The sequence below is a fragment of the Streptomyces sp. NPDC002676 genome (assembly GCF_053592455.1).
Map to the genome: position 1 here is coordinate 112527 of NZ_JBSFVT010000015.1, position 56260 is coordinate 168786.

Consider the following 56260-nt stretch of genomic DNA (forward strand, 5'->3'; position numbering starts at 1 on the left):
TGAACACACTCGCGCAAGCCGGGCACTCCACACGGCCAAAGACGTGCCTGATCCCCTCGGCGCGTCGCTGCTGCTCGTCCGGAACGGCTGTGGCATGCATCCATCGGCCGGGTCGCGAAGCTCCTCGGCCGGAGCGGGCCGCAGCGCCCGCTGCGTCGGCGTGCACGTTCGACACGGACAGGTGGTGCGCGCGCATGTTGTGTCCCCTGCGTCCAACTGCCCGGCAAAAAGGTTTCACTCCGATGCAACCTGCCTCCGAGCCCGTGCGTATTAGAGGCGATACCGCAACTTATCCGGGGGGATTACATGTACGTGGACCGTTCGGCCGGTCGGACCGCCGGCCGTTTCGGCGCTGTTGTCGTGGCCTGTGCGGCCCTGTTCTCGGCCGTCGGTTGTTCGGCGGATGCGGGTTCCGGCGTCAGGGTGGCCCCTGACGCGCCGGGTGCCCGGACCTCCGCCGCGGCGGCCGAAAAGGGCGCGGGCAGGAACAACGACGGCGCGGGCAGAGCGTCCAGCGCACGCCCGGTTCCGTCGGTGCCGGAGCCCGCCGTGCTTGCGCAGGCGCGGGTGAACATATCCGACGGGCAGACGGTGGGTGTGGGCATGCCGATATCCGTCACCTTCTCCCGGCCGGTCCCCGCCGGTGAGCGCAAGGGTGTCGAGAGCTGGCTGCGCGTACAGACCTCGTCGGGCACGAGGGGGGCGTGGAGCTGGGTGAAGGACAGCAGCCTCCTGGACGGGCAGCGTGTCGACTTCCGCCCCAGCACCGCATATTGGCAGTCCGGCACCCGGGTCTCTCTCCGTGTCGGCTCGCACGGCGCCCGTCACTTCACCATCGGCCGGTCGCTGGTGGCCACGGTCGACGCGAAGACGCACATGATGACCGTCCGTACCGGCGGTACGGCGCGGCGTATCCCGGTCACCACAGGGGCGCCGGGGACTGATACCTGGAACGGGACGATGGTAGTGATGGACAAGCAGCGCAAGGTGCTCATGGACTCCCGCACCGTGGGCCTCGGGAACGAGTACCGCGGCGACTACTTCTGGGCCGTGCACCTGACGACGTCGGGGACGTACGTGCACCAGAACCCGCGGGCGGACACCGAGGCCGGACACCGTAACGTCACCCACGGCTGTGTCGGCCTCGCCTCCGACGGCACCGCCCAGCGCTTCTACGACCAGGTACGGGTCGGTGACGTCGTCACGGTCACCGGGGCCGACAAGGACACCGTCGCCGCCGGCAACGGCTACGGCGACTGGAACCTGACCTGGAAACAGTGGCTCGCGCACAGCGCGGCCGGCGCCGCCACGACCGCATGACCCCCATCGCACCGGCCCTGCGCGGCACGCGCTGCGCGCCGTAAGAAGAGAGCACGACAAGGTGACCGAGGACGAGTTCGACCTCTTCTACACGGCTGCCTGCCCGCGTCTGGTCGGTCAGCTGTACGCCCTGACGGGCGACTACGCCGAAGCCCAGGACGTGGTCCAGGAGGCGTTCGCACGCGCCTGGGAGCGGCGTTCGTCCGTGCTGAGCGGCGACCGGGATCCCGAGGCGTGGATCCGCACGGTGGCACACCGCCTGGCGATGGGCCACTGGCGGCGGGCACGCCGCTGGTGGGAGCTGGTGCGGGGCGAGTCCGTGCCGCGGGCGGCGCCCGAACCGAGTCCGGACCATGTGGCGTTGGTCGCCGCTCTGCGGCGCCTGCCGGAGGCTCAGCGGACCGCGATCGTGCTGCATCACCTGTGCGATCTGAGCATGGAGCAGATAGCCGCCGAGACCGGTGCGGCCGTCGGCACCATCAAGGCACGCCTGTCACGCGGCCGTTCGGCACTCGCCGCTCACCTGGTGAGCGAGGAAATCCACTCCACGGAGGAAGCCTGTGTCTGACCAGCTGCCACCGCATCCCCTGACCGAGACCGAGCTGTCGGCCCGGCTCCGCGGCCTGGCCGCGCAGGGCGCGGCACCGGCCACGGGGGCACAGGCGAGGAGCCGGGCGCAACGCCGCCGCCGCGGCCGGCGCGTTGTGCTCTCCGCCGGCGCACTGGCGGCGGCGGCCCTCACCGCCGTCAGCTCCGGCGCCCTGGGCTCCGCCACCGGGGCGGCCGCACCCCCTGCGGCGTCCGTGTCCCACACCCCCACACCGGCCCCGTCCCCGGCGCCCGTCCAGCGGGTGACGATCGACCTGGACGCCCACACACTGACCATGAGGGGCAGGAGGTTCCCCATCAGCGGGCTGTGGGACAACTGCCCGTTCGGCGAGAGGGCGGTCACGGTCGCCGCCAAGTACCCCACCCTGACAATGCCCCCCAACAAGTACAGCAAGTTGACCAAATATGTGGACGTCAGGCAGTGGGCGGTCACCTTCACCGACCGCCGTCACCACGAGCGGCTGCTGATGTGGGCGCTGGACCCCTCCGCCGGTCTCAACAGCATCGGCCACAACTCCAGCCCCGGCTCCATCGCCCTGGCGCCCGAGGCCGGGAAATGGGTGTACGACGCCATCAAGCCCGGCGCGCGAGTGGAGATCAAGGGCCGACAGGCCGCGAGCGCGGACCCGGACTCCGTGTGCTACGACCGCCGACCGGTCACCGGCGACCACTGATGCCGAACCAGCAGCGTGCCGCGGACAAGCCGACCGTACCGGTCCAACGCTCCACGGCTACCAGGCCGGTGAAGGCCAGGGTCATGTGTGATGGCTGATGCAGCGCGTCTGACTTTTCTTTATCCAAGGCCCCCATTACTGAAAGCTGCGAACCTCGATGACCGAAACAGCTGCCGAGACACCCGAGAACACCTTCCTTCCGGGCGGCCGACGCCGGCGCCGCAAGCCCAGACAGAATGGCACGGGAATCGGATTTCGCCGGGCCCTCGTCCTCGCCGTGGCCGTGCCCGCGGCGTCCGCCGCCCTGGCTGCTCCGTCCGCCTTCGCCGCCCAAAAGGGTGTCGGCACGACGGCCAAGTCTCACGACCTGGAAACCGACGACCAGCAGATGGCCAAGAACCTGGAGACCCGGATACTCGATCAGCGGCTGGGCTCGAACGTGAGCGGCGTGGTCCTCAACGCCGGCTCGAACACCACCGTCTGGGGCCACAACGCCTCCACCGCCCTGATGCCGGCGTCCAACGTCAAGCTCGCCACTTCGACCGCCGCCCTGACCGTGCTCGGGCCGCGGCACCGGTTCACCACGAAGGTCGTCTACGGCCACGGCACCCTCACCCTCGTCGGTGGCGGCGACCGCACCCTGACCACCGCCGACCTCGCAGAGTTGGCGAAGACCGCGATCACCGAACTCAAGGCCGCGGGCCGGACCACCGTGAAGGTCGCCGTCGACGACAGCCTGTTCCCGGAGCCGACCCTGGCCAAGGGCTGGAACGGCGGCTACTACCCAGGCACCGTCGCCCCGGTCCGCGCGCTGGTCGTCGACGGGCACGGCGTCCAGGACACCTCCATCGACGCCGGGCAGGTCTTCGCCGAACAACTCGCCGCGGACGGCGTCACGGTCACCGGTCACGTCACCCGCGCCACCGCACGCCCGACGGACGTTCCGGTGGCCCAGCACAAGTCGGCACCGCTGTCGGACATCGTCCACGCGATGCTCAAGCACAGCGACAACAACATCGCCGAGACCCTGCTACGCATGACCGCCCTTGGCGCCGGCCGCCCGGCCACCTTCGAGGGCGGCACCAAGGCCGTGCGCCACGTGCTGAGTCGGGTGTACGGCGTTTCGGTCGACAACTTCCAGCTCTACGACGGCAGCGGCCTGTCCCGGGCCGACCGCATCCCGGCCACCGCCCTCGCGCAGATCCTCGAACTGCCGGCACAGCCCCGCTACGCGCACACCCTCGGCTCCGTCCTCGACGGCCTGCCCGTCTCCGGCGAGGCCGGCAGCACGCTCGGCCCGGAGTACGGCCGCTTCGACGACGCCAACTCCAAGTGCGCGGTGGGCAAGGTGCACGCGAAGACCGGCACCCTCACGGGCGCCATCGCGCTGAGCGGTCTGACTCAGGGCAAGGACGGCAAGTGGAAAGTGTTCTCCTTCGTCGAGAACGGCGCCACGGCCGACCCTGACGCCACCAAGGACGCCATGGACGACCTCGCGGCGGCCGTCAACGGCTGCTACGCGTAGCTCTCGTAGCGCCGACCGCCTGGACCAACGGCCCAGCAGCAAGACGGACCACGCGACGACCCATGCTGCGGCGGTCGTCCTTCGAGCGTCCGAGGACCGCCGCCGACTCCTCCGGGACCCCCGTGCCGCCGACATGGTGGGCGCGCGCCCTCCCGCGCTCAGAACTATGCATGGCGGGCAGCGCTCGGGTCACCTGAAGGGTATGCAAGGAAGCGGTGCGTCCGCGGCTACCGGCTCGTTTCGTCGGCATCGGCACCTGCGCAGTGCTGCCACGTACAGCACGCATCGACGAGCGCGACACCCGCTTTGCACCGTCGAGCGCCTGCGGGAACCTCCCTCTGCAAGATCCCCTCTGACAGGGCGGAATGCCACCGCCGACGGGTGAGCTCCGCGTCGCTTGGCCCGGTCGAGCGCCTCGGGAGTCTCCGTCGTGGTGGCTCTTCGGAGATTGGAGACACCCCCCATGCGTCTTTCCACCGCTCACAGAACCGCCACCCGGCGGATCGCCTCCGTCGCGATCGCCACCGGTGCGGTACTCGGACTCGTCGGTGCGTCCACCGGGACGGCCGGCGCGGCGACACCGACGCATCCCGGCCGCCCGGACAGTCCCATCATCGGCGGCACCGAGAAGCCCGTCGGCTCGTATCCGTTCATGGCGGCGCTGCTGTCCAAGGGCCGGGGCAACCCGCTCGACCGGCAGTTCTGCGGCGGCAGCCTGCTGGCCCCGAACGTCGTCATGACGGCCGCGCACTGCGTCGTCGATGAGCAGCCCAAGCAGCTCGAAACGGTCATCGGCCGCACCGTGCTGTCCAAGAAGAACCAGGGCCACCTGCGCAACGTCACCGACATCGTCGTCCACCCCCGCTACGCCAGGGGCCAGGAGGCGTACGACATCGCGTTCCTGATGCTGGACAAGCCGGTCACCGGTACCGCACCGGTCAACCTGCCGACCGTGGGTACGGACGCACTCATCCGCCCGGGCGCCAAGGCCACGGTCATCGGCTGGGGCAACACCGACACGGAGGTGCCCAATTATCCGGACCGGCTGCGAGCGGTGGACGTCCCGATCGTGTCGCACATCGAGTGCAAGGCGTCCTACTCGAGCTACGACAAGAAGGTGAACGTCTGCGCGGGCGTCGAAGGCAAGGACTCCTGCCAGGGTGACAGTGGTGGACCGATGTTCCGGAAGCTGCCGGGCCGCCGCGGGGTCTATCAGACCGGGATCGTGTCGTACGGCGACGGCTGCGCGGCACAGGGGGCTCCGGGCGTGTACACATACACCGGTTCGGCCAAGCTGTGGGACACGCTGGACGAGTCCGCCAAGGGCAGGAAGGTGAAGCAACTGCTCGGCCGCTGATCCGGCGAAAGGATGCCCTGTTCCCGCGAGATCCCCAGGTGAACAGGGCATCCGCAGAAGCCGGGCCACGGATCACCTCAGCTCCGAAGGTCCAGGCAAGTTCGAATCCCGCCCTCGCCGCGGGCGCAGGCTTCGCACACTTCGGCGCCGCGAAGGCGCCGCGGCACGGTTGCCGAACACGGATGCCGAGTGCCGGCCGCGCGAGAGCATCTGTGAGCCGTGCAGGGCGAGCTCCACACGCGGGTCGGTCTCGAACCCGAGGACGGTGGCGCGCAGGAAGTCGGCTGCCGCCGTACCGCCGGCGGCACCCCCAGCCGATGAGCGGTGTGCTCCCGGCGGGCGCTCCATGGTCAGGACGGTGTCAACCGCCCTGCGAAGCCAAGGGAGTACTGCTCAGCCAGCGGGCCAGGCGGCCCGTGGGGCCGTCGGGTCGGTGGGTCCTTGTGGAATGGCGGCCTTTCCAGCAGCCGTCGGCGTCGGTGCGGACACCCCGCTCACTTCCTTTGATGCACAGCCGGTCGGCGTGCCGATTCGGGCAGTTGACCACGCAGCGGCCACACCCCAGCCGCTCGCCGGCCCGGGCCGGCGGGTCCGCCAAGGCCGGTTCGCCCCCGTCCGAACACCGAGCAGGACCCGCAGCACGATGAGGGACGGCGCGTCCTGAGCGGAGGCCGGCGCCACCGAGTGGACGTCGTGGCCGACCAGTTCGATCAGGAACACGCACCGTCGTCCGTAGCGGTCGGCGAGCCCGGACAAGAGCGGGGCCCTGGCAAGTTCCTCCACGAAAGTGGCGCCGATCAGCAGGGGCTTGAGGGGCTGGGCCGTCCGCCATGACTGCAGGCGCTCCAAGACTCCCCGGGTGACTGGCAGGCCGGTGATCGCTCAGGGCAGGTCGGTGGTGTCCAGCCCGGAGCGCAGCAGGGTAAGCAGGTCGGCCAGCGCTGCCGGCGGATCCGGTTCGAGTGTGACGAGCGTCATTGCGTCGATGACGAATCGGGCCACTGCGCGGATCCGCAGGTCGGGAGTCTCCAGGCCACGATCGGCCGCGAGCGCGCCGGCCAGGGTGTCCGCGTGCCGCAGCCACATCTGCTGCCAGTGGACGCGCAGTGCCGGGGTGCCGTGCACGAGGGCGAGGAACGCGTCGAACTGTTCCCGCTCCCGCGGATCCGCGGTGAGCAGTGACATCAGGTACTCCTGCACCGCGTCGAGCACGTCCCGGCCAGGAGAGCGCTGACCGACCGCGGCGACGAGGCCGGCGTCGATCTCCGGCTCCAGGTCGAAGAGCAGCGCTTCCTTGCTGCGGAAGTAGGAGAACAGGGTCGGCACCGAGACCTCGGCGGCCTCGGCGATCTCCGCCACGGTGACCGCGTCGTAGCCGCGTTCGAGGAACAGCCGCAAGGCCGCGTCGGCCAGCGCCCGGCGGCTGCGGGCCTTCTTGCGCTGCCGCAGGCCGGGCGCTGAACGGTTCGATTCGGTCACACATCGAACCTAGCAGGTTCCATAGCGACGCAAAATCTTAAGTGGCTTAAAAACTTCAGTGGTTGAAGTATCGTCAGCTGCTGTGCTTCACTCGTGCCGCCGGTCGTCGAGATCGGCCCACGGACCGGCTGGGCTCCGAAGGGTGTGATCAGCCATGCCCACGCACTCACCAAGTCCCGTTGGCGACGCCGTCCTCCAGCCGTAGCCCCTACCTGGAGCTGATCGTCATACAGAGGCGAATGATGATCAGGTCCTGCGTCCTGGAGACGCCGCCACGGTGAAGGAGAAACTCCCGCCGTAATTGCCGTCGCGTGTCTGTTTTCGTGAGGATGTGTCATCCGCCATCGCCGCAACGATTTTCCGGTCGGCACCAATGCCTTGCCCTATCACCCGACTCGCGAAAGGAGTATCAGGTGCAGCGCGACAGGGATTCTCATGGGATTCGGCTTGAATCACCCACGTTCTCTTGCGATATGTGCGACAGACCGATTCGCCGAGGCTCCCAAGATGACATCAGGGCCAGGAAGAAGCGTCCACGCTACTGCTCGAACGCCTGCCGTCAGCGCGCCTACCGTCAGCGACTCAAGGACGATGGAATGAGTGCTTCGACTGCGACCGGAGCAGCCCGTTTGAGCAGTTTCATCGGCCGCACCGATGAGCTGGTGGAGCTGAAGCGGCTGGTGCGCGCCACACGACTGCTGACCCTGACAGGGCCCGGGGGTGTGGGCAAGACACGCCTGGCGGTGGAGTTGGCTGCCCTTGAACAGCGCGGCGGACGCTGTGAAGTCAGCCTTGTCGAACTGGGGTCGGCGGCCACGGGGGAGCAAGCGCGGCAGCGGATCACCGAAGCGCTCGTGGGAACAAGAGAAGCGCGTGCCCCGATGATGGGGGCACGGAGCCAGACGGGCTCCGACCGCGATCGGCTTCTGGTGCTCGACAATTGTGAGCATGTGCTCGACGACTGCGGGCCGGCCCTCAGCGCGTTACTCCCTCGCCATCCGGGCCTGCGCGTCGTGGCCACCAGTCGCGAACCATTACGGTTGCCGGGCGAGACGGTGTACTCGGTGGGCGGTCTCTCCCTGCCGGATCCCGATGGCGCCGGATCGCTCGCCGGCTTGCTGCGCTCGGACGCCGTACGGCTCTTCGTCCACCGGGCGCAGGCCGTCTCCTGCGGATTCCAGCTCACCGAGGACAACGCCGTACACGTCGTCGCGTTGTGCGCCGGGCTCGACGGGCTGCCGCTGGCGCTTGAGCTGGCGGCCGGTCTCGTGCGGGCCTTTCCGCCGGGCGAGATCCACCATCGGCTGGACGACCGCCTTTCCCTCCTGACATGCGGATGGCGTACGGCGGATCGACGTCACCAGAGTCTTCGCTCGGCCATCGAATGGAGCTATGACCTGCTGACGCCTCAGGAGCGGTCGCTGTTCCGGTCACTGTCGCTGTTGCCGGGCGGGTTCGGGACGGATGCCGCCGCGGCCGTCGCCGCGGACCACGACATACCCCCGTCGGCCGTGCCGCAGCTGCTGGCCGGCCTTGAAGCCAAGTCCCTCATCGTCCCCGGTGCCGACCGGGCGGGTTCCGCCCGGTTCCGGATGTTGGAGTCGATCCGGTGTTACGGGCACGAACGGCTCCGTGCCGAGGGCGAGGAGATACGGGCCTACGACCGTCTCGTCGACTGGCTGGCGGAACTCGCGCGCCCGTTCCGGGAGGCAGCGCTCACGCCTGCCAGGACCTGCCGGCGGCTGGACGAGGAACGCGACAACCTCACTTCTCTGCTGCAGTGGTTGAGCGTGGGAAGCGACCCACGCCAGCTCCTCCTCGCCGGGGCACTGGCCCTCGTGGACATCAACCGGGGGTGCGGGGCGGAGTCCCGCACGATGCTGGCCGGGGCGTTGGACCGTACGGATCCGGGGGCGGGCGACCGCAGCATCGCTCTGTGCATGCAGGCGCTGCTCATCGCGTGGGAGGGGAACACCGGCGAAGCGGTACAGCTTGCGCTGCGGGCAGTGACGCTCGAGCGCCGGCGCCCGCAGCGCCGCGATCATCTGATCTGCCGCATGCTGCTGGTGCTGAGCCTGGCCCGGACGCAACACGGCGACCAGAGCTCGAGGGCCGATCTCGAGGAGTGTTTGGAGATCAGCCACCGGGTCGGCGATCGCGTCATGACCGCGTTCTGCCTGATCCTCCTCGCCTGGCAGTTGCTTGGCGGCGGCGATACGGTCCAGGCGGTGCGGCTGGTTGACCAAGCCCTCCCGATCCTGCGGGGCGAGGCCAATCCGGTCCTGCTACGAGTGCTCCTGCACACGGCCGGCGTCCTTGCCCTGGAACGGGACGACTGCGCTGCGGCGGAGGCGTACTTCGCCGAGGCGCTGGGAGACACGGACCACGTGAGCGACGCGGCTCACCTGGGCGCAGCCGGTCCCGCGCTCTGGGGCCTGGCTGTCAGCGCGGCGCGGGGCGGTCGGTTCGAGCGGACGCTGCGGCTGTTCGCGGCCGTCGAAAGGTACGACGTGTCCGCGGCCCTCGTACTGCCTCCCTGGTTCCGAGCGCAGGTGGAGGAGGCGGCGGCCACAGCGCTGAGGGCGCTGCCCAAGGCACGGGCCGAGGGCGCGCTTGCGGCAGGGCGCCGGCTGGGTCCACGACAGATCGTGGACTACGCACGGGACGGACATCCGGCAACGGCACCCGGTGGGGACGATCCGCTCAGCCCACGCGAACGGGAAGTGATCGACCTGGTGGCTGCCGGACTCACCAATCGACAGATAGCGGCCCGGTTGTATCTGTCGGTTCGCACCGTCGAGACCCACGTCCGCAACATCCGCACCACACTCGGACTGCGTTCACGTACCCATGTGGCCGCATGGTCCGCACGGCGGGCGCAGGCCGTGCCCACACGCACCGAAGAAGGGGCCGGAGCCGGGTCCGTGGTGTAACGGTGTTCGTCACCGGGGGTCACGTCCGCTGATTCGCCGTTGACGAACCGGAGCCGCATCCGAGCCGGCGGGGTGAGGAAGGCACGGCGGCCGGCGCCGCCAGGGGAGATAAGTGGCCCCTGGCGGCGCCTTTTTGTGCGCTCGTACGCTGTGCTGTTGTCGCTCTGGCTCACGCCAGGGCCACGAGGTCGCATGCCCCGTGTCCAGCGCGACGGGGCGGCGGAGACGGGACCGGTGTCCGCGTCACGTCGGCGTAACGGTGGGCATTGCCGATGTCGCGGCCCGCCAGGACGACGATTCTTGTATGCGCAGTTCGATCCCGTGGCGGTGACCGAAAGGAAGAGGCCCGCCTGCTGATTCGACGCCGCCCTTGTCCGTGCGATTGCGGGCGTGCAGCGGTGGTCGCGCCGGAAGCGGATCGTCCTCCCAATCCAGGCACCCTTCGAGGAGTTCTCCGTGCGTATTGTCATGTCCGCTACGCGTATGGCCGTGGCCGCCGCAGCCGTGGTGGCCGCCGCATCGACGGTTGTCCTTCCCCCCACTTCTGCCGCAGCCGTGACCGCAAAGCCCGCGGCGGCCTCGGCCAACTTTGTCGTGAGCCAAGCCCAGTTCCAGCACATGTTCCCGAACAAGAACCCCTTCTACACCTATGCCGGGCTGCGCAACGCGATGAACTCCTTCCCGGCTTTCGCCCACACGGGCAGCGACACGGTCAAGAAGCAGGAGGCGGCCGCCTTCCTGGCCAACGTCAGCCACGAGACCGGCGGCCTGCGGTACACAAAGGAGCAGAACCCCGCCAACTACCCGCACTACTGCGACGCGAGCCAGCCGTACGGCTGCCCGGCCGGCCAGGCGGCCTACTACGGCCGCGGACCGATGCAGCTGAGCTGGAACTTCAACTACAAGGCAGCGGGTGACGCGTTGGGCATCGACCTGCTGCACAACCCGAACCTCGTGGAGACCGACGCCACGATCTCGTGGAAGACCGCGCTGTGGTACTGGACCACTCAGTCGGGTCCCGGCTCCATGACGCCGCACAAGGCGATGGTCAGCGGTGCCGGATTCGGTGAGACGATCCGCAGCATCAACGGCGCGCTGGAGTGCAACGGCCAGAACCCCGCCCAGATGCAGGACCGTGTCAACCTCTACCGGCAGTTCACGCAGACCCTGAATGTCGCTCCCGGAGACAAGCTGACCTGCTGAACGCGCCGGTGGCGGCGGTCCGTCACCACCACGCCACATCGCACGCTGTCGCACCCACCGTGGTGCCCGGCCGGCAGGCGACACCCTTGGCCCCAGGAGGCCGGCACACAACCGGCCTCCTTCCTCCGCCTTGCTGCGGTCGCCTTCTCGCGCCCTTCAGAACCCGATCGTTGACGTTCATCCGGCGAGGAATCATGCGCAGAACACCTCTGAAAATCCCCCTGCGACTTTCCCTGTCAACCCTCGTGACCGCCATAATCGCCGCGATCGCAGCGGCGCTGTTGGTGGCCACACCGAGTACGGGCGCGGGTGCGGTTGCTCCACGCTCCGCCGCCCCGGCTGCCGCGGCGGCGGTCGACCACACGGTCACGTTCGTCAACAGCACCGGCAGGAAGATCTGGATCGGCAGCGCTGTCAACGCCGACCGGTCGAAGAACTTCGACAAGTTGCCGATCCTGGCGCCCGGCCAGTCGGCGACGGTGACCATTCCCGAGACGACGGCGCCCGGCCACTGGCGCGGAAAGTTCTTCGCACGCATGGGATGTACCGGGACACCGGGCAGCACCTTCCACTGTGCGGTCGGGGACTGCGGCAAGTTCGCCGACCATTGCGCCAAGGACACCGGAGAACAGCCCGCCAGCCTCGCGGAGTTCAACTTCGACTCCAAGGACGCTGTCGCTCCCTGGTACGACGTGAGCTACGTGAACGCGTTCTCGGTGCCGATCACGATCGCCCCCCAGAACGTGAGCCCCGGCGGTGGCGGGTGCGACACAGTGGGCTGCGCGAACAACCTGCTGCCGAACTGCCCCGCGGGCAATCTGACGCGCTGGGCGGACGGCAAGCCGATGCTGTGCACCAACCCCAACCGGGACGCCAAGACGGCCTACAGCGACATGATCGCCTCCCACTGCCCGAAAGCCTATGGGTGGTCCCGGCAGGACCAGGAGCCGGGCAACCAGGTGATGCGGCAGTGCAGCAAGTGCAGCGGCTTCCTCGTGACCTTCCACCGCGCCTCGTGACCGCAGAACACGCGGCCCCCCTGGCCGTGAATGCGTCTTGACGAGCGGCCGGATGACAAAGGAGGAAGCCATGCGAAAAACGCCCAACTTACGTGGTCTCGCCGTGATTCTGGCGGCTCTGTCCCTGCTCGCGTTCGGCAATCATGCCGGCACGCCCACCGACGCGGTGAACGCGTCCTCCGCCACGGTGAAGAAGAAGGGCGTCAGCGCCTGGAACTTCACCGGCGTCACCAACGCGCTTGCCGACTCGAAAGCCGGTTGGTTCTACACCTGGTCCTCGGGCAAGCAGCAGATCACGCCCCCGTCCGGGGTCGAATTCGTGCCCATGATCTGGGGCAAAGGCTCCGTGACCGATGCGGAACTCGGCCAGGCCGAACAGCAGGGCAAGACACTGCTCGGATTCAACGAACCCGACATGCCGGGGCAGGCCAACATGACTGTGCCGCAGGCGCTCGATCTGTGGCCCCGGCTGCAGTCGACCGGCATGCGGCTCGGAGCGCCCGCTGTCGCCACCGGCGCCGACGTCGCAGACGGCTGGCTCGACCGCTTCATGAAGGGCGCCGCCAGCCGTCACTACAAGGTCGACTTCATTCCCCTGCACTGGTACGGCGGGGACTTCGACGCCACGCATGCGACAGCCCAGCTGCGGAACTATCTCCAGGCCACCCACAACCGCTACAGGAAGCCGATCTGGCTCACCGAGTACGCACTGATCGACTTCTCCACCGGCACCCCGAGGTATCCGACACAGGCACAGCAGGCCGCGTTCGTGAAGCAGTCGACCGCCATGCTGCAGGGGCTGCCGTTCGTCGAACGGTACGCATGGTTCACCCTCTCCACCAGCCACGGTGACGGCACCGGACTCTACGACGGTGCGACGGCCAACGAGGTGGGCGCCGCCTATCGCGCGGCCGGCTGAGAAACAGCCCCGCCCTCCATCCGGCAACAGCCGTGCCGGATCACGCATGCCGCCACGGACACGGAGCACATCGCTCCCTCACCGATCCACCACGCCGTGAAACGACACCACATGAAACGAGGAACGAGCATGAGCAAGCGAAAGCTCTACGTCCCACTGGCCACGGGAGCCGTCGCGCTGACCGCCATACTGGGGCTCTCCCCAGCGAGTTCGGCCGCGCCCAGGGCCCCGCAGGCAGGGGCCTGCTGGGCGACGCACTACGGTCCCATGCCTCCCGGAGCCCTCACGGCCAGCGGCGAGATCTTCGACAACAACAAGAACACCGCGGCGACCTCGCTGACACGCAATCCGCAACTGCCGTTCGGGACCCGCGTGAAGGTGACCAACGTCGCGAACGGCAAGTCCCTCGTCGTGCGCATCAACGACCGCGGCACCTTCCAGCAGACGCCGCAGGAACCGAAGTGCCTCGACCTGACCGACGGTGCCTTCAGCCGGCTCGGCGGCAGCCTCAACCCCGACGCCGGCCACATCGTGGTCCGACAGAAGGTCCTGAACTGATCCCGGGCTCTCGATCCACTGCCACCAGAAGGAGAGCCTCATGACCACCATCGGGCAGAAGACGGCAGTCGGACTGGCCACACTCGCGGCCGGCTTCGGACTTGTCTCATTCGCCGCCCCCGCCGGGGCGGCCGCTTCCGCGGCCCCCGTCATCCACCGCTGCGACGCGCACCACACCACTCCCGGGAGCCACCTCTTCGTCCGGCTCCAGACCGGTGACGAGGGACTCTGCTTCACCGGCCAGGGCACCACGACAGACGTCCGGAACCTGACCCCGTTCGAAGCGATCAACCTCAAGCCCGCCGACGGCAAACTCATGCAGGTGACCGTCACCTACGTCACCGCGATGGGCGAGCAGAAGGACAAGGACCTCAACCGTGAGGGCCAAGTCTTCAGGTTCCCGGGTTACGCGTTCCTCAAGAAGGTTGTCATCAAGCCCCTTTGACGACCGACGGGTGCCTGGCCGACGGTCCTCGATCCCTGGCACGCCCAGCATGCGATGCGCCACCCGCAACACCCGGCGAACCGCAGGTTCGGTCCGGCTCGCACGGAAGACCACTCGGCGCGGCCGTGGAAGACGGCGGCCGCGCCGAGTACCGCCCACACACCGTTCCGCCCTGGGAGTTCGTACCGCCGGAACACCCCCGGCCGCCCGGGCAAAGGTGCGGCTCCCCGACAACGACCCGCTGGGCCGCGGTGCCTTGCCCTACTTGGGAGAGAACCATGTCAGTCCCCCGTCACCTGGCAGCGATCGCGATCGGCGCGGTGGCGTCCACCGCGCTGCTCACCGCCCCCGCGTCGGCGGCCCCGAGCCCTGCCTCGATGCGGTCGGAAGTCATCAGGCTGACCAACGCCGAACGCATCAAGGCGGGTTGCCAGCGCCTCACGAGCGACAGCGCACTCACCAAAGCCGCCCAGAACCACACGACCGACATGGCGGACCACAACTTCGTCGGGCACACCGGCTCCGACGGCAGCAGCCTTGTGGACAGGGCCCAGGCGGCCGGCTACACCGGCTGGAGTGCGCTGGCCGAGAACGTCGCCGGCGGGCAGACCACCGCGGCCGACGTGGTCAAGTCCTGGATGAACTCCCCTGGCCACCGGGCGAACATCCTCAACTGCTCGCTCAGGAACATAGGCGTCGGCTACGTGACGAAGCCCGGCAGCACCCAGGGCACCTACTGGACCCAGGACTTCGGCGCAAAGCTCTGAGCCGACTCCGCGGCCTCCCTTCCCTCGGGGGGCCGCGGGTCGGTCGGCCGTGCGTAGTGACTCCAGCAGCCGCATCAGGTCAGACCGGGACAAGGCCATCGTGCGCTCCTCCAGTGATGACCGAAGGATGGGACGTTCGCGGCTCCTCAGTCGATGCAGAACTCGTTGCCCTCGATGTCCAGCATCGGGATGCACGAATCATTGCCGTCATACAGCGTTCGCACGTGTACCGCCCCGAGCGGGACCAGCCGAGCACACTCGGCCTCAAGCGCGGCGAGACGCTCTTCACCCACGAGACCGGTGCCGACCCGCACGTCAAGATGCAGCCGGTTCTTGGCGGCCTTCCCTTCGGGAACGCGCTGGAAGTACAGTCGCGGACCCACGCCTGAGGGGTCAATGCAGGCAAACCATGCGTCCTGCTGCTCAAGTGGCTGCGAGCGCTTGAAATCGTCCCACGTGGCAAACCCCTCGGGCGGCGGCGGTACCACGTACCCCAACACCTCGCACCAGAAACGGGCGAGGCGCTCAGGTTCTGCGCAGTCGAAGGTGACTTGGAACTTCTTGATCGACATCACCGAGCCACCGTATTCGCGCGTGCTCTTCAGCGAAACCCTCGGGGTGCCATCGCCGCGCAGGGCGAGCGCCATTCGTCAGCCGTTGGCTGAGGCGGATGTCCCAGGTTCCGCCGGATGTTGCGCATCGTGGCGCGGGAGAGCCGGATGGTGGTGATGACGCTGGTCAGGGAGCCGGAGATGAGGGTGATGTCGGCGGCCTCGATGGCGACGTCGGCGCCGGTGCCGTTGGCGAGACCGACATCGGCGGCGGGGCGGGTGCGTCGTTGATGCCGTCGCCGACCATGCCGACGGTGCGGCCCTCACCTTGCAGACGGCGGATCTCGTCGGCTTTGTGCTCAGGGAGGGCCTCGGCCAGGACACGTTTCACCCCGACCTGGGCGGCGATTGCTTTCGCCGTGCGGGTGTTGTCGCCGGTGATGTTGACGACGTCCAGGCCGAGCTGTCTGAGGGCGGTGATCGCGGAGGCGGAGTCGTCCTTGACCGCGTCGGCGACGGCGTCCCAAGCCGCTGCGGGAAGCGAAGTGTTCGCGCCGCGCTGCTGCAAGGGGCGCCGTCACGATGCGGTGGGCTCGACCCAGGCGCCGCGCGGCAGTCCTTCTGCCGCCGCACGCCCGTCAGAACCTGCGGTGCGTCCAGAAGGGCCTCAGCGAACCGTCAGCGTCCCCTTCATGTTGGGGTGGTACGTGCAGATGAAGGAATAGGTGCCCTTCTTCGACGGCGCCGTGAAGCTGCCGGACTTACCGCCGGCGATCCGTCCGGTATCGAACGCCTTGCCCTGCGTCGCGGTGACGGTGTGTGCGTCGGAGTCGTCGTTGACGACAGTGACCTTCTGGCCTGCCTGCACAGTCAGGGCCGCCGGGCTGAAGGCGAAGTTCTTCATGGTGATCTGTGCTGCGCCCGCGGCAGGCGACGGTGCGGCTTGGCTGGAGGACGTCGGTGAGAAGGAGTTCTCACTCGCGCTTGAGTATGCGGTTGCCAGCGACAAGGCTGCGGCCGTCGCGACCATGAGGGCTGCGGCGCGTCGGCAGTGATGGGCGGACGACATGGCCTGGCTCCTTCTTGGTAGGTCGGCTTTCGTTCCGCGAGGGCCGGAGGAAGGTGTTCATCGAGGACGGTGGCTGAGCGCCGCTCAGGTACCGCCGTCCGGTAAGCGATGAAACATCCCGGCCAGGAGCTTCATTTTATCGCCGGATCATGGCGCTCGCAGGGCGTAGCGGCGCGCGCGGAGGGTGAAGGCGCGACCATGACCGAGCTCGAAGGCGCGACCGCCCACAGCATGAGCACGGCGACGCCGATGTCCCCCAGGAGGGAGATCTGGAAGAGGGGGCAGCGCTGCGGCCTGATGCCCCTACCGCTTCCGCTCAAATCTCTGCCCGCTGTACCTCGGCGGTTCGGGCAAAGGCGGTGGCCTCGGGCATTGCCTCGGCGCTGCTGCTCGCCCCATGCGGCGTGGTCGGCGGCATGGGCATGGTCAGCACCAGCATGCTGATGGCCAAGCGGATGTCCGGCATGGGGGCGGTCGTCACGGATGCCAAGGGCTGGACGCTCTACGGGTACGACGAGGCGCCCATGTCCATGTGCACGGGAAGCTGTGCGCACACATGGATGCCGGTCATGGCCGACGGTACTCCCAAGGTCATGGGGCTCAAGGCGAAGGTCGGCGCGATCACCAGGGACGACGGGATGAAGCAGGTCGTCCTCATCAGGGAGCAACTCCGCCTCGGGCAGCGGTGATTCGGGAACAGATGCCAGCATGTCGGGGATGCCGGGCATGTGAGGGCAGGGGGCGCGCTGGGCTGGTCGCTGGACCTCGCTCCTGCGTCGAGCCGATCCAGCCGGGCACGATCCCCCGTCTCACACAGCCCCTATGAGCGGGGTGCTGGCTGTACCTGTTTGACCAGGTGGAAGACCTCTCGGGCCGCATAGCGTTTGAGGCAACGGACGATTTCGCGTCGGGTCTTGCCCTCCTTGATCCGGCGCTCGTAGTAGTCCTGGGTACGCGGGTCGACCCGCAGACGGGTGAACACGATGCGATGGAGCGCGGCGGCGACCGGCAGGCCAACACCGGCGTAGCTGCTCGGGCAGCGCCTGTTCGCCCGGCGAGCGGTCGAAAGTCACGTTCGTGGCCTGCCGGGGAAACCACCAGAAGCCGAGCAAGCGGACCGGCCGAACCCGCACCACTACGATCCAGCAAAGACTGAGCGCCGGGGCCGGCGAGAGTCGGCGAGCCGGCCGCTCGGCATCAGGAGCCGGGCCGCGACCTGCTCATCGGCGTTGCCACTCCTCTGCGAGGAGTTGGTAGGAGCGCACGCGGTCGGCCTGGTCGTGGGTGATGGTGGTGATGATCAGCTCGTCGGCGCCGGTGGCCTCCTGCAGTTGTTCGAGCTGGTCGGCGACGTGCCCCGGGGAGCCGACGAACTGGGTGTCGACACGGTCGGCGACCAGGGCCCGGTCCGCATCGGTCCAGGTGTGGGCGCGGGCCTGCTCCGGGGTCGGGAAGGGGATGGCGCCCTGGCCGGTGCGGATGCTGCGGACCCATGGGCCGTAGCCGGTGGCCAGTTCGCGGGCGGTCTCGTCGTCCTCGGCGACGACGACGTCGGCGGAGACGCTGACGTAGGGCTTGTCGAGGTGGTCGGACGGCTGGAAGGCGGCGCGGTAGCCCTCGGCTGCTTCCAGTACGGTGGCCGGGCTGACGTGGTAATTGGCCGCGAAGCGCAGGCCGTTGCGGCCCGCGACGTCGGCGCTCTGTCCGCCGCTGCTGCCGAGGATCCATACCTGCACCGCGGCGCCCTCGCCGGGGATGGCGTGTGCTTCGACCCCGTCCGGGGAGCGGTAGTCGCCGCGCAGGAGCGCGAGGATGTCGTCGACTTGCTCGCCGTAGTCCTGGGGGCCGGCGCCCGGCTGGTGCAGGAGCTGCTGCTGGAGCAGGAAACGGGGCGAACCGATCAGGTGCTCGAAGGAGAAACGTGGCGGGATCTTCAGCCCATTGGGGGCACGCCCGTCGACGACGGGGGTCGTGGTCGGCCGGGGCCCTGCCGTCTGTCCAGGTTGACGTCCGCCCGAGCGGCCGAGGCCCAGGTCGAGTCGCCCGGGGTGCAGGGCGTCGATCAGCCCGAACTCCTCGACGGTGGACAGGGCGGTGCGGTGACCGAGCTGTACGGCACCGGCGCCGATCCTGATCGTGGAGGTCGCGGAGGCGGTCAGGGCCAGGACAACGGCGGGAGAGGTCCCGGCCACGCCCGGGTTGAGGTGGTGCTCGGCGAACCAGTAGCGGGTGTAGCCGAACCGCTCGGTCTGCCGGGCGAGGTCGATGGTGTTGCGCAGCGCCTCTGTGGCGGTGGAGCCGGACGGGATCGGGACGAGGTCGAGGACCCCGAGAGGGATGCCGGACATGGTCGGGTGGTGCTCCTCAGCGGTCGGTGGGCGCGGGTGCCGGTGCGGGCGCGGATACGGACTCGGGCTCAGGTTCGGGGCCGGGCTCGGGCTCGGCGGTGACGGGAGTCCAGGGGAACGGCGGGTCGGGGATGTCGCGTCGTAGAACGGGGGCGATGTCGGACTGGAAGAGTTCGAGTGAGGCGCGGTGCTGGGCTTGAGTGAGGCCGCCTGCATCGGCGTGCAGATGGAGCACGCTGTGTCCGAACTGCTCGTGGTAGCGGTGCACCTTGTCGATCACCTGCTGCGGGCTGCCGATCAGCGCCGAGCTGCGTTCGACGAAGTCCTCCAGCGTGGCGAACACCGGCTCGACTCCCAGCTGCTCCTGGAACGCGAGATGGCCCTCGAAGACCGGCCGGTAGGCGGCGATCGCTTCCTGCGAGGTGCGGGCCGCGTAGTAGCCGGCCGTCCCTGCTCCGACGCCGGCCTGAGCCGGGTCGTGGCCGTAGTGCTCCCAGCGCTCCCGGTAGTGGCGGATCAGTTCGGCGTACGGCTCGATCGGGTGGGTGACGTTGGCCGAGAAGAGCGGATCTCCGTAGCGGGCGGCGAGGTCGACCGATTCCCGGCTGGTCGCGCTGCCGTGCCAGACCCGGATGGGTTGCTGGAGCGGTCTGGGCCAGACCTCGGCGTCCGTCAGCTCGGGGCGGAAGCGGGGGGAGGCGCTCACCTTGTCCTGCCGCCAGATGCGGCGGAACAGCTCGTAGGTCTCGGCGTTGCGGTGCCACTGGTCCTCGGGTGTGACGTGGAACAGGTCGCGCTGGGCGGTGCCGTTGCCCTTGCCGATGATCAGGTCGAGACGGCCCGCGGACAGGTGGTCCAGGGTCGCGTAGTCCTCGTACGCGCGTACCGGGTCGAGCAGGCTGAGGGTGGTGACGGCGGTGAACAGCCGGATCCGGGAGGTCAGCGCGGCGATGTGGCTGAGTACGACCGGTGGCGAGGAGGAGATGAAGGGCCGCTCGTGGCGTTCACCGACGCCGAAGCCGTCGAATCCGAGTTCCTCGGCCAGCAGCGCGTTGTCGATCACCTCGCGGAAGCGCTCGTTGGTCGTCTTCTGGATACCGGTCACCGGATCCGGGGCGTGCACGATGAGGGTGATGGCCAGGAACTTCACGACGCCGCCCGTCGGGTCTCCGCCTCGGCGCGGGCGTCGGGGTGTGCCAGGCCGAGGTGGTCGCGGAGCGTGGTGCCCGTGTAGTCGCGGCGGAACACGCCGCGTTCCTGGAGCAGCGGAACGACGGTGTCGGCGAACTCGTCCAGGCCGCCTGGGGTGATGTGCGGCACCAGGATGAAGCCGTCGGCGGCGTCCGCCTGGACGAAGTGGTTGATCGTCTCGGCGACGGTGGCCGGGGAGCCGATGAACGACTGGCGGCCGGTGGTCTCGATGACCAGCTCGCGGATCGACAGGTTCTCCGCGGCGGCTCGCTCGCGCCACTGCCGGGCGACGGCGAGCGGGTCGCGGAACATCCGGACGCTGGCCCGGCCGCGGGCGATGGTGTTCTCGCCGGGGGCCGGGTCGATGTCGGGGAGCGGGCCGTCCGGGTCGTAGGCGGACAGGTCCCGGTTCCAGACATGTTCCAGGTACTTGATCGCCGTCTGGCCGCTGACCTGCTGACGTCGTACCTCATGGGCCAGTTCCTGCGCCTCGGCGTCGGTGTCACCGAGTACGAAGGTCGCCGCGGGGAGGATCAGCAGTTGGTCGTGGGTTCGGCCGTGGCGGGCCAGGCGTCCCTTGACGTCGGTGTAGAAGGCCCGGCCCGCCTCCAGGGTGCTGTGCCGGCTGAAGATGGCGTCGGCGCCGGCGGCGGCGAACTCTCGGCCCTCGTCGGAGTCGCCTGCCTGGAAGATCACCGGGCGGCCCTGCGGGCTGCGTGGGACGTTGAACTGGCCGGCGATGTCGAAGTGCTGTCCTTGATGGACGAAGGCTCCGGCCTGCGCATCCTTGAGGAAGATGCCGGACTGCTGATCAGCGACGATTTCGTCGCCGTGCCAGGAATCGAACAACTCGGTGGCGGTGGCCAGGAACTCCTTGGCCCTGGAATAGCGCTGGTCCTGGGGGAGGAAGCCGCCGCGCCGGAAGTTCTCGCCGGTGAAGGCGTCCCACGAGGTGACGACGTTCCAGGCCGCGCGTCCGCCCGACAGGTGGTCCAGGCTGGCGAACTGGCGGGCCACCTCGTACGGCTCGTTGAAGGTGGAGTTGATGGTGCCGGTCAGGCCGAGCCGTTCGGTGACGGCGGCGAGCGCGGACAGAACGGTGAAGGTGTCGGGCCGTCCCACCACGTCCAGGTCGTAGATCTGGCCGCCCTGTTCGCGCAGCCGCAGTCCCTCGGCGAGGAACAGGAAGTCGAACTTGGCTCGTTCGGCGGTCCGTGCGAAGTGCACGAACGAGCTGAACTCGATGTGGCTGCCCGCCCGCGGGTCACTCCACACGGTGGTGTTGTTGACGCCAGGGAAATGGGCCGCGAGATGGATCTGCTTCAGGGGCCTGCCCGAAGTCGCCTTGCCCGTGGCCGGCGTGCCGGTGTTCGGCTTGCTCATGGTGGTACGACTCCCCCTCAGACGGCGGCGTAGCGGTTGGCGGGGCGGGTGAGCCCGAGCAGCCCGCGTAGGGTGTCCGCCTCGTAGGCGCGGCGGAAAGCGCCTCGGCGTTGGAGTTCGGGGACCAGGCCCCGTGTGACCTGCTCCAGGTCGTGGCCGATCACTCCGGGGCGCAGCCGGAAGCCGCTCAGGCCGGCCCGGCGCCACTCCAGCAGCAGGTCCGCCAGTTGTCCGGGCGCACCCGTGAACACCTCGGCGTCGCTGGTGTAGGCATGGCCCGCGAGGCCGTCCAGGCGGGCCTTGCGGTCCTCCGCCGCCGCGTGATCGTCGTCGAGGAACACCACCAGGTCACCGAAGACGTGCAGTGGCTCCTCCGCCCGCCCCGCGGCGGCCTGGGCGGCACGGATCTCGGCGACGACGGTGCGGGCCTGGTCGCTGTCGTGCGGGGTGACGTAACCGATGTCGGCCGAACGGCCCACCAGTTGGTACGGCACGCTCTGGTGCGCGAGCGCGCTGACGACAGGCTGGCCCTGCGGGGGCCGAGGGGTGATCGAGGGCCCTCTGACGCTGAAGTGCCTGCCCTCGAAGTCGATGTAGTGCAGCTTGTCACGGTCGATGAAGCGCCCGGTGGCGGCATCGCGGATCTCCGCGTCGTCCTCCCAGCTGTCCCACAGACGGCGCACCACCTCGATGTAGTCGGCGGCCTCCTCGAAGAGTTCGGCGATCAGGTTCCGGCCGGCCGGGGTGTCCCGGTCCTCGGCGCGGAGAGGCGGGAAGGTACGGCGGCCGAAGTGCGCGGCCTCGTGCTGCCGTGCCGTCACCTGGACGCGCAGGCCCGCGCGACCGGTGCTGACGTAGTCCAGGGTGGCGATCGCCTTCGAGATGTGGAACGGCTCGGTGTGGGTGGCGACCACGGTCGGCACCAGACCGATGTGCCGGGTCAGCGGGGCGACCCGCGCGGCGACCAGCACGGCGTCCAACCGGCCCCGCACCTGGTCGGTGCGCCCGTCCGGCTCCGTGAGGTGCGAGGACTGCGGGCCGAGCGCGTCCTCGAACGTCACGAAGTCGAGCAGGCCGCGTTCGGCCTCGGTCACGAGATCGGCCCAGTAACCGGCAGTGAACAGGTCGTGGGGCCGGGCGCCCGGCTCACGCCATGCGGCCGGGTGCCAGCCGGTGCCGTCCAGGGCCACGGCAAGGTGAAGAGGGGGATGTGCGGACACGAGAAGGGTGCCTTCCTGGTCGACCGTATGTGATCACCAGTCCTCGTGCAGAAGGACTCGGTGGCGGGGAACAGGTCAGGAACGACAGAGGGCGCCGGCCACCCGTTGCAGATCGATGTGAGGCCGGGAGTACAAGCGGACGCAGCCGCGCGCGACGAGAACCCCGGCAGCCGGGACGAGCACGCGAGAAACGGCGGGCAACAGTCACCTCCGCTCTTCCAGCTGTTTGTCCTGCTCGGATCGGGGCTCGCCGCCTCCGGCATGGCAGGCCCCATGTCGTCGCAGGTTAGGCGGAGCCGGACGGAGGAAGGTGGAGAGCGTGTTGCGGTTCCATGAAACCGTCCAGAGGCTCCTGGCAGGGCTGAGCGGCGGCACCGTCCGCGATGTGCACCGCCCAGTCCAGGATCTGCACGGCCGCCCCTGCGGCCTCCAGTCCTCGGCAGTGGGCATGGTGCCTGCGGGTGATGCCGTCCAGGTCGAGGTGTCGGCCGAAGGCGGGAAGGGCGGCGAGTCGTCGTGCGTAGGCCCACAGGTGTGGATGCTCGGCGATGCGGTGCACCGCGGCGGCGTCCAGGTGCAGTCGGTGCACGGTGTCGATCCGCACCAGGGTCACCCACAACTGCACGTCGGCGGCCGTCATTTCGTCGCCCAGGATGAAGTCCTGAAAGGCGAGCCGCCCCTCCAGTGAACCCAGGGCGCGGAGCAGGGATGTCAGGGCGGTCTGACACTCCCCGGCATCGGTGTCGGCCTGTCCGGCGTGCTGTGCGGCTGCGTTGATGCGGTACTCGCAGAGGTGCTCGACGGCCTCGATCTCCGCCCCGGCGCCGTGCGGGTACAGCGCGGGCCGGTCGGGGTGGTCACAGCCGAAGTACCGGGCCAGGTCGTGCAGGATGTCGGGGGTGTGCGTGCTGACGATCCGCCCCGTCCAGTCGTCGCTCAGCACCGGTGCCGCGGTGGCGCCGGAGTACCGGTGCGAACTGGTCTCGTACAACGGGCGCAGAGCGGAGTGTCCACCGTCGGGTCCGTCGGGCACGGCCGGCAGCAGCACCACGGGGAGGGTCTCTTCCAGGCCGAGCAGGCTGTGGGTGATGGCGATCCGCAGACAGTGGGGGCAGGACAGCGAGAGGTGGAGGCGGTAACGGCGCGGCACAGCGTAGTAGCCACTGCTCGCGTCACGGCCGATCCTGCCCCGGAACGAGGGCACCGAGGGACGGGACGGCACGGTGGTCGAGGGTGCGGCGGACATGTGTCTCCCTGGGTCCGGGTCCGGCTTCTGGTTCTCAGAGGTGCGGCGGGCAGCACCGGGGCGTGGGCGTGCGGCAGCGTTGAGGTGTACCCGTATGCGACGGGACGGGTGCCGGTGGGCACCGCCGGTTCAGCGAGGAGCGTTCGCCGCGCTGCAGACGCGCAGGAGATCGATGTGGCGGCGGGAGGTCAGGAGGAGAGACGGCCGGCACGCACGCGCGGAGCGGTCGGCAGGCGGCTCCAGACGCTCCATCATTTCCTATCCATCCACTGGGGAATCTGTACTGGAGTGTCAGGCGGCCTTCGCGCCCCGTCAAGAGGGCCTTCTCGCGTCGCGCCCGACGTCTCACATGATGAGAGGATGACCCGACTTCCAGCCGGCGCTGCGCCGCCGGCACCGGCAGAGACTGGCAGATGCTCCCATCCGTCTGACGAATACCCAGTTCAGCGACGCATCCGGCAGGGCGTCAGGTGGCGCAACAACCGACCGCATCCGAGACCACGTCGGCCAAGGCGCCGCGACCACGGTCGCCGCCCACCGCAGCCGGCGCAGGCTGCGCGCCGACCGGGCCAGGCAACTCGCCGGCCTGCTCCGCCGCCAACTCCTCACCGGCGCCTTCCCCAACGGCGCGCTCCCCCACGAGTCGACCCTCGCCACCGACTACCGCGCCTCCCGCAACACCGTCCGCCAGGCCCTCGGCCTGCTGCGCACCGAGGGTCTCGTCGAGCGCCAGCCCGGTGTCGGCACCCTGGTCGTGGCCCGGAAGTACCCTCACGGCCTCGACCGCCTGCTGGGCCTTGCGGAGGCCCTGGCCGGCATGGCTCCGGGTCCGGACTCGGACGTAGTCCGCTCGGCCCTTGCCGAACTGGTCGACGATCCCGACGCCCTGGTGCGCGGGGCCGCCTACGAGGCCCTGGGCACGACCGGCTGTCCGACCCTTCTGGCCGTACATGCCGAGTCAGCCCTGTCCGACCCGGCCTGGCAGGTGCGGGCCGGCGCCGCCACCGCCCTGTCCGCCGCGGACCCCGACGTGGCCGTCCCCGCACTCGCCAAGGCCGTCGCCGACCCCAACGCCGACGTCCGCAAGGCCGCGGTACTGGCCCTGACCCGGCACCGTGCCACCGAGGACGCCCGAGCAGCCCTGACCACCGCGACGGCGGACTCGGACGCGGACGTCAGGGCCTGTGCGGCGCGGGCACTGTGATGCGTCCTGGCGACGGACAAAGAGCCGGGCTGTGCGCCTCCGGACACCGGGACGACGTCTCCGGCCGATGCGGGCGCCGGCCGCCGTCTGCAGCCGGACGACCAGCAGCAAAGAGTCCGCCCAGCTCGTCGCGTTTCCGCGCGCGACCGGCCGCGTTCGAGGTCCTCGGAGATCACGTGAGCCGTCGCGGGCCTGCCGCACCGGCGGAGGGTACATGAACCGAGGGTGCCTGCCGGCCGCATGGATGCCTCCACAGCCCATGCTGGAGCGTCGGTGGGCAGCCAGGCATCCTCGCGCCAGGCGCCGGTGGGGGTCGGTGCGCCGCTGCAGCCGAAGACCTCGGCAGCGCGGGCGATCCGGGTGAGGTAGCCGATGCTCGGCGGCCGGTCACCGCCGGTTGCGGCAACCGGGGTGGCGTGGCCGCCGTCGGCGACATGGCGGCTGTCGCCGTTGGTGGGCAGGAACCGGTGCAGGGTGAGGCGCGTAGAGGTTCACGCCTTTCGCTTGTCGTCGGCGGTCGCGGTCAAGCTGCTCGTCCGGCGGCCGCCGGCAGGGGCGTACGGCTGCCGAGGGCGTTGGAGAACCGGTCGACGACCTGGGCGAGGGCCTCGGCCGGGCCCGGCGCGACGGTCAGGGTGCCGTCCTCGCCCACCGCGATGTCCTTGTCGAGCGTGAACCAGCCCTGGACGATGTGCGCGGCGCCCATGGAACTGAGCACCGGGCGCAGGGCGTAGTCGATCGCCAGGACGTGCGCCGTGGTCCCGCCGGTCGCCAGCGGCAGGACCGTCTTGTCGGCCAGGGCGTACTGCGGCAGCAGGTCCAGCAGGGACTTCAACAGCCCGGAGTAGGCGGCCTTGTAGACGGGCGTGCCGATCACGACGCCGTCGGCGCGCTCGAACAGGGCGGTCGCCTCGGCGATCGCCGGGTGCCGGAAGTCGGCGCCGAGCAGCGCCTCGGCGGGGATGGTGCGGACATCGAGGGGGATCACCTCGTGTCCCTGGGCCGCGAGCCGCGCGTCCAGGTGGCGCAGCAGCCGTGCGGTACGAGAGGTGGCGGAGGGACTTCCGGAGACAGACAGGACGGTGGCCATGGCGGACCCTTCAGGGGCGTGAGATTTCTTCGTGGGGGTGTGGGGCCGCGTACCGCGGCGTATTGCGGCCCCACACCCAGCAACGGCTACTTGTTGGTCTTCGGCAGGCCGGGAGGATTGATCTCGGACTTGGTCACGGCCTCGTTGGACAGGCCCCAGCGCTTCAGCACCTTGGCGTATGTGCCGTTGCGGATGATCTCGTTGAGTGCGTCGGCGAGCGGCTTGACCAGGCCGCTGTCCTTCTTGGTGGTGGCCGCGATGAGGCCCTGCAGGGTGGCGCCGGCGCCGGAGTACGTGCCGACGACCTCGGTCTTCCCGGTGGTGGCCGCGTGGTAGGCGGCGGTCGGGTTGGGGCCGAGGTAGAGGTCGATCCGGCCGGACTGGAGGGCGAGGTAGGTGTCGCTGTCGTTCTGGTAGTACTTGATGTTCACCGGCTTCAGGCCGGCCTTCACGTCCTCCTTGCTCCACTCGATCAGCAGCTTCTCCTGGTTGGTGCCGCTGCTCACGGCGACCGTCTTGCCCGCCACGTCCTTGGGCCCGGTGACCTTCAGACCGCTGCCCTTCTTGGCCTCGAGGCCGAGGTTGTCCTGGCGGTAGCCGGCGAAGTCGTACTTCTCCTTGCGCTCCTCGGTGTCGGTGATGTTGCTGAAGCCGACGTCGTACTTGGCGCTGTCGAGGCCGACGAAGATGTTCTCCCAGGAGACGGTGTTGATGTGCGGCTTGAGCCCGAGTACGTCGGCGACCAGGTAGGCGATGTCGGGTTCGACGCCGATGACGGTCTTGTTGTCGGTGGCGTAGAAGGTCAGCGGCGCTGCGGAGCCGGACGAGCCGACGATCTCCAGGGTGCCTCTCCTGCGGATCGTCTCCGGGACCTCGGCGGCTATGGAGTCGACCCTGCCGGTGGTGATGCGGTGCTGGTCAGGGCTCAGGTTGATCTTCGTGCCGGCGCCCTTGGTGGCCGCGACCTCGGTCGTGCCGCCGTCGGAGGGGTTGCTGCACGCGGCGAGGACGAGGGCGGCGGTCAGTCCCAGCGCGGCTGCGGAGGTGCGGCGGGTGAACGAGGTGGACATGGTCGTGCTCCTTGCGAGGGCGAAAGGGGTGAGGGGCGGTCAGAGGACCTTGGAGAGGAAGGCGCGGGTGCGCTCGTGCTGCGGGTCGTCCAGTACGGCCGCGGGCGGGCCCTGTTCCACGACGACACCGCCGTCCATGAACACCACGGTGTCGGCGACCTCGCGGGCGAAGCCGATCTCGTGGGTCACGACGATCATGGTGGTTCCGGTGCGGGCCAGGCCGTTGATGACGTCGAGGACTTCGCCGACCAGCTCCGGGTCGAGCGCAGAGGTGGGCTCGTCGAAGAGCAGCACCTTCGGTTCGAGGGCGAGCGCGCGGGCGATGGCGACGCGCTGCTGCTGACCACCGGACAGCTGCCGGGGGTAGGCCCCCGCCTTGTCGGCGAGACCGACCCGGTCGAGGAGCCGACGGGCCCTCTCCTCCGCTTCCTTGCGCGGTCGGCGCAGCGCGGAGACGGGAGCCTCGATGAGGTTGTCCAGCACGGTCAGGTGCGGGAAGAGGTTGAAGTTCTGGAAGACGAACCCGATGTGGGTGCGCTGTTTCAGAACGTCCTTCTCCTTCAGCTCGTGCAGCTTGGCGCCCGAGCGGCGGTAGCCGATGAGTTCGCCGTCGATGCTGATCCAGCCGCGGTTGACCTTCTCCAGGTGGTTGATGGTGCGCAACAGCGTGGACTTTCCGGAGCCGGACGGGCCGAGGACGACGGTGACTTCGCCGGCGCGGACCTGGAGGTCGACGCCGCGCAGCACTTCCAGCGGACCGAAGCTCTTGTGGACGCCGTGGACGTCCACCATCACGTCGTCGACCGTCGGCTTCACGTCCTTGAGGGCCACCGTCATGTCGCTCATCGGCTGTCTCCCAAGGGCTTCAGGGGTACGACGGGCTGGTGACGCTGTGCCGCCGCGGCACGCAGGTCGCGGACGAAGCGGCGGGCGCGCTGGATGGGGGTGGGCGGCGGAGTGCGGTTGGCGCCCCGGGCGAAGTGCCGCTCCACGTAGTACTGGGCGACCGACAGCAGGGAGGTCAGCACCACGTACCAGGCGGTGGCGACCAGAAGCAGCGGGATCACCCGGCCGTTGCGGCCGTAGATCACCTGCACCTGGTAGAACAGCTCACCGATGGACATCACGTAGACCACCGAGGTGCCCTTGAGCAGGCCGATGATCTCGTTGCCGGCCGTCGGCAGGATGGCGCGCATGGCCTGCGGCAGCACGATCCGGCGAATCTGGCGCAGCCGTGGAATGCCCAGCGCGGCGGCGGCCTCCAGCTGCCCGTGGTCTACGGCGATGACGCCGCCGCGGACGATCTCCGCGGCGTAGGCGGCCTGGTGCAGCGTCAGTCCGATGACGGCGGCACCGATGCTGCCGATGAGGCTGTTGCTGTCGACGGACCAGAACACCGGACCGAAGGGGATGCCGACGCCCAACTCTCTGTACAGCGCGCTCAGGTTGAACCAGAACACCAGCTGGACGATCATCGGGATGGAGCGGAAGATCCAGATGTAGGTCCAGGCGACGGTCTGCAGTACCGGGCTGCGCGACAACCGCATGAACGCCAGGACGGTGCCGAGGAGGAAGCCCAGCACAGTGGCGTACGCGGTGAGCTGGAGGGTCACCCCAACCGCCTGGACGATCGTCTCGGACAGGACGTAGTCACGGAAGACGCCCCACTCCCAGACCGGGTTGGTGACCAGCCCGTGCGCGAACTGGGCGACCAGCACGACCACGGCCACGGCCGCAACCCAGCGGGCGTAGTGGCGGGCGGGGACGACCTTGAGCGAGGCCGGGTCGTCCGGGGCGGACGGCGTTTCGGGGCCGGTGCCCCGGGAGGCCGCGCCGGGTGGCGCGGAGGCGGAATCGGTGGTGAGTCCCATCGTGGTGTTCCTGCTTACTCGTTACGTGTGTTCGGGCGGGTTGATCCGCGACGTGTCGATCGCGGAGGCGGAGGTGCCCCACTTCTTGAGGATTCGGGCGTAGGCACCGTTCTTGATCAGCTCGTTGACGGCGGACTGGAACGCCTTGGTGAGCGGGGAGCCCTTCTTGAAGGCGAAGCCGACGTCGAGGCGGTGGTACTCGCCGAGGAAGGTGGTCTGCGCGGCGGGTTGTGCGGCCTGGTAGCGCAGGCCGTTGATGGTCGACATGATCACGTCGATGCGGCCCTGCTGGAGCGCGGTGAGCGTCGCCCCGTTCTCCGAGTAGACCTTCACGTCGTACGGCTTCTTGCCCGCCTTGGCACACACCCCCTTCTGCGCGGTGAGGGTCGCCTCGAAGGTGGTGCCGGCCCCGGTGCCGATGGTCAGCCCGCACAGCTGGGTGAGGTCGGTGACCTTCGTCTTGAGCGCAGTGCCACCCGTCTTCACCGCGAAGCCCTGGCCGTCGTCGATATAGGTGACGAAGTCGATGGTCTTCAGGCGTTCGGTGGTGACGCCGAAGTTTCCGGTGCCGACGTCGTACTTGCCGCTGCCGAGGGCGGGCAGGATCGTCTCGAAGGAGGCGTCCTGGCGCTCCAGCTTCACGCCGAGGACCCTGGCCACCGCGTCGGCGAGGTCTATGTCCTGGCCCGCGGGCGGCTTGTCCTGCCCGTTGGGGTAGTACGCCCCGGGCGGGAATCCGATCGAGCTGCCGACCCGCAGCGTGCCCGCCTTGCGGACGTCGGCGGGCAGCAGGGCGGCGACGGAGTCCACCTTGTGTACGGAGGCGACCGGATCGTCGGTCGGCGCGGGGGATGCCTGAGCACCCGTCGGTATGGCTCCGGAGGTGTCGCCGGAGCCACAGGCGGTCAGCGCCAGTACGGGCAGCAGCGCGATGGCGGCGGCGATGCGCAGGCGGGTTCCGATGCCACGGACGCTCACAGGTCGGCTGCCTTTCCTTGGTGTGGTGCGGCCGGCAGGTGCTTTTCGAACGGCAGGGGCCCGATGGTTTCCGGGTCGGCCTCGGTGTCGAACAGCGGGATGTAGCCGGTCGTCAGGTACAGGCCGCGAGCCTCGGGCTGGCGCGGACCAGTGGTCAGGTAGATCCGCCGGTAGCCGCGAGCGCTCGCCTCGCGCTCCAGCTCGGCGACGACGCGTCGGGCCAGACCGCGCCTCCGGTGGGCGGAGTGTGTCCAGATCCGCTTCAGCTCGGCTGTCGTCTCGTCGTACCGGCGGAACGCGCCGCCCGCGACCGGCTCGCCACGCTCGAGGAGCAGGAGCAGTACGCCGCCGTACGGCGTGGTGAACTCCTCGTCCGGATAGCGGGCCAGTTCGGCGTGAGCGTCCTTGCCGTAGCGTCGTGAGTACTCGTCACCGAGTTCGCGCAGCAGGGGCTTCACTCTCGGGTCGGCGACGACGACCTGAGTAATCGTCAGTTCGGAGGCGGACGTCATCCGTTCACCGCCGCCAGGTGCTGCGTGCCGCGGGCCGCCCGCTCGGCGTCGCGCTTGGCGACCTCCTCGCGGACGATCGGGATCACGTACCGGCCGAAGTCGATCGCGTCGCCCAGCATGTCGTAGCCGCGGGCGGAGAGGATGTCGACGCCGAGGTCGTAGTAGTCCAACAGTGCCTGGGCGACCGTCTCCGGGGTGCCGACCAGGGCGTTGGAGTTGCCCGCGCCTCCGGTGGCGGCGGCCGTCGGGGTCCACAGGGCGCGGTCGTAGCGGTCCCCCGCCTCGGCGATGGCGATGAGCCGCTGTGAGCCGACGTTTTGAGGTGTTGCAGCCTGCGGCGCGGCATGCCCATTGTGGCGCTTGGTGATCGCCTCGCCCTTCTCCTTGCGGGCCTTGATCGCACCGACCGTGCGGTGGGCCTTCTCCCAGGCCAGCTCCTCCGTCGGGGCGATGATCGGGCGGAACGCAACCTGGATGCGGGGCAGCTCGGTGCGGCCCGCGGCCTTCGCGGCGGCCCTCACAGCCTCGATCTGTTCGGTGGTCCTGGCCAGGGGCTCGCCCCACAGGCAGTAGATATCGGCCTCGGCGCCCCCGGCGGCGTATGCGGCGGGCGACGAGCCGCCGAACGACACGTCCGGGCGGGGCTGTTGGACCGGGAAGACATCGCTGACGAAGTCGCGGAAGCGATAGTGCTCGCCCTCGTGGTCGAAGGGCTCGTGGGTGGTCCAGATCTTCTTGACGATCCGGATGTACTCGCGGGTGCGGGCGTAGCGCTCGTTCTTGGTGAGGGTGTCGCCCTCACGGCCCTGTTCGTGGTCGTTGCCGCCGGTGATGAAGTGCACGGTCAGCCGGCCCTCGCTGATCTGGTCGAGGGTGGCGAAGGTCTTGGCGGCGAAGGTCGGGTACGAGACGTTGGGCCGATGAGCGAGGAGGATCTGGAGGCGGTCCAGCCTGCTCGCGATATAGGCGGCCGCCGGAGCGGGGTCCGCAGACCCGGAGCCGTAGGCGAACAGCACACGGTCCCAGCCGTGGTCCTCGTGCGCCCGGGCGAGACGGAGCGTGTACTCCTTGTCGAAGGCGGCGCCGGAACGCGGGGTGGTCTCTGAGCCGTCGTTGGTGGCGGCGATGCCAAGGAACTCCACGGGCATGGGAGATGGCCTTTCCTCAAGTCCTCTGGGGCCGTGCCGCTCCGTGGGCAGTACCCGGGCGCGGCGGAGCAGCCCTGGGTGCGGCCGGGTGTGACGGCGCTTCAGGGTGCTGGAAGCTTCGTGGTGAGCAGGTGTGACAACGCCGGGGCATGGGCCTCGGGCGAGGTAGGGCGGCGGCAGCGGCTGGTGTCGGGTCTCGCAGCCCGTCCGTACGCGGATTCAGCGTGTGTTCAGCGCGCGCGTATGACGGTGCCGCGAAGGGAGGAACTCGGCCCGCGACGGGGTCACCGAGGGAGGGAAGGGCCGGTCAGACGGCCCGCTGCCGCGTCAGGCGCAACACGCGGCGGACCACACCCGACCGAAGTCGATGTGGTCACGGGTGACCAGGTGCCGCTCGGCATTCATGCGGTTAATTGAGCAGTACATCTCGCTTCTCGTCAACCACGGCCCGGATGCCGGACCGGCGCCCAGCAGTTCCTGTGCGTGGTTGACACATGCGCACGGTGCGCCCATACGATCGAGGACGGACCGGCTCCGCCGCGCTGCGGCGGCCGTACCGGCCGCGTTGAGGGACGCGGCGAACGTGACGACGCCGAAAACCCAGCCACTGCCCCGTACCCGCGCTGTGTCTGCGCGGCATCCACGAACGCGCGCCGCCGGGTGGTCACCGACGCCCGCGCCTCCCTCCCCTGGAGAACCTCCTGATGGTCTCGCCATCCGAAATCACCGTTTCTTCCCGCGTCTCCGCAGCCGTCCCGCACCCAAGCCATCTCAAAAACTCCAGCAGCCAAGGCCCCGGCGACGAGCTGCCGCACATCGTGCCTCGCCGGCACGTCGGCCGCCGGCTGACGGCTACGGCGGCGCTGCTGGTCTTCGCGATGGTGGTCAATTCCGTCGTACGCAACCGCGCCTTCCAGTGGGACGTGGTCGGCCAGTACTTCACCACCGCCGCCGTACTCGACGGGCTGCTGCTCACCTTGTGGCTGACCGGCGTGGTGATGGTGCTCGGCTTCCTGCTCGGCATACCGCTGGCCGTGATGCGGCTGTCCGCCAACCCGGTGCTCCGCACCCTGAGTTGGGGATACGTGTGGATCTTCCGGTCCACCCCGCTGCTGGTGCAGCTGCTGTTCTGGTTCAACATCGGGGCCCTCTACCCGACGCTCGGCCTCGGCATCCCCTTCGGGCCTCAGCTCGTCACCGTCAAGACGGTCAACCTGCTCGGCCCCACCCTCACCGCCGTCATCGGCCTGACCCTGCACGAAGCCGCCTACGCCGCCGAGGTGGTGCGCGGCGGCATCCTCTCCGTCGACTCCGGCCAGACGGAGGCCGCCCAGGCACTCGGCATCGGCAGGCGGCGCACCCTGCGCCGGATCGTCATCCCGCAGGCGATGCGCTCCATCGTCCCGACCGCGGGGAACATGCTGATCGGCACCCTGAAGGGCACCAGCATCGTCAGCGTGCTGGCCGTGCACGACCTGCTGTACTCGGTGCAGCTGGTCTACAACCAGACCTACCAGGTCATCCCGCTGCTGATGGTGGCCACCCTCTGGTACATCGCCGTCACGACCGTGCTCAGCGCGGGGCAGTTCTACGTCGAGCGCTCCTACGCGCGTGGCTCCGCCCGCGCACTGCCGCCCACACCCCTGCAGAGGCTCCGAGTCCAGCTGGCCGCACTCCGTGCCCGGCTGGCGACGGCGACCGCGCCCGAGGTCCACCCGGCGGTCGGCGGTGACCGGTGAGCCCACCCGCGATGTTGCGTTCCCTACATTTCCCATCGATTTACTAGGGATGCATTGACGCCCCACCCAGTGGGTGCGCAGGATGATGTACATGTCCCACACGCAGCAGCGACTCGTTCGTCGTCGGCATGTCGACTTTGGTCACGTCGTCAGCGCCGCCTGCTGTCGCGTGTGAGGCACGCGGTCACACGTCGCGCGTGCCGTTCCGCTCCTTCTCCCTCATCCCTGGTCATCGGGCGCGCGCCCACCCGCAGCGCCTGATGGCCCGACGTACCCCTTGAAGGACGACCGCCATGACCACGGCACTTCAGGCCCAGGCAACTCCACCGGATTCGCCACTTCCCGACCTGCGCCATCTCCGCCTCGTGGGCGACACCACGCAGAGCGGCCCCGAGGAACACGGTTCCACACCCGTCGTCGGCTACCTCGTGCTCATCCCCGAGGGCACCGACCCCGCCCAGCTCTTCGCCGAGAACGTGCCACGGCCGGAGATCCGACCGGTCGCCTACACGGACTCACCTCCCGTGCAGCAGACGGGAGGCGGTGTCATCCGTATCAATGCCGCGCGACACGTCGCCGAGGTGGATGGACGCGAACTCGACCTCACCTACCTGGAGTTCGGACTGCTGGCACATCTCGTGCACCATCCCCACCAGGTGCATTCGCGTGAGCATCTGATGGCCGGCATCTGGGGCTACGACCACATCGGCGACGGCCGCACCGTGGACGTCCACATCGCGCGCCTGCGCCGCAAGCTCGGCACAACTCACCGGCATCGGATCGTCACCGTACGACGCGTGGGCTACAAGTACGTGCCCGACCAGCAAGAGAGTCCCAGCCAAGAGAGCCCCGACACCGCATCTTGCCGCCGACCTTGAGGAGAGCACGACCATGGGCGTTGCCACTGCGCCGTCCGGCCCCGCCTCGGATTCCGACCGGACCGGGCCCGGGCGTGCGCACTGGCTGCGCGTGGCCCGCGAGACGGCGGACGACCTGGCCACGGACGCGGCGGCCAGGGAGCAGGCAGGCAAGGCCCCGTTCGATGAGGTGTCCCGGCTGCGCGAGTCGGGGCTGCTGACGCTCCTCGTACCGGCAGAGCTCGGGGGAGGCGGCGCGGACTGGCCCACGGCCTACGCGGTCGTCCGGGAGATCGCCGCCGCCGACGGTGCGATCGGTCAACTGCTCGGCTGTCACTACTTCCTGTCGTGCAGCGCCCGGTTCTTCACCGAGCCCTCTCTCGCCGCTCAGGTCGAGCGGCAGTCCGCGGCCGAGCAGTGGTGCTGGGGCGGTGGTTTCGCCCGCCAGGAACCACCTCTGACGCTGGCCAGGAGAGCCGCCGGCTTCGTGCTCGACGGTCGGCAGAGCTACACAACCGGGGTCCTGGTCGCCGACCGCCTCGCCGTGCGGGCCGTACGGGCCGACACCGGCGAACCACTCGCCGTCGTCGTCGATCCCGCCCATCACGGGGTGGGGATCGACGGCGACGCCGACACTTTCGGCCAGCGGCTCGCGGCCGGCGGGAGCGTGGAGTTCGACGGTGTACCGGTCGCCGCCGACGACGTACTCGGCTCCCTGTCCGCGGACGAGGATGTCCTGTCGCCCCTGGCTGCTCTGGCATCGCCGGTCGGGCGTCTCGTCTCCGTCCAACTCCGCCTCGGCATGGCCGAGGGAGTGCTCGCCGAGGCCCGTGACTACAGCAGGGCGGGCCACTCACCCTGGCACCCGGACGGGCCGGTCGGCTCCCCCCAGGACCCGCAGGTGCTCACCGCCTACGGAGAACTCACCGTCCTCACCCGCGCCGCGTCCGCGCTCACCGATCAAGCACAGGCAGCCGTGCACGACGGCCTCGTACACGGCGAAGACATCACCTACGACGAGTACGCGGAGATCTCCGTCCTCGTAGCCATGGCCGAAGCCGCCGCCTCCAGGGCTGCACAGGAGTCCACCGCCCGCGCCCTCGACATCATCGGCGCCCGCTCCGCGTCCTCGCGGCTGGGCTTCGACCGCTTCTGGCGCAATGCCCGGACGCACACTTTGTACGAGCCCGTCACCCACCGGCTCCGCGATGTCGGGGACTATTTCCTCAACGGAGCCCACCCTCCGTTCGTCCTGCCTGTCTGACCTTGCGATTCCGCCGGGCTTTTCCCCGGCGGACTCGGCGTGATCGGCAATCCGCCGCACAACCCGACATCCAGACGATTGTGAACGCCGCACTTCGCTCACATGTCGGTGGGTTCAGAATACGAGACGCCCGCGCAGGCGACATTGACTTGGCCGGATTCCGCTGCAACTCTCTTGACTGTGAGCAAGTCCGAGAACCTCGCCGCGCGCCTGCACGTCGATCTGCGACGTCAGGCCAGCGCCATCTGTGCCGTCGGCCGCTGAACGCACTGACGGGCGCCGCTCTCCCGCTCCGTTTTCACCATCGGCCACCACGACCGTTGTCGGCGTAGGCGGCTGATTCCTCGCAGGCATTCCTGGCGAATCTCTTTCCCCTTTCGCTGTCCGCATTGCTTGCGCCCAATTGCCGAGCAACCCTCTCGGTCACGGCTTCCTCATGCCATCGATTCCGCCTCAGTCCCCATTCGCGTGAACAGGACCTTTCCATGGCCACTACGGCATCGACCCGACGCCAGTTCCTCTCCCTGCTCGGTCTTTCTGCGGTGGCCGTGAGCTGCGGCACGACCGCCGGAGCCGCTTCCGGCAAGGGCCAGACCAAGACGCTCCGGTATCAGGGCTGGGCGGGTCAGGTGACCTTGCCCGAGCTGGCCGAGGATCTCGGCTATCTGGAGGACGTGAAGCTGAAGTGGGTCGGCAACACCATCAGCGGTCCGCAGGACATCCAGTCCGCGGCCACGGGTCAGGTCGACTTCGGCGGCGCGTTCAACGGCGCGGTCGTCAAACTCGCCGCGAACCACGCCCCCGTCAAGGCCGTCATCAGCTACTACGGATCCGACAAGTACGCCTACAACGGCTTCTACGTCCTCAAGGACAGCCCGATCCGCTCGGCCCGGGACCTGCTCGGCAAGAAGGTCGGGATGAATACCCTCGGAGCCCATGCCGAGGCCATGCTCGACATCTATCTGCAGCGAGGGGGTCTGTCCCAGGCGGAGATCGGCAAGGTCGAACCCCTCGTGGTGCCTCCGGTCAACACCGAGCAGTCGCTGCGGCAGAAGCAGATCGACGTGGCCGTGCTCGGCGGCATTCTGCGCGACAAGGCACTGGCAGCCGGGGGCATCCGCCCGCTCTTCACCGACTATGAACTGCTCGGCGCATTCAGCGCAGGCACCTACGTGATGACGGACCGGTTCCTGAGGCAGAACCCCGACACGGCCCGCATCTTCGTCACCGGCGTGGGGCGTGCCATCGAGTGGTCCCGTTCCACTGCGCATGAAGAGGTCATCGCCCGGATGACGGACATCGTGAAGAAGCGCGGCCGCAACGAGGACACCGCACCCCTGAAGTACTGGCGCTCCTACGGCGTCACCGAGAAGGCCGGCCTGATCACCGGCAAGGAACTCCAGCTGTGGGTCGACTGGCTGACCGACCGCGGTGACATCAAGAAGGGCCAGGTCACGTTGTCGGACCTCTACACCAATGAGTTCAACGGCAACCAGAAGTCCTCCTCCGCCACCAAGAGCGGGAGCTGATCCCATGCCGGAATCCACCACGCAATCCACGACGTCCAAGATCGTTTTCGAAGGCGTGCGGAAGGACTTCACCGTCAGGGACCGCAGGGGGGATCGGCAGGCCACCCGTTTCACCGCCCTCGACGGCATCGATCTGGAGATAGCGGCCGGCGAGTTCGTCGTCCTGGTCGGTCCCAGCGGTTGCGGAAAGTCGACTCTGCTGGAGCTGCTCGGCGGCCTCGCCCAGCCCACCGGCGGACGGATCCTGCTGGACGGTCAGCCCGTCAGCGGCCCGGGCCTGGACCGGGGCATCGTGTTCCAGCAGTACGCGCTGCTGCCGTGGCGCACGGCGCAGGGCAATGTCGAGTTCGGCCTGGAGGCCACAGGCGTCCCACGGCGTCAACGGGCCGGACGTGCCCGCGAGTTCCTGGATCTGGTCGGCTTGACCGGGTTCGAGGACCGCCACCCCCATGAGCTGTCCGGCGGGATGCGGCAACGGGTGGCGATCGCCCGCAGCCTCGCCTACGACCCCGACGTACTCCTGATGGACGAGCCGTTCGCCGCGCTGGACGCCCAGACCCGGGAGTCGCTGCAGGACGAACTGCTGCGCATCTGGCAGCGCACCGGCAAGACCGTCGTCTTCATCACACACGGCATCGAGGAGGCCGTCTACCTGGGACAGCGCGTCGCCGTCATGACGTCCCGCCCGGGCCGCATCAAGCAGATCGTGCCCGTCGCCTTCGACTCCCGTACGGCGACCGACGACCTCCGCTCCAGTCCCGAGTTCGCGCGACACCGACACGAGATCTGGTCGCTGCTGCACGACGAGGTGGCCAGGGCCCAGCAGTTGGAGAAGGAGGAGGCTTCCGTATGAGCCCCACAACCGACACAGCCGCCGAGAAGACCACAGCGCCGGGCTCGGCGAGCACCGCCGAGCCCGTCCCGACCGTTTCCCCCACTACGTCCACAGTGTCAGCTGCATCCACAGTGTCTGCTACATCCGCTGTGTCCGCGCCCCATGACGCATCGCCGTCGAGCCTGCGCCAGGTCCGCTCCACGGCGACCCGGTTCCGCCGGGCGGTCCGCCGGCTGCCCTACCTGCTGGTCAAGGGGGCGACCAGGTCCGTTGCGATCGTGGCTCTGCTCCTGCTGTGGGAGACCGCACCGCGACTGGGTCTGGTCGACCGCATCTTCCTGCCTCCGTTCAGCGAGGTCGCCCACGCCTGGTGGGGACTGGCCGCCGACGGTCAGCTCGCCGACAACACCCGCGCCAGCCTCGTGCGCTCGTTCAGCGGATTCGGTCTCGCCGTGGCCGTCGCCGTGCCGCTCGGCCTGCTGATCGGCTGGTACCGGCCGGTCGCCGACCTCCTCGGTCCGCTGCTGGAGGTGTTCCGCAACACCGCCGCCCTGGCCCTGCTGCCGGTGTTCGTCCTGCTGCTGGGCATCGGCGAGACCTCGAAGATCTCCATCGTGGTGTACGCGTGCACCTGGCCGATCCTGCTCAACACCATCAGCGCGGTCCGCAACGTCGACCCGACCTTGCTGAAGCTGGCGAAGTCGATGGATCTGTCCGCGCCCCGGCTGTTCCAGAAGGTCATCCTGCCGGCCTCGGTGCCCGTGATGTTCACCGGCATCCGGCTGGCCGGAGCGGCGTCCATCCTGGTGCTGGTCGCCGCCGAGATGATCGGCGCCAAGGCGGGCCTCGGTTATCTGATCAACGCCTCCCAGTTCAACTTCGCGATCCCGCAGATGTACGCGGGCATCATCACGATCTCCGCCATCGGCGTGATCTTCAATCAGTTCCTGGTGACCGTGGAGCGGCGGCTCAGCTCCTGGCGCGTACCGGCCGACGCCTGACCCGGCCGCCCGCTCGTCTCACTGTCACCCGGTCCCGTCGCGCTGCCCCGCTCGCCTCCCGCCCGTGGGTCTCACTGCCCCTGCGTCTCACCGCCCCCGATCCGAGGTACCCCATGACCGCGACCAGCACCCGACACCTGCATCTCAACGCCTTCCTGTTGAACGCCGGCCACCACGACGCCGCCTGGCGCCACCCGCGTACCGAGCCCGAACGGGTCACCGATCTCCGCTATTTCCAGCAGCTCGCGCAGACCGCCGAGCGGGGCCTGCTCGACTCCGTCTTCCTCGCCGACGGCCTCGCCCTGTGGGGGAAGGTCCGGCACAACGCGCTCGGCGGCTTCGAACCGCTCACCCTGTTGTCGGCCCTGGCGGCGGTCACCGAGCACGTCGGCCTGATCGCCACCGTCTCCACCACCTTCAACGAGCCCTTCCACACAGCCCGCAAGTTCGCCTCCCTGGACCACATCAGCGGTGGCCGGGCGGGCTGGAACATCGTCACCTCCGGCACCGTGAACGAGGCCCGCAACTTCGGGCAGGACGAGCACCTGGAGCACCGGCTGCGCTACGAGCGGGCACGGGAGTTCGTCGAAGTCGCCACCAAGCTGTGGGACAGCTGGGAGGACGACGCGATCCTGCTCGACCGTGAGCGCGGCGTGTACGCCGACACCGACAAGGTGCGGGAGATCAACCACCGCGGCGAGCACTTCGCCGTGCAGGGCCCCCTGAACGTACCGCGCAGCCCGCAGGGCTACCCGCTGCTGGTGCAGGCCGGTTCGTCGGAGGACGGCAAGGAGTTCGCCGCCCGGTACGCCGAGGCCGTCTTCACCGCCCAGCAGACCCTCACCGACGGCCAAGCCTTCTACAAGGACCTCAAGTCGCGGCTCGCCCGCTACGGCCGCACCGAGGACCAGTTGCTGGTGCTTCCCGGCATCGCCCCCGTCATCGGCTCGACGGAAGCGGAAGCCCGCGCGCTGGAACAGGAGCTGACGGATCTCCAGGTGCCCGAGTACGGGCTGGCCCAGCTGTCCGGGATGCTCGGCACCGACCTGACCGGGCTGCCGCTGGACGGGCCGCTGCCCGAGCTGCCCGAGGAACGGGACATCAACGGCAACAAGAGCCGTTTCACGCTCGTCGCCGAACTAGCCCGCCGCGACGGCCTCACCCTGCGCGAGCTCATCGCCCGGCTCGGCGCCGGCCGCGGTCACCGGGTGTTCGCCGGCACCCCCGAGCAGATAGCCGACCAGCTCCAGGAGTGGTTCACCCAGGGTGCCGCCGACGGCTTCAACATCATGCCGCCCCATCTGCCGGGCGGCCTGGAGGACTTCGTCGACCATGTCGTGCCGATCCTGCAGCGGCGCGGCCTGTTCCGCACCGAGTACACCGGCCGCACCCTGCGCGCGCACTACGGCCTGGCCCGCCCCGCCAACCGACTGACCGCGACCACCGTGACGGCCGCGGCAGAAGGGCGGCCCGCATGACCGGACTCGACCTCACCACGGACGTCCTGGTGGTCGGCGGCGGTCCCGCGGCCACCTGGGCCGCGCTCAAGGCGGCCCAGGACGGAGCGGACGTCGTCGTCGCCGACAAGGGCTACTGCGGCACCAGCGGCGCCACCGCCTCCGCCGGAACCGGCGTCTGGTACGTCCCCCCGGAGCCCGCCGCGCGGGAGGCTGCCATGGCGAGCCGCGAGGCACTGGGCGGATTCCTGGCCGACCGGCGCTGGATGACCCGGGTCCTGGACCGGACGTATGCGGGCATGAATGAGCTGGCAGCGGCCGGACGCTACCCCTTCCCCACCGGGCCGGACGGAAAGCAGCTCAGGAACGGACTGCAGGGACCGGAGTACATGCGCAGGATGCGCATCCGCGTCCAGCGCGCCGGAGCCCGCATCCTCGACCACAGCCCGGTCACCGAACTGCTCACCGACCCCTCCGGAGCGGTCGCCGGAGCCAGGGGCCACCGGCGCCAGGCCGGTCAGCCCTACCGGGTGCGCGCCGGGGCGGTCGTCCTGGCCACCGGCGGCTGCGCCTTCCTCAGCGGCGCACTCGGCTGCAACGTCAACACCGGGGACGGCGCCCTGTTCGCCGCCGAGGCGGGCGCGGAGCTGTCCGGGATGGAGTTCTCCAACGCGTACGGCATCGCGCCCGAGGGCACCTCCGTCACCAAGACCGCGTTCTACTCCTTCGCGACCTTCTACCACGAGGACGGCACGGTCCTGGAGGGTGCGGCCAGCCAGGGCGGCCGGTCCGTGATCGCGAAGGCGCTACTCAGTGAGAAGGTGTACTGCCGCCTCGACCGGGCGGACGCGGCGGCCCGCAAGGCGATGCGGCTGGCCCAGCCCAACTTCTTCCTCACCTTCGACCGGCTCGGCATCGACCCCTTCACCCAGCACTTCGCCGTCACGCTCCTCGCCGAGGGCACCGTGCGCGGCACCGGCGGCATCCGCATCACCGGCGACGACTGCTCCACCACCGTCCCCGGCCTGTATGCGGCCGGGGACGCGGCGACCCGTGAGCTGATCTGCGGCGGCTTCACCGGTGGCGGCAGCCACAACGCCGCCTGGGCCATCTCCTCCGGCACCTGGGCCGGCCGGGGCGCGGCTCGCCATGCCCGCTCACTCGGCGTCCGCGCCGGTACGAGGCGCCTCGTGGCCGCGGGCGGAGCCGGGCTCCGGCCCACCGGCACCCCGGGCTCCGCCAACGGCTTCCGGGACGTCATCGCCGCGGTTCAGGGCGAGGTGCTGCCGTACGAGAAGAACTACCTGCGCCGAGGCGACCGGCTCACGTCCTCGCTGGAGGTGCTCGACAGCGTGTGGGAAGACTCGCGCGCCTCCCTGCACGCCGACGGCGGAGACACCGTACGGGCCCGGCAGGCGGCGGCGATGGCGGCGCACGCCCGCTGGATGTACGCCTCGGCGCTGGCGCGCACGGAGACCCGAGGCATGGCCAAGCGGCTCGACTTCCCCGCACAGGACCCCGGACAGCACCACCACATCGTCACGGGCGGCCTCGACCGAGTGTGGACCCGCACCGAGCCCCTGACAACCGCCCCGTCGGCATCAGCGGCACCAGCCGCACCCCTGGAGGTGGCCTCGTGATCGAACTGGTCTCGGCGGAACGCTGCATCACCTGCGACAAGTGCATCAAGGTCTGCCCGACCAACGTCTTCGACCGCGGCGAGGACGGCATCCCCGTGCTCGCCCGCCGCGACGACTGCCAGACCTGCTTCCAGTGCGAGGCCAACTGCCCGGCCGACGCACTGTACGTAGCGCCCGTGACCCGCCCGCTGCCCGACGGCTCCACCGCCCGCGACGAGGAGCACCTGGACCGTACCGGCCTGCTCGGCAGCTACCGCCGGCACATCGGCTGGGGACGAGGCCGCACACCCGGCGCACTACGGGCCGTCGGCCCTCCCCTCGGACCACCGGGGTCCGAAGGACCGTCCCTGCCCATCACCTCCTGACGACCTCCCGACCGATCACCTCCCCGCTGATCACCTCCTGAAAGGAACACCCGCACATGAGCACCAGCATCGGCTTCGACATCCGCAGGATCGGCGGCCGTATCGGCGCCGAGATCCTCGGCGTGGACCTCTCCACCGACCTCGACCCCGCCGTCGTCACCGAGATCAACTCCGCTCTCCTGGAACACAAGGCGCTGATCTTCCGAGACCAGAACCTCGACGACGCCGGCCAGCTCCGCTTCGCCTCCCTCTTCGGCGAACTCACCACCGCGCACCCCACCGTCCCCTCCATCGACGGCCAGCCCCACATCCTGCCCGTCGACGGCGACGAGGGCATCCGCGCCAATCACTGGCACACCGACGTCACCTTCGTCCGTACGCCCCCGAAGGCATCCACGCTGCGCAGCATCGTGATCCCGCCGTATGGCGGCAACACCCTCATCGCGAACTCGGCCGCCGCCTACCGCGACCTGCCCGAACCGCTGCGCGAGCTCGCCGACAAGCTCTGGGCCGTACACACCAACGACTACGACTACGCCGCCCCGAAGAACGAGAAGGCGGCCGAGCACCGCAGGCGGTTCGTCTCCCGGAAGTACCGCACCGCCCACCCCGTCGTCCGCGTCCACCCCGAGACCGGGGAGCGCGGGCTGTTCATCGGCGGCTTTGCCCAGAGCATCGTCGGCCTCGACCCGTCCGACTCCCGCGACCTGCTGCGCATCTTCCAGTCGTACGTCACCCGCCCGGAGAACATCGTGCGGGTGACCTGGACACCGGGCGACCTCGTCCTGTTCGACAACCGCATCACCCAGCACTACGCCCCCGACGACTACGGAGACCTGCCGCGCCTGCTGCACCGGGTGACCGTCGCGGGCGACGTCCCCGCCGGGATCGACGGCACCCTCAGCCACGTCATCGAGGGCGACGACGCCTCCCACTACACCCCCGCCGCGGCCTGACCCCCACGGGCTGCCGGGCAGGGACACCCGCCACCTGCCCGGCGGCCCGCCCACAAGGGACACCGGCCGAAGCCGTACGGGATAATGCGCACATGCGGATCTCAGCCAGGGCGGACTACGCGGTACGTGCCGCGCTGCAGCTCGCCGCGTCACGGGATGACGGGCCACTGAAAGCCGAGGCCATTGCCGCCGCCCAGGACATCCCGCACAAATTCCTCGAAAGCATCCTGAACGACATGCGCCGGGGCGGCCTCGTGCTCAGCCAGCGCGGCGGCAACGGAGGCTACCGACTGGCCAGGCCCGCCGAGTCCATCAGCATCGCCGACGTCGTCCGCACCGTGGACGGACCGCTGGTCTCGGTGCGCGGCGTCCGCCCCCCGGAACTGTCCTACACCGGCCCCGCCGAGTCGCTGCTCCCCCTGTGGATCGCGCTGCGGTCCAACGTGCGCGAGATCCTCGAGGGTGTGTCGCTCGCCGAGGTCGCATCGGCCCAACTGCCCGCCGAAGTTTCCGCGTTGACCAACGCCCCGGGTGCCTGGGTAAACCCCTGACGCGCTGGGCCAATCACTCGCTGATCCCAAAAAGCGAGATTGCGACGTCCATCATATGAACTACCCCTTGGGGACGACGCCACCTTCTGCCACGATCCCCAGCAACCAGGTAGGAAAACTAGGGATCTATGGGGGGTGGCCGTGGGAACGCTCGACCGCACAGCCCAGTCGCTGCCTCTTCTGACCTCGCGCCGGCACATCGACCTCGGCCATACCTCCAGCGCCATCTGTCGGCCCCTCTGACGCCACAGAGCCTCCTCACTCCCAATGAGCGCTGCTTTCCCGCCCGTCCCGCCTCGATTCGGCGTTTCGGACACCCCCGGCTGACCGCGTCCCCCACGTTCCATTTCTCAGCCCGCGACGGCTTGCCTGCCGCCGACGGCCGACGAGTGGAGTGTCGGTGCATGCCGACAAGCAGTCGCCTCGCATCTTCGTATCTCCCTGCTCACTTATCCCCTGAAAGGACACCGCCGTGTCTGCCGCAAGACCGCTCACCACCCTGCGCACCATCGCCGCCGTAGCCGCACTCCCCCTTCTCCTCACCGCCTGCGGCTACGGCTCCAACGCCACCGACGACAGCAAGCAGACCGCGGTCCCGGCAGGCGCCAAAAAGCTCTCCGCCGACGAAGTGAAGATCGGCTACTTCCCCAACCTCACGCACGCCACCGCTCTGGTCGGCGTCCAGCAGGGCCTGTTCCAGAAGGAGCTGGGCGGCACCACGATCAAGCCCTCCACCTTCAACGCCGGCCCCTCCGAGATCGAGGCGCTGAACGCCGGCGCCATCGACATCGGCTGGATCGGCCCCTCCCCCGCCATCAACGGCTACACCAAGTCGAACGGCAAGAACCTGCGCATCATCGGCGGTTCCGCCTCCGGCGGCGTGAAGCTGGTCGTCAACCCGAAGAAGATCAAGTCCCTGGGCGACGTCAAGGGCAAGAAGATCGCCACGCCGCAGCTCGGCAACACCCAGGACGTCGCGTTCCTCAACTGGCTCGCGGAGAAGGGCTGGAAGGTCGACGCTCAGAGCGGCAAGGGCGACGTCTCGGTCGTCCGTACGGACAACAAGATCACCCCGGACGCCTACAAGTCGGGTTCGATCGACGGCGCCTGGGTGCCGGAGCCGACCGCGTCCAAGCTCGTCGCCGAGGGCGGCAAGGTGCTGCTGGACGAGTCGTCGCTGTGGCCCGACAAGAAGTTCGTGATCACGAACATCATCGTGTCGCAGAAGTTCTTCAAGGAGCACCCGGACGTCGTCGAGGCCGTGCTGCGCGGCTCGGTGAAGACCAACGCGTGGATCAACGCCAACCGGGAGAAGGCGAAGGCGTCCGCCAACGCGGCGCTGGAGAAGCTGTCCGGCAAGGCGCTGCCCGCCGACGTCATCGACCCGGCCTGGAAGTCCATCACCTTCCTCGACGACCCGCTGGCCTCCACCCTCAACACCGAGGCAGAGCACGCGGTCAAGGCCGGTCTCCTGGACAAGCCCAATCTGAAGGGCATCTACGACCTCACCCTGCTCAACAAGGTCCTCAAGGCCCAGGGCAAGGGTGAGGTCAGTGACGCCGGTCTCGGCGCCCGGTAACGGCAACCGGAACCGACGAGTTCCCAGGAGGTGACGACCGTGGCTGCCACGATCACCGAGGCTGCCGAGGACGCCGCGGCGGCGACGCTCGTCACCCTCCTGGGAGCCTCGGGGTGCGGCAAGTCCTCAACCTGGTCGCGGGGCTGGACCGGCCGTCCACCGGCTCGATCGATACGGACGGCCGACCGGCCCTGATGTTCCAGGAACACGCACTGTTCCCCTGGCTGACCGCGGGCAAGAACATCGAACTCGCGCTGAAACTGCGCGGGGTCGCGGGGCCGGAGCGCCGGCAGGAGGCGGAGCGGCTGCTGGAACTCGTACGGCTGCAGGGCGCGTACGGCAAGCGGGTGCACGAACTGTCCGGCGGTATGCGGCAGCGCGTCGCGCTGGCCCGTGCGCTGGCCCAGGACAGCCGGCTGCTGCTGATGGACGAGCCGTTCGCCGCCCTGGACGCGATCACCCGTGACGTCCTGCACGACGAACTGACCCGCATCTGGGCTGAGACCGGACTCTCGGTGCTGTTCGTGACGCACAACGTGCGGGAGGCCGTGCGGCTGGCACAGCGGGTGGTGCTGCTGTCTTCACGGCCGGGGCGCATCGCTGGTGTGGGCCGAGGTCGCCCCCGACTACAAACAGGCGCACATGGCCTCCCCGACCACCGCTCCCCCACCCCCCGCCAGCCTCATCGGCACCACCATCGAGTGGTACGACAACTCATGCGGTCAGAGCCAGGACCTGCGGTTCTGCCTCTTCCCGGCACTGGTATGCAGCCGGAGCATCTGCTGACCATGCCGGTGGGGGAGGCCGAGTCGTTGCGCCAGTACGGCGAAGCGCAGCTGGACGCGAGCCTCGGCGGGGCGGCGCCTTCGTGTGCCGGACGTCAGGCCCACCGGGCCACACTCCCCTACGGGTTGTCCACATAGCCAGCGGGAATGGAGACGGAGTCGAAGCCTGAGCAACCGGTGGCCGTGCCCGCGCGGCCCGGCCACCGGTGATGCGTGGGCGGGCCTACGGAGCCATCTCGTACGCTCCGGACAACGCCTCGACCCGCTGCCAGACCCGCCGCGTACGTGCCTCGTCGACGACCGGCCGCCGGACCGAAGCCAGCGCCCAGTCCCGCTGCTGTTCGGTCGCCGAGTCCTTGCCGTGCAGTTCGACGGCGTGCGCCGAGAAGTCCCGCACGAGGACGGCGAAGAGTTCGTCGAGCACGTCCTCGTCGAGTCCGGTCAGGGCGGCCTGCTCCAGCACGAGCTGCCCGTGCACGACGAGGGCGAAGAGCTGACCGACCGCGAGGACGAGGTCGAGATCACGGCCCTGCTCCGCGTCGGGGGCGGCCGTGATGACGAACTCGCAGAGCGCGTCGGCTTGTTCGCGGAAGCGGGTCACATTGGACAGGTGCGCGTACGCGTCGAAGGCGGGTCGCCAGTCATGGAAACGCACCGAGCCGAGCCCGCGGGCCGGCCCCTGCCGGAACAGGAAGTCGTCGTCAGCCCGGTCGTGGCGGGTCGGCACGCCGGGGTACTCGACCGGGTCGAGGAGGTGGCCGCGCATGAACTTCAGAATCAGCGCCAGGTTGACGTGGACCGTACCCTCCAGCTTCGGCAGACCGCGGATCTCCACGGCCGCCTGGGCGAAGTAGTTGTCCTTCTCGAAGCCCTTGGCGGCTATGACGTCCCACATCAGATCGATGACCTTCTCCCCCTCCGTGGTCACCTTCATCTTCGTCATCGGGTTGAAGAGCAGGTAGCGTCGGTCGCCGGGACCGGCGGAGCGGAAGTAGTCGACGGCGCGGTCACTGAACGACTTCATGCCGACGAGCCTGACGTAGGCGTCGGTCAGCGCTCGCCGCACGTGGGGGAAGGCGGTGACGGGGCGGCCGTAGAGGATGCGGTTGTGGGCGTGGGTGACGGCCTCGTACATCGCGTGCTCGCAGATGCCGATCGAGGCGGTACACAAGTTGAACTTGCCGACGTTGACGGTGTTGAGGGCGGCGTCGAAGGCGGCGCGGCCGGTGTGCAGGACGTCCTCAGCCGCTACGGGATAGTCCTCCAGGCGGAACTCGCTGACGAACTTGGAGGAGTCGACGACATTCTTGACCAGGCGGTAGGCGGGATGACGGCTGTCGGCGGCGAAGAAGACGTAGCCGTCGGGACCCTCGACGTCGGTACGGCGGCCGAAGACGGACACGAGTGCGGCAGCGTTGCCGTTGCCGATGTAGTACTTGGAGCCGGTGGCGCGGAAGCCGCCGTTGCCGTCGGGCTCGAGCAGCATGTCGGTGGAGTAGATGTCGGCGCCGTGCGCCTTCTCGGACAGGCCGAACGCGAACACCTCTCCCTGGGTGAGGAGTTCCGCAGCGCGGGAGCGGGCGGCGGCGTTGTCGCTCTGCCAGACCGGGCCGAGGCCGAGGATCGTGACCTGCCAGGCGTACCAGTAGTCCAGGCCATAGAAGCCCAGGATCTCGTTGAGCGCGGCGATCCGCGCGGTGTCCCACCGCTTGTCCGGTTCCCCCTCCCCCGCAGCGGACGACGGCGTCAGGAAGGTGGCGAACAGGCCTTCCTTCGCTGCGAAGGCGAGGAAGTCGCCGAGCCACGCGCGGGTCCGGTAGTCCTCGATCAGCCGGCGCTTCCCGCGCTCCTCGAACCAGTCGACAGTGGCACGCAGCAGGCGGCGCGTCTCGGAGTCGAAGTGCGCGGGGTCATAGGTACGCGGGTTGAACAGCAGCTGGTCAGCCATGGTGAAGACGCCTTTCGGCTGGTGGACGGGTGGGAATGCGAACTCTGACGGCCGGACTGGCCGGATCGGGAGACCTACGAGGGTGCTGCGGCGATCAGCCGCCCGGATCGAGCCGGGCCAGCGTGGCAAGGACGTCGTCCAGCCAGTCGATCATCATCCGCTCGTATGCGATGCCGCCGCGCAGTACGACGTGCTGGAGCTCCCGCTCCGCGTCGAGCGACGCCTGCGGGCCGGCCGCGATCGCCTCGGGCCCCGTGAAGTCCCGCTCCTCTCCTGCCAGATAGTGCGCCAGCCGGTCCCGATGCGCCTGCCGGTGCCGCTCCACCTCGCGGATCAGCGCGGTCGGGTCGTCGAAGGCGGCGCCCCGGATCTTTACAGCCAGGTCGTGGCGGACACTCTCCGGCTCGATCGGATCGTGCAACCAGGAGGACAGCGCGGCCCGGCCGAGGTCAGCGACGGAGTACTCCTTCTTGTCCGGCCGGCCCTGCTGCGGGACGTCCCGGACGTCGACCCATCCGTCGTTCTCCATGCGCTTGAGCACGCGATAGATCTGTTGGTGGGTCGCGGTCCAGAAGTAGCCGATGGACCGCTCGAAACGCCGTGCCAGCTCATAACCGGATCCCGGCTTCTCCAAAAGCGACACCAAAATCGCGTGTTCGAGCGCCATGACGCCGATCCTGCTATGCAACTCGTTGCATAGCAACCTCCTCCGCTCCGATGCGACGCGGCTCACCCCCCCCCGGCGGCCCCCGTCCAGGGGCAGAGCGCCCTGCATCCGCCCGCGTTCATGCAGGCGTGCGCCCCTTCGACCGTCCCGGCAGCTGCGCGGTTGATCAGGGCTCAGGACTGGTGAGCTGCCCCTGGCTGCCTCACGGATATATGGACCGCGAGGCAGCCAGGCGCGCGATCGGTGGATCAGTCTCGGACGACGAACGTCTTGGCACCACCAGAGCGACCGGAGCAGGACCGCTTCTCCTCAGCGGTCATCTTCCTGGACTTGACGACCACCGCGTTGCTCTGGCCGTCCGTCCCGTTCGAGGCAGGCCCCGTGACGACGTCGGGTACGAACCAGAAGTAGTGCCCCCACTTCCGGTCGTCGTAATGGGTCTGCCATGTACCGGAGACGGTCTGCATCACCTGCGCACGGGAGATCCAGCCGACCTCACCCGGCTTCACCGTCATGTTGACGGAACTGGCCTCCGAGTGCGTGCTCGACCAGGTGTGGCTGTATGTCGCCGTCACGCTCAAGTCGATGATCCCCGCTATCTTGCCGCCGGCGGTCACGGATACGCCCGCCGAGTCCGTGGAACCGACCGTGTCGGACCAGGTCATCGACTGGGTGGCAGCCGAGGTGCTGCAGTTGTAGAGCGAGTCGGAGACCCGGTGGAAGCCTCCGAGATACGCCCGGCCCAACTGCGGTTCGTTGAAGGTGCACTTCCCCGCACCCGAGTCGCAGTCGGCCATGAGCTGTGCCCGGGTGGGCTGGTCATCGGCTGAGGCCGGAGCGGCTATGCCCGCGACCGCACCCAGGGCAGCCACTGAGAGCGCCAGCATCCTTCCGCAGTAGCGCATCCTGCGGTTGTTCGCCATACATGTGCCTTTCGCTGTGCATGAGGGGGGTCGGCGATCGCGGGAAGAGCGACTGAGGAGTCACCGCGATCACCGCCTGTTGCGATCCGAGAGACGCAACAACTGACTTGTCTACACGACGAGTTGGTGAAAACCCAGCCGTCATCGACCTGCTGCCCGTAAGAGATCGCCTCAACTGGCCTGATTACTGAGCTGGCGGCCGTGACGGCGATGACGGAGCGGCTGTGTCACCGCGGGCACCCTGACAACGCCTCCATACGACGCTGCACGGCCGAGCCGAACCGGGTGCGCCTGACTTCCTGGCGTACGAGCGAGAGCTGCCGGGCCTGGTCGATGTCGCCGGCTTGCGGGGGGAACTGACCGCTGCCGAGCAGCGCCATGCCGTGAACGCCGCGCGCAAGGACCTCCGTATCCGTACGGCCCTGCTGACCGGGGGCAAATTCGGACTGCCGCAGACGCTCTCCGGCGCACCGGGTCTCGCCCGCCGCTACGACATGGTCCCTTCCTTCGTCCAAGCGGTCCTCGTCGCGGCGACCGACGCCATCCGGCACGGCATGTGGCCGCCCGTGTCCAAGGAGTTCCTGCGGCGCGCAGCTCCGGGCCACTGAACGGTCTGCAGCGGCCGCAGGCTGGAGCCGTTGCGGCTCTGAACCGGGCGCCGCACCCCTCCCGCTTCGGGTCTGCGCCAACTGCCCTTTGCCGCCTCCGGCGACTGCGCCCTGCGCGAGAATTCATCCGCGCCGTTCAGGGGCCTGCAGGGTGGCCGCGTCACGATTGTTGCGCATCGTGCCAGATGAGCACGACGGCGTCGCTGTTGTCGGTGGCGGCTCTTCAAGGCGGGGCACCTTTACGTCACACAGTGCGGCCCCAGCCCCATGTCGCTGCCACAGCCCCCGGCAGTACGAGTCGCCCACGACCTGGCGAGTGTTCACTCTTTCACCCAGAGCGCGCCGGTACCTGTAAGATGCGTGCGCCCATGGGCTCTTGTCGGGAGATGTCCCGCGGAGCCCTTCTTCTCACCGTGGGGATGCATATGCGCAGACGCGCTTCGGTCGCCGCTCTGTCCGGCGCCCTGGTTCTCTCTTCGGCTCTGGTGTTTCCCGCCGCCGCGCAGGCGCACGCGGGGCCTATGAGCAGTGAAGACACGACGATCACGAAGGTCGTCGTCAACGGCGGCAAGGACATCGTCCTCGGCACCTCCGCCAAGAAGTCGTTCACCGCCACGGTGACCGCGGCCGACCCGGACGGCGTCACCGCCGGCTGGGTCGCCCTGTGGCACGGCACCTCCTTCGACGACCAGGGCAGGGACGGCGCTCTGTTCCCCGCCGAGGAGGGATCGGGCTCGTGCGTGGCGGTCGATGCCCAGACGTCGACGTGCACGGTCCACTTCACCGTGGACCCGAAGGTTGCCATGACCACGAACTCCTATGCGGGCACCTGGCACGCGTACGCCATCGCGTACGGCCTCCCGAGCGGCTCGGTCAGCGACGGATACGCCGGCTCCGTGCACATCAAGCGCAACACCACGCTGACCGCGGATGCCTCGCCCGAGCCGGTGGTCCATGGCCGGACCATCACGGTCAAGGGCACGCTCACCCGCGCCAACTGGGAGACCCATGCGTACGCGGGACTGAGCAACGTGTCGGTGAAGCTCCAGTACCGCAAGTCGGGCACCAGCACGTACACGACCCTCAAGACCGTCACCAGCGGCTCCGGTGGAGCGGTGACGGCCACCACGACCGCGACGAGCGACGGGTACTACCGCTTCTCCTACGCGGGTACCACGGCCACCGGCGCCGCGACGTCGGCCAGCGACTTCGTCGACGTCCAGTAGGAACCCGGGACCCGCTTCCGGGACCAGGGACAGGGGAGCGGGGAATCCCGCCGTCGAGATCAGTCTCGGTCTCCCGGATGCGGGTTCCCGTCGCGTACGGGTTCTCCTCGCCCTCCTTGAGGATGCCCACCGGTCGTCCCCTGGGGACGGATCGCGTTGGCCTGCAACGGCGTCTGAGAATCGCGATCGATCCGCGTGCGATTCGTCGACGATCGCGTTCGTTTCGCGGGGCCCCGCTCACCCATCGCTTCGGCCAGGCTCCAACAGTTCACGTCCTCAAGTTCCATCAGCGTCGCTGCACCGACACCGAGTAGCGCCCCGGCCGCTGCGCCTGCGCCCCGTACCGCATCCCCCGCGGTACGGGGCGCCTGCATGTCCGAGGCAGGCGACCGCCCTTGACGCAGTTCTGCACGAGAATCGCGCCGACTACGAAACCCTCCCGGCCCGGTCCGAAGCCGTGATCCACCTCGCCATGACCGACCTGATGGCCCGCCGCCTCACCGGCGAAGCCACCGCCTCCTGGCGCGACCCGGCGCCCCTCTGAGCATTTTGTGACCGGATCAGTCCGCATCGGGGCATGATGGTGTCTTCTGCGTGAGCCATGGCGACGGCGAGGATCGGGGCATGAACAGAGCACTGATCGTCATTGATGTCCAGGAGTCGTTCCGGCAGCTGCCGAACTGGGCGGCCGTGTCCGACCCCGGTGTCGCGGCGCAGGTGGACCGCCTGGTCGAAGCCGCCCGGTCCAAGGGCGACCTGGTGGTGTGGGTTCTGCACTCCCAGCCGGGCAGCGGAACCGCCTTCGACCCCGCCCTCGGCCACGTCCGCCTGATCGACGGCCTCGTCCCGGCCGATGGCGAGCCGGTGGTCACCAAGACCTCGCACAACGCCTTCACCACGACCAACTTGCAGCAGCTGCTGACCGAGCGCGGCATCCGCGAGGTGGTCGTGTGCGGCATCCGCACCGAGCAATGCTGCGAGACGACCGCCCGGGTTGCTTCCGACTTCGGTTACGGAGTCACGTTCGTCACGGACGCGACGGCGACCCATCCGATCGAGCATTGGAACGCCCCCGCCGGGCGCTCCCTCGCGGAGATCCTCGCCGACCCGCTGACCCTCTCCACGGACCAGATCATCGCCCGCACCGAGTACGCGCTGGCGGGCCGCTTCGCGACCATCGCCAGTGTTGACGAGCTGACCGGCGAGGCAGTCACGAGCGGCGTAAGGGGCTGACCGGATCGTGACCCGTGTCGTCTTCCTGCTCGTCCCGCAGCTGCATCTGCTGGACCTCGCCGGGCCCGCCCAGGTCTTCACCACGGCGGCCGATTTCGGCTATGGGTACGAGGTGGGCTATGTGGCCGAGCGGGAGGACGTACCCACCGCGCAAGGCGTGACGCTGCGAGCGGAGGTGAGCCTGCCGGAGCCCGCGCCCGACGATCTGCTGATCGTCCCCGGCTGGCGGGGGGGTGCGGCTCCGAGGCGGTGGGCCGATCGGCCCGGCCGCGCTGCGGTGGCTCGCGGATCACCACGCGTCCGGCGGTATCGTCGCCAGTGTCTGCGTGGGGGCGGACGCCCTCGGCCGGGCGGGACTGCTCGACGGTCGGCGCTGCACCACTCACCACGATGTGCAGGACGAACTCGCCCGGCGCTATCCCCGGGCGAGCGTTGTACGGGACGTCCTGTACGTGGTTGACGATCGCGTGGTGACCTCGGCGGGCATCGCCAGCGGCATCGACCTGGCTCTCCATCTGGTCGCCGTCCGCCATGGCCCGGCAGCCGCCGCGCGCGTAGCCCGCCAGATGGTCGTCTACGCCCGCCGCAACGGAGACGACCAGCAGGTGAGCGCGATGTTGCGACACCGCGCGCACGTGAACGACGTGGTCCACCGCGCCCAGGACCTGATCGACACCCGCTTCACGGAGCGCCTGGGCTTGGCCGATCTCGCCTCTGCCGTCGGCGTCAGCGAACGCACACTGACTCGCCACTTCACGGAGTCGACGGGCCTGACCCCGTTGCGCTACCAGCAACTCCTCCGCGTCGAGCGCGCCGAACACCTCATCGGCCAGGGCGCGACGGTCGAATCGGCGGCCCGCTCGGTCGGCTTCCAGGACGCACGAATGCTCCGGCGACTCAGATCCCGCGGCTGAGCCCCCGGGTTGGGCCGGTGGTGTGTGCCGGGGCCGGCGGGCGGGTTCCAGGTCTCTCGGTTCGGCAGGCTGCCGAGGGCTTCGACGAAGGACGTCAGAGGGCGGGCGAACAGGGCCCGGTCGGGCGCGGGCCACGCCGCCGTGAACGCCGAGCGGCGGCGGTGCACCTGGTCGGTCAGGGCGCGTCCCCCTCCGTGCGGACCAGCAGGGCCCGGCGTCCGTCCGCCTGACCGGTCCCCCGCCGCCCGGCTGCGACGGGCGTTGCGCGAGGTCGGCGGTGCGGCAGCGGCCATCGACGATCCCGGCTTCCAGCCCGGCTCGAAGGCACCCTCAGTGGCGATGGGTGGAGGCCGGGTTGGTCAGCGCTTGCCGACCCAACCGCCGCCGCCACCCTGCGATGTACAGAAAACTTGACATCATGTCGCGGCTGTTTGACATTGTCCGTGTCAAGCTTTCTTTACATCGGGAGCGGGCAGTGGCATTCGAAGAGAAACGTGCCTGGATCATGGTCCTGGTCACGGTCGCGTCATACGCGGCGTACCTGGGCGTCGTCCTGCGGCGGCACGAAGGAGCGGCGCCGCTGGCGCAGACGTCCTATGCGTCCCCGCTGCTGTGGACCGTCGGTGCGGCGATCGTCACGCAGATCGCGCTGAACATCACGGTGGCGATCGTGTCTCCCGAGGGCGCGAACACCAAGGACCAGCGAGACCGGGAGATCCACCGCTTCGGCATGTACATCGGGCAGTCGTTCATCGTGATCGGCGGCGTGGCCGGACTCGTCCTCGCGATGGTCCGCGCCGATCAGTTCTGGATCGCCAACGCCATCTACCTGGCGTTCGTCCTGTCGGCGATCCTGTCATCCACGGCGAAGATCGTCGCCTACCGGCTGGGCTTCCACCCGTGGTGAGGCCGACCAGGGTCACCAACACGATCCGGGCGCTGCGCTTCGCCCACGGCGAGATGACCCAGGCCGAACTCGCCCGCCGCATCGGCGTGACCCGCCAGACCGTCATCGCCATCGAACAGGGCCGCTACTCGCCCACCCTGGAGATGGCCTTCCAGATCGCCCGAGTGTTCGGCGTCCCGCTCGAACAGGCTTTCCAGTACCCCGGAACCGATGAAACCGGCGAGATCGAGGGAGAGAGCAAGTGAAGGCCATCGTCCAAGACGCCTACGGACCGCCCGAGGACCTGCGTGTCGAAGAGATCGCACAGCCGGAGCCCGGTAGCGGCGAGGTGCTCATCCAGGTCCGGGCGGCATCCGTAGACCCGGGCGTCTGGCACCTCACCACGGGCCAGCCGTATCTGCTGCGCGCCCTCGGTTTCGGGCTGCGGGCGCCCAAGGCACGCGTCCGGGGCATGGATGTCGCCGGACGGGTCAAGGCCGTCGGCCCGGACGTCACCCGCTTCCAGCCGGGCGACGAGGTGTACGGCACCTGCGACGGATCGTTCGCCGAGTACGCCTGCGCCAAGCAGGACAGGCTCGCCCGCAAGCCCGGCAACGCCGGCTTCGAGCAGGCGGCCGTCGTCCCGGTTTCCGGCTGCACAGCCCTCCAGGCGCTGCGCGATGTCGGGCGACTGCGGTCCGGGCAGAGTGTCCTCGTCATCGGCGCCGGGGGTGGCGTGGGCACCTTCGCGGTGCAACTGGCCAAGGCCCTCGGGGCCGGCCATGTCACCGGTGTCTGCGGCGACGCCACAGCGGAGCTGGTCCGCTCCCTCGGCGCCGACGAGGTGATCGACTACTCGCGTCAGGACCCCACCGACGGCACCCGCCGCTACGATCTCGTTCTCGACATCGCCGGCAACCGCCCCCTGGCCCGGCTGCGCCGCGTCCTCAGCCCCGGCGGGACGCTGGTCCTGGTCGGCGGTGAGGACGGCGGGAAGTGGTTCGGCGGCATGGGCCGGCTCCTGCGAGCGCTGCTGCTGTCTCCGTTCACCGGCCAGCGCCTCCGCGGCTTCTTCTCCACGCAGAGCCACGACGACCTGCGGCTCCTCGCGGAGCTCATCGAGGCTGGCGCGATGACCCCCGTCATCGACCGGACCTACCCGCTGGCCGACGTCCCCGAGGCCATCGGCTACCTGAGGAGCGGCCGCGCACGCGGGAAAATAGCCGTCAGCGTCTGACGGTGAGTTTCGCTCAAAGTGGGTGCCCGGCCAACGCCATGACTCCGAGAGGGAACGACATGCCAGTGTTGCGACAGGCCCGCGTCTCCGACCACGGCAGGATCGTCGCATGTGTGCAGCAGTGGTGGGGGGACTCACGTACCCCCGCGCAGGCCCGCGAGCTGTCACTGCTGCTCCCCAAGCTGTTCTTGCAGTTTTTCTCCGGCACCAGCCTGGTCCTGGAGGACGAAGCCGGCATCAGGGCTTTCCTCATTGGTTTTCACGCCGCAGACAACGACGAAGAGGCGTACATCCACTTCGTGGGAGTGGATCCCGAGCTTCGTGGGCAGGGGGCTGCTCGGCGTCTGTACACGACCTTCTTCCAGCATGCC

General features: G+C 69.1%; 51 protein-coding genes and 8 pseudogenes (1 of these 59 running past the window's edge). 37 read left to right on the forward strand and 22 right to left on the reverse strand.

The genetic code is table 11. The features are described 5' to 3' along the window. Window positions 1–306: 306 nt before the first annotated feature. From ACWD3E_RS31825 to ACWD3E_RS31845, 5 genes are all read left to right on the forward strand, one after another. Complete coding sequence (locus ACWD3E_RS31825) at window positions 307–1320, forward strand: L,D-transpeptidase (protein ID WP_451390998.1); 1014 nt, start codon at window positions 307–309, stop codon at window positions 1318–1320. 61 nt (window positions 1321–1381) lie between these two features. After that, the gene (locus ACWD3E_RS31830; RefSeq protein ID WP_451390999.1) at window positions 1382–1888 is read left to right on the forward strand and encodes a SigE family RNA polymerase sigma factor; all 507 of its coding nucleotides are present in this window, start codon (window positions 1382–1384) and stop codon (window positions 1886–1888) included. Further along, complete coding sequence (locus ACWD3E_RS31835) at window positions 1881–2603, forward strand: L,D-transpeptidase (protein WP_451391000.1); 723 nt, start codon at window positions 1881–1883, stop codon at window positions 2601–2603. The genes ACWD3E_RS31830 and ACWD3E_RS31835 overlap by 8 nt, the downstream gene beginning before the upstream one ends. Before the next feature lie 157 nt (window positions 2604–2760). Continuing rightward, window positions 2761–4128, forward strand: a complete 1368-nt coding sequence (gene dacB / locus ACWD3E_RS31840) for a D-alanyl-D-alanine carboxypeptidase/D-alanyl-D-alanine endopeptidase (protein WP_451391001.1) — start codon at window positions 2761–2763, stop codon at window positions 4126–4128. A gap of 463 nt (window positions 4129–4591) precedes the next feature. Next, window positions 4592–5485: a S1 family peptidase gene (locus ACWD3E_RS31845; protein ID WP_451391002.1), complete on the forward strand. Its 894-nt coding sequence runs from the start codon at window positions 4592–4594 to the stop codon at window positions 5483–5485. Window positions 5486–6367: 882 nt separating this feature from the next. Here ACWD3E_RS31845 and ACWD3E_RS31850 read toward each other — a convergent pair. Continuing rightward, entirely contained in the window at window positions 6368–6964 is a 597-nt protein-coding gene (locus ACWD3E_RS31850; RefSeq protein WP_451391003.1) for a TetR/AcrR family transcriptional regulator, read from the reverse strand. Window positions 6965–7437: 473 nt separating this feature from the next. On the opposite strand from ACWD3E_RS31850, the gene ACWD3E_RS31855 reads away from it, so the two are divergent. The 7 genes from ACWD3E_RS31855 to ACWD3E_RS31885 all read left to right on the forward strand — a co-directional run bounded on the left by ACWD3E_RS31855 (window position 7438) and on the right by ACWD3E_RS31885 (window position 14808). After that, window positions 7438–9897, forward strand: a complete 2460-nt coding sequence (locus ACWD3E_RS31855; RefSeq protein WP_451391004.1) for an ATP-binding protein — start codon at window positions 7438–7440, stop codon at window positions 9895–9897. Between the two features lie 468 nt (window positions 9898–10365). Next, complete coding sequence (locus ACWD3E_RS31860) at window positions 10366–11100, forward strand: chitinase (protein WP_451391074.1); 735 nt, start codon at window positions 10366–10368, stop codon at window positions 11098–11100. A 245-nt stretch (window positions 11101–11345) separates the two neighbouring features. Beyond that, window positions 11346–12119: a thaumatin family protein gene (locus tag ACWD3E_RS31865; protein WP_451391005.1), complete on the forward strand. Its 774-nt coding sequence runs from the start codon at window positions 11346–11348 to the stop codon at window positions 12117–12119. A gap of 37 nt (window positions 12120–12156) precedes the next feature. After that, window positions 12157–13038: a glycoside hydrolase family protein gene (locus tag ACWD3E_RS31870; RefSeq protein ID WP_451391006.1), complete on the forward strand. Its 882-nt coding sequence runs from the start codon at window positions 12157–12159 to the stop codon at window positions 13036–13038. Between the two features lie 129 nt (window positions 13039–13167). Beyond that, a complete protein-coding gene (locus ACWD3E_RS31875; RefSeq protein ID WP_451391007.1) occupies window positions 13168–13596 on the forward strand; it encodes a septal ring lytic transglycosylase RlpA family protein in 429 nt (142 codons plus the stop codon). A gap of 40 nt (window positions 13597–13636) precedes the next feature. Next, window positions 13637–14041 carry a hypothetical protein gene (locus ACWD3E_RS31880; RefSeq protein WP_451391008.1) on the forward strand — a complete coding sequence of 135 codons (405 nt, stop codon included), beginning with the start codon at window positions 13637–13639 and terminating at the stop codon, window positions 14039–14041. Between the two features lie 278 nt (window positions 14042–14319). After that, window positions 14320–14808 carry a CAP domain-containing protein gene (locus ACWD3E_RS31885; protein ID WP_451391009.1) on the forward strand — a complete coding sequence of 163 codons (489 nt, stop codon included), beginning with the start codon at window positions 14320–14322 and terminating at the stop codon, window positions 14806–14808. Window positions 14809–14954: 146 nt separating this feature from the next. Here the strand turns inward: ACWD3E_RS31885 and ACWD3E_RS31890 are convergent, their stop codons facing one another. From ACWD3E_RS31890 to ACWD3E_RS31900, 3 genes and pseudogenes are all read right to left on the reverse strand, one after another. Next, the gene (locus ACWD3E_RS31890) at window positions 14955–15383 is read right to left on the reverse strand and encodes a VOC family protein (RefSeq protein ID WP_451391075.1); all 429 of its coding nucleotides are present in this window, start codon (window positions 15381–15383) and stop codon (window positions 14955–14957) included. Between the two features lie 101 nt (window positions 15384–15484). Next, window positions 15485–15879 (reverse strand): annotated as a pseudogene (locus tag ACWD3E_RS31895) (HAD-IC family P-type ATPase); the annotation flags it as partial. Window positions 15880–16026: 147 nt separating this feature from the next. Then, window positions 16027–16428 carry a cupredoxin domain-containing protein gene (locus ACWD3E_RS31900; RefSeq protein WP_451391010.1) on the reverse strand — a complete coding sequence of 134 codons (402 nt, stop codon included), beginning with the start codon at window positions 16426–16428 and terminating at the stop codon, window positions 16027–16029. Window positions 16429–16787: 359 nt separating this feature from the next. Between ACWD3E_RS31900 and ACWD3E_RS31905 the strand changes: the two genes are divergently transcribed. Then, window positions 16788–17117 carry a COG4315 family predicted lipoprotein gene (locus ACWD3E_RS31905; RefSeq protein ID WP_451391011.1) on the forward strand — a complete coding sequence of 110 codons (330 nt, stop codon included), beginning with the start codon at window positions 16788–16790 and terminating at the stop codon, window positions 17115–17117. A gap of 131 nt (window positions 17118–17248) precedes the next feature. On the opposite strand, the pseudogene ACWD3E_RS31910 reads toward ACWD3E_RS31905, so the two are convergent. The 7 genes and pseudogenes from ACWD3E_RS31910 to ACWD3E_RS31940 form a co-directional block, all read right to left on the reverse strand. Further along, window positions 17249–17428, reverse strand: a pseudogene (locus ACWD3E_RS31910) (IS110 family transposase); the annotation flags it as partial. Between the two features lie 220 nt (window positions 17429–17648). Further along, window positions 17649–18776 carry an LLM class flavin-dependent oxidoreductase gene (locus tag ACWD3E_RS31915; RefSeq protein WP_451391012.1) on the reverse strand — a complete coding sequence of 376 codons (1128 nt, stop codon included), beginning with the start codon at window positions 18774–18776 and terminating at the stop codon, window positions 17649–17651. A gap of 16 nt (window positions 18777–18792) precedes the next feature. After that, entirely contained in the window at window positions 18793–19926 is a 1134-nt protein-coding gene (locus ACWD3E_RS31920; protein WP_451391013.1) for an LLM class flavin-dependent oxidoreductase, read from the reverse strand. Beyond that, window positions 19923–21350: an NtaA/DmoA family FMN-dependent monooxygenase gene (locus ACWD3E_RS31925; RefSeq protein WP_451391014.1), complete on the reverse strand. Its 1428-nt coding sequence runs from the start codon at window positions 21348–21350 to the stop codon at window positions 19923–19925. Before ACWD3E_RS31925 ends, ACWD3E_RS31920 begins: the two co-directional genes overlap by 4 nt. Before the next feature lie 17 nt (window positions 21351–21367). After that, window positions 21368–22570: an LLM class flavin-dependent oxidoreductase gene (locus tag ACWD3E_RS31930; RefSeq protein WP_451391015.1), complete on the reverse strand. Its 1203-nt coding sequence runs from the start codon at window positions 22568–22570 to the stop codon at window positions 21368–21370. Between the two features lie 75 nt (window positions 22571–22645). Continuing rightward, a complete protein-coding gene (locus ACWD3E_RS31935; RefSeq protein ID WP_389171996.1) occupies window positions 22646–22753 on the reverse strand; it encodes a putative leader peptide in 108 nt (35 codons plus the stop codon). A 103-nt stretch (window positions 22754–22856) separates the two neighbouring features. Then, the gene (locus ACWD3E_RS31940; protein WP_451391016.1) at window positions 22857–23816 is read right to left on the reverse strand and encodes a glutathione S-transferase C-terminal domain-containing protein; all 960 of its coding nucleotides are present in this window, start codon (window positions 23814–23816) and stop codon (window positions 22857–22859) included. A 427-nt stretch (window positions 23817–24243) separates the two neighbouring features. Here ACWD3E_RS31940 and ACWD3E_RS31945 point away from each other — a divergent pair. Further along, window positions 24244–24627, forward strand: a pseudogene (locus ACWD3E_RS31945) (GntR family transcriptional regulator); the annotation flags it as partial. Further along, window positions 24616–25020 (forward strand): annotated as a pseudogene (locus tag ACWD3E_RS31950) (HEAT repeat domain-containing protein); the annotation flags it as partial. The pseudogenes ACWD3E_RS31945 and ACWD3E_RS31950, both read left to right, overlap by 12 nt. Before the next feature lie 272 nt (window positions 25021–25292). Here the strand turns inward: ACWD3E_RS31950 and ACWD3E_RS31955 are convergent. The 8 genes and pseudogenes from ACWD3E_RS31955 to ACWD3E_RS31990 form a co-directional block, all read right to left on the reverse strand. Beyond that, window positions 25293–25493: pseudogene (locus ACWD3E_RS31955) on the reverse strand (LLM class flavin-dependent oxidoreductase); the annotation flags it as partial. A 50-nt stretch (window positions 25494–25543) separates the two neighbouring features. Further along, window positions 25544–26110, reverse strand: coding sequence for an NADPH-dependent FMN reductase (gene ssuE, locus ACWD3E_RS31960; RefSeq protein WP_451391017.1), 567 nt, complete (start codon window positions 26108–26110; stop codon window positions 25544–25546). Between the two features lie 86 nt (window positions 26111–26196). After that, the gene (locus ACWD3E_RS31965; protein WP_451391018.1) at window positions 26197–27180 is read right to left on the reverse strand and encodes an ABC transporter substrate-binding protein; all 984 of its coding nucleotides are present in this window, start codon (window positions 27178–27180) and stop codon (window positions 26197–26199) included. A gap of 39 nt (window positions 27181–27219) precedes the next feature. Further along, a complete protein-coding gene (locus tag ACWD3E_RS31970; RefSeq protein WP_451391019.1) occupies window positions 27220–28026 on the reverse strand; it encodes an amino acid ABC transporter ATP-binding protein in 807 nt (268 codons plus the stop codon). Beyond that, the gene (locus tag ACWD3E_RS31975; protein ID WP_451391020.1) at window positions 28023–29051 is read right to left on the reverse strand and encodes an amino acid ABC transporter permease; all 1029 of its coding nucleotides are present in this window, start codon (window positions 29049–29051) and stop codon (window positions 28023–28025) included. Before ACWD3E_RS31975 ends, ACWD3E_RS31970 begins: the two co-directional genes overlap by 4 nt. 21 nt (window positions 29052–29072) lie before the next feature. Next, a complete protein-coding gene (locus ACWD3E_RS31980; protein ID WP_451391021.1) occupies window positions 29073–30029 on the reverse strand; it encodes an ABC transporter substrate-binding protein in 957 nt (318 codons plus the stop codon). Continuing rightward, window positions 30026–30541 carry a GNAT family N-acetyltransferase gene (locus ACWD3E_RS31985; protein WP_451391022.1) on the reverse strand — a complete coding sequence of 172 codons (516 nt, stop codon included), beginning with the start codon at window positions 30539–30541 and terminating at the stop codon, window positions 30026–30028. The genes ACWD3E_RS31980 and ACWD3E_RS31985 overlap by 4 nt, the downstream gene beginning before the upstream one ends. Next, on the reverse strand, window positions 30538–31689 hold the full coding sequence (locus tag ACWD3E_RS31990; protein WP_451391023.1) for an LLM class flavin-dependent oxidoreductase: 1152 nt from the start codon (window positions 31687–31689) through the stop codon (window positions 30538–30540). Before ACWD3E_RS31990 ends, ACWD3E_RS31985 begins: the two co-directional genes overlap by 4 nt. Before the next feature lie 704 nt (window positions 31690–32393). On the opposite strand from ACWD3E_RS31990, the gene ACWD3E_RS31995 reads away from it, so the two are divergent. The 13 genes and pseudogenes from ACWD3E_RS31995 to ACWD3E_RS32055 form a co-directional block, all read left to right on the forward strand. Continuing rightward, entirely contained in the window at window positions 32394–33428 is a 1035-nt protein-coding gene (locus tag ACWD3E_RS31995; RefSeq protein WP_451391024.1) for an amino acid ABC transporter permease, read from the forward strand. A gap of 293 nt (window positions 33429–33721) precedes the next feature. Continuing rightward, window positions 33722–34306: a winged helix-turn-helix domain-containing protein gene (locus ACWD3E_RS32000; protein ID WP_451391025.1), complete on the forward strand. Its 585-nt coding sequence runs from the start codon at window positions 33722–33724 to the stop codon at window positions 34304–34306. A gap of 13 nt (window positions 34307–34319) precedes the next feature. Next, complete coding sequence (locus ACWD3E_RS32005; RefSeq protein WP_451391026.1) at window positions 34320–35549, forward strand: acyl-CoA dehydrogenase family protein; 1230 nt, start codon at window positions 34320–34322, stop codon at window positions 35547–35549. Window positions 35550–36034: 485 nt separating this feature from the next. Then, window positions 36035–37078 carry an ABC transporter substrate-binding protein gene (locus ACWD3E_RS32010; protein ID WP_451391027.1) on the forward strand — a complete coding sequence of 348 codons (1044 nt, stop codon included), beginning with the start codon at window positions 36035–36037 and terminating at the stop codon, window positions 37076–37078. A gap of 4 nt (window positions 37079–37082) precedes the next feature. Beyond that, complete coding sequence (locus ACWD3E_RS32015; protein ID WP_451391028.1) at window positions 37083–37931, forward strand: ABC transporter ATP-binding protein; 849 nt, start codon at window positions 37083–37085, stop codon at window positions 37929–37931. 131 nt (window positions 37932–38062) lie between these two features. Continuing rightward, entirely contained in the window at window positions 38063–38914 is an 852-nt protein-coding gene (locus ACWD3E_RS32020; RefSeq protein WP_451391029.1) for an ABC transporter permease, read from the forward strand. 113 nt (window positions 38915–39027) lie between these two features. Continuing rightward, a complete protein-coding gene (locus ACWD3E_RS32025) occupies window positions 39028–40392 on the forward strand; it encodes an LLM class flavin-dependent oxidoreductase (protein ID WP_451391030.1) in 1365 nt (454 codons plus the stop codon). Further along, complete coding sequence (locus ACWD3E_RS32030; protein ID WP_451391031.1) at window positions 40389–42011, forward strand: FAD-binding protein; 1623 nt, start codon at window positions 40389–40391, stop codon at window positions 42009–42011. The genes ACWD3E_RS32025 and ACWD3E_RS32030 overlap by 4 nt, the downstream gene beginning before the upstream one ends. Beyond that, window positions 42008–42376: a 4Fe-4S dicluster domain-containing protein gene (locus tag ACWD3E_RS32035; RefSeq protein ID WP_451391032.1), complete on the forward strand. Its 369-nt coding sequence runs from the start codon at window positions 42008–42010 to the stop codon at window positions 42374–42376. The genes ACWD3E_RS32030 and ACWD3E_RS32035 overlap by 4 nt, the downstream gene beginning before the upstream one ends. Window positions 42377–42432: 56 nt before the next feature. Beyond that, on the forward strand, window positions 42433–43332 hold the full coding sequence (locus ACWD3E_RS32040) for a TauD/TfdA dioxygenase family protein (RefSeq protein ID WP_451391033.1): 900 nt from the start codon (window positions 42433–42435) through the stop codon (window positions 43330–43332). A 92-nt stretch (window positions 43333–43424) separates the two neighbouring features. Then, window positions 43425–43883, forward strand: coding sequence for an RrF2 family transcriptional regulator (locus ACWD3E_RS32045; protein WP_451391034.1), 459 nt, complete (start codon window positions 43425–43427; stop codon window positions 43881–43883). 472 nt (window positions 43884–44355) lie between these two features. Further along, window positions 44356–45462: an ABC transporter substrate-binding protein gene (locus ACWD3E_RS32050; protein WP_451391035.1), complete on the forward strand. Its 1107-nt coding sequence runs from the start codon at window positions 44356–44358 to the stop codon at window positions 45460–45462. 30 nt (window positions 45463–45492) lie between these two features. After that, window positions 45493–46064, forward strand: a pseudogene (locus ACWD3E_RS32055) (ABC transporter ATP-binding protein); the annotation flags it as partial. A gap of 406 nt (window positions 46065–46470) precedes the next feature. Here ACWD3E_RS32055 and ACWD3E_RS32060 read toward each other — a convergent pair. The 3 genes from ACWD3E_RS32060 to ACWD3E_RS32070 all read right to left on the reverse strand — a co-directional run bounded on the left by ACWD3E_RS32060 (window position 46471) and on the right by ACWD3E_RS32070 (window position 49749). Next, on the reverse strand, window positions 46471–48195 hold the full coding sequence (locus ACWD3E_RS32060; protein WP_451391036.1) for an acyl-CoA dehydrogenase family protein: 1725 nt from the start codon (window positions 48193–48195) through the stop codon (window positions 46471–46473). Between the two features lie 94 nt (window positions 48196–48289). Next, entirely contained in the window at window positions 48290–48862 is a 573-nt protein-coding gene (locus ACWD3E_RS32065; protein WP_451391037.1) for a PadR family transcriptional regulator, read from the reverse strand. Window positions 48863–49110: 248 nt separating this feature from the next. Then, on the reverse strand, window positions 49111–49749 hold the full coding sequence (locus ACWD3E_RS32070) for a hypothetical protein (RefSeq protein ID WP_451391038.1): 639 nt from the start codon (window positions 49747–49749) through the stop codon (window positions 49111–49113). Between the two features lie 380 nt (window positions 49750–50129). Here ACWD3E_RS32070 and ACWD3E_RS32075 point away from each other — a divergent pair, with 380 nt between their 5' ends. From ACWD3E_RS32075 to ACWD3E_RS32115, 9 genes and pseudogenes are all read left to right on the forward strand, one after another. Continuing rightward, window positions 50130–50393: a hypothetical protein gene (locus ACWD3E_RS32075; protein ID WP_451391039.1), complete on the forward strand. Its 264-nt coding sequence runs from the start codon at window positions 50130–50132 to the stop codon at window positions 50391–50393. A 521-nt stretch (window positions 50394–50914) separates the two neighbouring features. Then, on the forward strand, window positions 50915–51619 hold the full coding sequence (locus ACWD3E_RS32080; protein WP_451391040.1) for a hypothetical protein: 705 nt from the start codon (window positions 50915–50917) through the stop codon (window positions 51617–51619). Window positions 51620–52022: 403 nt separating this feature from the next. Next, window positions 52023–52163: pseudogene (locus tag ACWD3E_RS32085) on the forward strand (IS5 family transposase); the annotation flags it as partial. Between the two features lie 80 nt (window positions 52164–52243). Continuing rightward, a complete protein-coding gene (locus tag ACWD3E_RS32090; RefSeq protein ID WP_451391041.1) occupies window positions 52244–52852 on the forward strand; it encodes a cysteine hydrolase family protein in 609 nt (202 codons plus the stop codon). Window positions 52853–52859: 7 nt separating this feature from the next. After that, a pseudogene (locus ACWD3E_RS32095) lies at window positions 52860–53766 on the forward strand (GlxA family transcriptional regulator). Between the two features lie 475 nt (window positions 53767–54241). Further along, window positions 54242–54673 (forward strand): hypothetical protein, encoded by a 432-nt coding sequence (locus tag ACWD3E_RS32100; RefSeq protein WP_451391042.1) that lies wholly within the window; start codon window positions 54242–54244, stop codon window positions 54671–54673. Beyond that, entirely contained in the window at window positions 54667–54918 is a 252-nt protein-coding gene (locus ACWD3E_RS32105; RefSeq protein WP_451391043.1) for a helix-turn-helix transcriptional regulator, read from the forward strand. Before ACWD3E_RS32100 ends, ACWD3E_RS32105 begins: the two co-directional genes overlap by 7 nt. Beyond that, on the forward strand, window positions 54915–55889 hold the full coding sequence (locus ACWD3E_RS32110) for an NAD(P)-dependent alcohol dehydrogenase (protein ID WP_451391044.1): 975 nt from the start codon (window positions 54915–54917) through the stop codon (window positions 55887–55889). Before ACWD3E_RS32105 ends, ACWD3E_RS32110 begins: the two co-directional genes overlap by 4 nt. A 59-nt stretch (window positions 55890–55948) precedes the next feature. Then, window positions 55949–56260, forward strand: partial view of an N-acetyltransferase family protein gene (locus ACWD3E_RS32115; protein ID WP_451391045.1) — the 5' portion only. The gene runs 189 nt beyond the window's last position; only the first 312 of its 501 coding nucleotides appear in the window; it begins with the start codon at window positions 55949–55951; the stop codon falls past the right edge of the window.

Excerpts from the sequence above, each read along its gene's own strand:
- ACWD3E_RS31860 (WP_451391074.1), top strand. The coding sequence starts at position 10,366 with ATGTCCGCTACGCGTATGGCCGTGGCCGCCGCAGCCGTGGTGGCCGCC.
- ACWD3E_RS31875 (WP_451391007.1), top strand. The coding sequence starts at position 13,168 with ATGAGCAAGCGAAAGCTCTACGTCCCACTGGCCACGGGAGCCGTCGCG.
- ACWD3E_RS32030 (WP_451391031.1), top strand. The coding sequence starts at position 40,389 with ATGACCGGACTCGACCTCACCACGGACGTCCTGGTGGTCGGCGGCGGT.
- ACWD3E_RS32070 (WP_451391038.1), bottom strand. The coding sequence starts at position 49,749 with ATGCTGGCGCTCTCAGTGGCTGCCCTGGGTGCGGTCGCGGGCATAGCC.
- ACWD3E_RS31975 (WP_451391020.1), bottom strand. The coding sequence starts at position 29,051 with ATGGGACTCACCACCGATTCCGCCTCCGCGCCACCCGGCGCGGCCTCC.
- ACWD3E_RS31845 (WP_451391002.1), top strand. The coding sequence starts at position 4,592 with ATGCGTCTTTCCACCGCTCACAGAACCGCCACCCGGCGGATCGCCTCC.
- ACWD3E_RS32045 (WP_451391034.1), top strand. The coding sequence starts at position 43,425 with ATGCGGATCTCAGCCAGGGCGGACTACGCGGTACGTGCCGCGCTGCAG.
- ACWD3E_RS31940 (WP_451391016.1), bottom strand. The coding sequence starts at position 23,816 with ATGTCCGCCGCACCCTCGACCACCGTGCCGTCCCGTCCCTCGGTGCCC.
- ACWD3E_RS31995 (WP_451391024.1), top strand. The coding sequence starts at position 32,394 with ATGGTCTCGCCATCCGAAATCACCGTTTCTTCCCGCGTCTCCGCAGCC.
- ACWD3E_RS31915 (WP_451391012.1), bottom strand. The coding sequence starts at position 18,776 with ATGTCCGGCATCCCTCTCGGGGTCCTCGACCTCGTCCCGATCCCGTCC.
- ACWD3E_RS32080 (WP_451391040.1), top strand. The coding sequence starts at position 50,915 with ATGAGCAGTGAAGACACGACGATCACGAAGGTCGTCGTCAACGGCGGC.
- ACWD3E_RS31970 (WP_451391019.1), bottom strand. The coding sequence starts at position 28,026 with ATGAGCGACATGACGGTGGCCCTCAAGGACGTGAAGCCGACGGTCGAC.
- dacB (WP_451391001.1), top strand. The coding sequence starts at position 2,761 with ATGACCGAAACAGCTGCCGAGACACCCGAGAACACCTTCCTTCCGGGC.
- ACWD3E_RS32040 (WP_451391033.1), top strand. The coding sequence starts at position 42,433 with ATGAGCACCAGCATCGGCTTCGACATCCGCAGGATCGGCGGCCGTATC.
- ACWD3E_RS31965 (WP_451391018.1), bottom strand. The coding sequence starts at position 27,180 with ATGTCCACCTCGTTCACCCGCCGCACCTCCGCAGCCGCGCTGGGACTG.
- ACWD3E_RS32015 (WP_451391028.1), top strand. The coding sequence starts at position 37,083 with ATGCCGGAATCCACCACGCAATCCACGACGTCCAAGATCGTTTTCGAA.
- ACWD3E_RS31925 (WP_451391014.1), bottom strand. The coding sequence starts at position 21,350 with ATGAGCAAGCCGAACACCGGCACGCCGGCCACGGGCAAGGCGACTTCG.
- ACWD3E_RS31880 (WP_451391008.1), top strand. The coding sequence starts at position 13,637 with ATGACCACCATCGGGCAGAAGACGGCAGTCGGACTGGCCACACTCGCG.
- ACWD3E_RS31885 (WP_451391009.1), top strand. The coding sequence starts at position 14,320 with ATGTCAGTCCCCCGTCACCTGGCAGCGATCGCGATCGGCGCGGTGGCG.
- ACWD3E_RS32000 (WP_451391025.1), top strand. The coding sequence starts at position 33,722 with ATGACCACGGCACTTCAGGCCCAGGCAACTCCACCGGATTCGCCACTT.
- ACWD3E_RS32010 (WP_451391027.1), top strand. The coding sequence starts at position 36,035 with ATGGCCACTACGGCATCGACCCGACGCCAGTTCCTCTCCCTGCTCGGT.
- ACWD3E_RS31855 (WP_451391004.1), top strand. The coding sequence starts at position 7,438 with ATGTGCGACAGACCGATTCGCCGAGGCTCCCAAGATGACATCAGGGCC.
- ACWD3E_RS32060 (WP_451391036.1), bottom strand. The coding sequence starts at position 48,195 with ATGGCTGACCAGCTGCTGTTCAACCCGCGTACCTATGACCCCGCGCAC.
- ACWD3E_RS31990 (WP_451391023.1), bottom strand. The coding sequence starts at position 31,689 with ATGCCCGTGGAGTTCCTTGGCATCGCCGCCACCAACGACGGCTCAGAG.
- ACWD3E_RS31900 (WP_451391010.1), bottom strand. The coding sequence starts at position 16,428 with ATGTCGTCCGCCCATCACTGCCGACGCGCCGCAGCCCTCATGGTCGCG.
- ACWD3E_RS32005 (WP_451391026.1), top strand. The coding sequence starts at position 34,320 with ATGGGCGTTGCCACTGCGCCGTCCGGCCCCGCCTCGGATTCCGACCGG.
- ssuE (WP_451391017.1), bottom strand. The coding sequence starts at position 26,110 with ATGGCCACCGTCCTGTCTGTCTCCGGAAGTCCCTCCGCCACCTCTCGT.
- ACWD3E_RS32025 (WP_451391030.1), top strand. The coding sequence starts at position 39,028 with ATGACCGCGACCAGCACCCGACACCTGCATCTCAACGCCTTCCTGTTG.
- ACWD3E_RS32090 (WP_451391041.1), top strand. The coding sequence starts at position 52,244 with ATGAACAGAGCACTGATCGTCATTGATGTCCAGGAGTCGTTCCGGCAG.
- ACWD3E_RS31825 (WP_451390998.1), top strand. The coding sequence starts at position 307 with ATGTACGTGGACCGTTCGGCCGGTCGGACCGCCGGCCGTTTCGGCGCT.
- ACWD3E_RS31985 (WP_451391022.1), bottom strand. The coding sequence starts at position 30,541 with ATGACGTCCGCCTCCGAACTGACGATTACTCAGGTCGTCGTCGCCGAC.
- ACWD3E_RS32065 (WP_451391037.1), bottom strand. The coding sequence starts at position 48,862 with ATGGCGCTCGAACACGCGATTTTGGTGTCGCTTTTGGAGAAGCCGGGA.